49 protein-coding genes, 1 tRNA gene and 1 pseudogene (2 of these 51 running past the window's edge) are annotated in these 57,067 nt (G+C 72.1%); 15 read left to right on the top strand and 36 right to left on the bottom strand.

Annotated features, from left to right (window positions below):
• Positions 1-945 carry the 3' portion of a nickel pincer cofactor biosynthesis protein LarC gene (gene larC / locus ABZ840_RS19675; RefSeq protein WP_361561307.1) on the top strand. Its footprint begins 288 nt before the window's first position, so 945 of the gene's 1,233 nt are visible here — the last part of the coding sequence; its start codon lies beyond the left edge, outside the window; the stop codon is at positions 943-945.
• An 82-nt stretch (positions 946-1,027) separates the two neighbouring features.
• Here the strand turns inward: larC and larB are convergent, their stop codons facing one another.
• The 6 genes from larB to ABZ840_RS19645 all read right to left on the bottom strand — a co-directional run bounded on the left by larB (position 1,028) and on the right by ABZ840_RS19645 (position 8,651).
• A complete protein-coding gene (larB, locus tag ABZ840_RS19670; RefSeq protein ID WP_361561305.1) occupies positions 1,028-1,816 on the bottom strand; it encodes a nickel pincer cofactor biosynthesis protein LarB in 789 nt (262 codons plus the stop codon).
• Positions 1,809-2,681 carry an ATP-dependent sacrificial sulfur transferase LarE gene (gene larE / locus ABZ840_RS19665; protein WP_361561303.1) on the bottom strand — a complete coding sequence of 291 codons (873 nt, stop codon included), beginning with the start codon at positions 2,679-2,681 and terminating at the stop codon, positions 1,809-1,811. Before larE ends, larB begins: the two co-directional genes overlap by 8 nt.
• 10 nt (positions 2,682-2,691) lie before the next feature.
• Positions 2,692-3,999: a lactate racemase domain-containing protein gene (locus tag ABZ840_RS19660; protein WP_361561301.1), complete on the bottom strand. Its 1,308-nt coding sequence runs from the start codon at positions 3,997-3,999 to the stop codon at positions 2,692-2,694.
• A gap of 108 nt (positions 4,000-4,107) precedes the next feature.
• Complete coding sequence (locus ABZ840_RS19655; RefSeq protein WP_361561300.1) at positions 4,108-5,892, bottom strand: pentapeptide repeat-containing protein; 1,785 nt, start codon at positions 5,890-5,892, stop codon at positions 4,108-4,110.
• Between the two features lie 113 nt (positions 5,893-6,005).
• Positions 6,006-6,917 carry a YceI family protein gene (locus ABZ840_RS19650; RefSeq protein WP_361561298.1) on the bottom strand — a complete coding sequence of 304 codons (912 nt, stop codon included), beginning with the start codon at positions 6,915-6,917 and terminating at the stop codon, positions 6,006-6,008.
• A gap of 291 nt (positions 6,918-7,208) precedes the next feature.
• Positions 7,209-8,651, bottom strand: a complete 1,443-nt coding sequence (locus ABZ840_RS19645; protein WP_361561296.1) for an MFS transporter — start codon at positions 8,649-8,651, stop codon at positions 7,209-7,211.
• A 112-nt stretch (positions 8,652-8,763) separates the two neighbouring features.
• On the opposite strand from ABZ840_RS19645, the gene ABZ840_RS19640 reads away from it, so the two are divergent.
• The 4 genes from ABZ840_RS19640 to ABZ840_RS19625 are packed head-to-tail and all read left to right on the top strand — an operon-like array spanning position 8,764 to position 12,399.
• Positions 8,764-9,543 (top strand): IclR family transcriptional regulator, encoded by a 780-nt coding sequence (locus ABZ840_RS19640; protein ID WP_361561294.1) that lies wholly within the window; start codon positions 8,764-8,766, stop codon positions 9,541-9,543.
• 29 nt (positions 9,544-9,572) lie between these two features.
• Positions 9,573-10,334: a (Fe-S)-binding protein gene (locus ABZ840_RS19635; protein WP_361561292.1), complete on the top strand. Its 762-nt coding sequence runs from the start codon at positions 9,573-9,575 to the stop codon at positions 10,332-10,334.
• Positions 10,331-11,902 (top strand): lactate utilization protein B, encoded by a 1,572-nt coding sequence (locus tag ABZ840_RS19630; RefSeq protein WP_361561290.1) that lies wholly within the window; start codon positions 10,331-10,333, stop codon positions 11,900-11,902. The genes ABZ840_RS19635 and ABZ840_RS19630 overlap by 4 nt, the downstream gene beginning before the upstream one ends.
• Positions 11,899-12,399, top strand: a complete 501-nt coding sequence (locus tag ABZ840_RS19625; RefSeq protein ID WP_361561288.1) for an LUD domain-containing protein — start codon at positions 11,899-11,901, stop codon at positions 12,397-12,399. Before ABZ840_RS19630 ends, ABZ840_RS19625 begins: the two co-directional genes overlap by 4 nt.
• Before the next feature lie 112 nt (positions 12,400-12,511).
• On the opposite strand, the gene ABZ840_RS19620 is transcribed toward ABZ840_RS19625, so the two are convergent.
• Positions 12,512-14,125, bottom strand: a complete 1,614-nt coding sequence (locus ABZ840_RS19620) for an AMP-binding protein (protein WP_361561286.1) — start codon at positions 14,123-14,125, stop codon at positions 12,512-12,514.
• 454 nt (positions 14,126-14,579) lie between these two features.
• On the opposite strand from ABZ840_RS19620, the gene ABZ840_RS19615 reads away from it, so the two are divergent.
• A complete protein-coding gene (locus ABZ840_RS19615; RefSeq protein ID WP_361561284.1) occupies positions 14,580-15,440 on the top strand; it encodes a GNAT family N-acetyltransferase in 861 nt (286 codons plus the stop codon).
• Between the two features lie 154 nt (positions 15,441-15,594).
• Positions 15,595-16,386, top strand: a complete 792-nt coding sequence (locus tag ABZ840_RS19610) for a VOC family protein (RefSeq protein WP_361561282.1) — start codon at positions 15,595-15,597, stop codon at positions 16,384-16,386.
• Between the two features lie 192 nt (positions 16,387-16,578).
• Here ABZ840_RS19610 and ABZ840_RS19605 read toward each other — a convergent pair whose 3' ends face one another.
• From ABZ840_RS19605 to ABZ840_RS19595, 3 genes are all read right to left on the bottom strand, one after another.
• Complete coding sequence (locus ABZ840_RS19605; protein WP_361561280.1) at positions 16,579-17,400, bottom strand: alpha/beta fold hydrolase; 822 nt, start codon at positions 17,398-17,400, stop codon at positions 16,579-16,581.
• A gap of 323 nt (positions 17,401-17,723) precedes the next feature.
• Positions 17,724-19,139, bottom strand: coding sequence for an MFS transporter (locus ABZ840_RS19600; protein ID WP_361561278.1), 1,416 nt, complete (start codon positions 19,137-19,139; stop codon positions 17,724-17,726).
• Positions 19,140-19,496: 357 nt separating this feature from the next.
• A tRNA-Pro gene (locus ABZ840_RS19595) sits at positions 19,497-19,570 on the bottom strand.
• Between the two features lie 166 nt (positions 19,571-19,736).
• Between ABZ840_RS19595 and ABZ840_RS19590 the strand changes: the two genes are divergently transcribed.
• From ABZ840_RS19590 to ABZ840_RS19580, 3 genes are all read left to right on the top strand, one after another.
• Positions 19,737-20,027 (top strand): YiaA/YiaB family inner membrane protein, encoded by a 291-nt coding sequence (locus tag ABZ840_RS19590; RefSeq protein WP_361561276.1) that lies wholly within the window; start codon positions 19,737-19,739, stop codon positions 20,025-20,027.
• Positions 20,028-20,262: 235 nt separating this feature from the next.
• Positions 20,263-20,904 carry a transketolase gene (locus tag ABZ840_RS19585; RefSeq protein WP_361561441.1) on the top strand — a complete coding sequence of 214 codons (642 nt, stop codon included), beginning with the start codon at positions 20,263-20,265 and terminating at the stop codon, positions 20,902-20,904.
• 4 nt (positions 20,905-20,908) lie between these two features.
• A complete protein-coding gene (locus ABZ840_RS19580; RefSeq protein WP_361561274.1) occupies positions 20,909-21,814 on the top strand; it encodes a transketolase C-terminal domain-containing protein in 906 nt (301 codons plus the stop codon).
• 184 nt (positions 21,815-21,998) lie between these two features.
• Here ABZ840_RS19580 and ABZ840_RS19575 read toward each other — a convergent pair whose 3' ends face one another.
• On the bottom strand, positions 21,999-22,928 hold the full coding sequence (locus ABZ840_RS19575; protein ID WP_361561272.1) for an alpha/beta hydrolase: 930 nt from the start codon (positions 22,926-22,928) through the stop codon (positions 21,999-22,001).
• A gap of 209 nt (positions 22,929-23,137) precedes the next feature.
• On the opposite strand from ABZ840_RS19575, the gene ABZ840_RS19570 reads away from it, so the two are divergent.
• Positions 23,138-26,356: an amidohydrolase family protein gene (locus ABZ840_RS19570; RefSeq protein WP_361561270.1), complete on the top strand. Its 3,219-nt coding sequence runs from the start codon at positions 23,138-23,140 to the stop codon at positions 26,354-26,356.
• Between the two features lie 443 nt (positions 26,357-26,799).
• A complete protein-coding gene (locus ABZ840_RS19565) occupies positions 26,800-28,041 on the top strand; it encodes an acyl-CoA dehydrogenase family protein (RefSeq protein WP_361561268.1) in 1,242 nt (413 codons plus the stop codon).
• A gap of 123 nt (positions 28,042-28,164) precedes the next feature.
• Here ABZ840_RS19565 and ABZ840_RS19560 read toward each other — a convergent pair whose 3' ends face one another.
• The 8 genes from ABZ840_RS19560 to ABZ840_RS19525 form a co-directional block, all read right to left on the bottom strand.
• Positions 28,165-28,773, bottom strand: a complete 609-nt coding sequence (locus tag ABZ840_RS19560) for a GAF domain-containing protein (protein WP_361561266.1) — start codon at positions 28,771-28,773, stop codon at positions 28,165-28,167.
• The gene (locus ABZ840_RS19555; RefSeq protein ID WP_361561264.1) at positions 28,770-29,405 is read right to left on the bottom strand and encodes an ATP/GTP-binding protein; all 636 of its coding nucleotides are present in this window, start codon (positions 29,403-29,405) and stop codon (positions 28,770-28,772) included. Before ABZ840_RS19555 ends, ABZ840_RS19560 begins: the two co-directional genes overlap by 4 nt.
• Positions 29,383-29,784: a DUF742 domain-containing protein gene (locus ABZ840_RS19550; RefSeq protein ID WP_361561262.1), complete on the bottom strand. Its 402-nt coding sequence runs from the start codon at positions 29,782-29,784 to the stop codon at positions 29,383-29,385. Before ABZ840_RS19550 ends, ABZ840_RS19555 begins: the two co-directional genes overlap by 23 nt.
• Positions 29,785-29,786: 2 nt before the next feature.
• A complete protein-coding gene (locus ABZ840_RS19545; protein WP_361561260.1) occupies positions 29,787-30,233 on the bottom strand; it encodes a roadblock/LC7 domain-containing protein in 447 nt (148 codons plus the stop codon).
• The gene (locus ABZ840_RS19540; protein ID WP_361561258.1) at positions 30,223-32,115 is read right to left on the bottom strand and encodes an ATP-binding protein; all 1,893 of its coding nucleotides are present in this window, start codon (positions 32,113-32,115) and stop codon (positions 30,223-30,225) included. Before ABZ840_RS19540 ends, ABZ840_RS19545 begins: the two co-directional genes overlap by 11 nt.
• Positions 32,116-32,444: 329 nt before the next feature.
• The gene (locus ABZ840_RS19535) at positions 32,445-33,632 is read right to left on the bottom strand and encodes an MBL fold metallo-hydrolase (protein ID WP_361561256.1); all 1,188 of its coding nucleotides are present in this window, start codon (positions 33,630-33,632) and stop codon (positions 32,445-32,447) included.
• A gap of 234 nt (positions 33,633-33,866) precedes the next feature.
• Complete coding sequence (locus ABZ840_RS19530) at positions 33,867-34,358, bottom strand: GNAT family N-acetyltransferase (protein WP_361561254.1); 492 nt, start codon at positions 34,356-34,358, stop codon at positions 33,867-33,869.
• Positions 34,359-34,400: 42 nt separating this feature from the next.
• Positions 34,401-35,183 (bottom strand): alpha-ketoglutarate-dependent dioxygenase AlkB, encoded by a 783-nt coding sequence (locus ABZ840_RS19525; protein WP_361561252.1) that lies wholly within the window; start codon positions 35,181-35,183, stop codon positions 34,401-34,403.
• A gap of 364 nt (positions 35,184-35,547) precedes the next feature.
• On the opposite strand from ABZ840_RS19525, the gene ABZ840_RS19520 reads away from it, so the two are divergent.
• On the top strand, positions 35,548-36,519 hold the full coding sequence (locus ABZ840_RS19520) for a PfkB family carbohydrate kinase (RefSeq protein ID WP_361561440.1): 972 nt from the start codon (positions 35,548-35,550) through the stop codon (positions 36,517-36,519).
• Between the two features lie 30 nt (positions 36,520-36,549).
• Here ABZ840_RS19520 and ABZ840_RS19515 read toward each other — a convergent pair whose 3' ends face one another.
• The 3 genes from ABZ840_RS19515 to ABZ840_RS19505 are packed head-to-tail and all read right to left on the bottom strand — an operon-like array spanning position 36,550 to position 38,558.
• Positions 36,550-37,419 carry an SAM-dependent methyltransferase gene (locus ABZ840_RS19515; protein WP_361561250.1) on the bottom strand — a complete coding sequence of 290 codons (870 nt, stop codon included), beginning with the start codon at positions 37,417-37,419 and terminating at the stop codon, positions 36,550-36,552.
• Positions 37,416-37,688, bottom strand: coding sequence for a DUF397 domain-containing protein (locus ABZ840_RS19510; RefSeq protein WP_361561248.1), 273 nt, complete (start codon positions 37,686-37,688; stop codon positions 37,416-37,418). The genes ABZ840_RS19515 and ABZ840_RS19510 overlap by 4 nt, the downstream gene beginning before the upstream one ends.
• A gap of 3 nt (positions 37,689-37,691) precedes the next feature.
• Positions 37,692-38,558 carry a helix-turn-helix transcriptional regulator gene (locus ABZ840_RS19505; protein WP_361561246.1) on the bottom strand — a complete coding sequence of 289 codons (867 nt, stop codon included), beginning with the start codon at positions 38,556-38,558 and terminating at the stop codon, positions 37,692-37,694.
• A gap of 136 nt (positions 38,559-38,694) precedes the next feature.
• Between ABZ840_RS19505 and ABZ840_RS19500 the strand changes: the two genes are divergently transcribed.
• Positions 38,695-39,138, top strand: a complete 444-nt coding sequence (locus ABZ840_RS19500) for an ATP-binding protein (RefSeq protein WP_361561244.1) — start codon at positions 38,695-38,697, stop codon at positions 39,136-39,138.
• A gap of 77 nt (positions 39,139-39,215) precedes the next feature.
• On the opposite strand, the pseudogene ABZ840_RS19495 reads toward ABZ840_RS19500, so the two are convergent.
• Positions 39,216-40,010 (bottom strand): annotated as a pseudogene (locus ABZ840_RS19495) (SGNH/GDSL hydrolase family protein); the annotation flags it as partial.
• Between the two features lie 309 nt (positions 40,011-40,319).
• On the opposite strand from ABZ840_RS19495, the gene ABZ840_RS19490 reads away from it, so the two are divergent.
• Complete coding sequence (locus tag ABZ840_RS19490) at positions 40,320-41,132, top strand: tyrosine-protein phosphatase (RefSeq protein WP_361561242.1); 813 nt, start codon at positions 40,320-40,322, stop codon at positions 41,130-41,132.
• Here ABZ840_RS19490 and ABZ840_RS19485 read toward each other — a convergent pair.
• From ABZ840_RS19485 to ABZ840_RS19425, 13 genes are all read right to left on the bottom strand, one after another.
• Positions 41,083-42,282: a serpin family protein gene (locus ABZ840_RS19485; protein WP_361561439.1), complete on the bottom strand. Its 1,200-nt coding sequence runs from the start codon at positions 42,280-42,282 to the stop codon at positions 41,083-41,085. The genes ABZ840_RS19490 and ABZ840_RS19485 overlap by 50 nt on opposite strands.
• Positions 42,283-42,340: 58 nt before the next feature.
• Entirely contained in the window at positions 42,341-43,723 is a 1,383-nt protein-coding gene (locus tag ABZ840_RS19480) for an aspartate aminotransferase family protein (protein ID WP_361561240.1), read from the bottom strand.
• A complete protein-coding gene (gene dxs / locus ABZ840_RS19475; RefSeq protein WP_361561238.1) occupies positions 43,720-45,633 on the bottom strand; it encodes a 1-deoxy-D-xylulose-5-phosphate synthase in 1,914 nt (637 codons plus the stop codon). Before dxs ends, ABZ840_RS19480 begins: the two co-directional genes overlap by 4 nt.
• A gap of 50 nt (positions 45,634-45,683) precedes the next feature.
• Complete coding sequence (ispG, locus tag ABZ840_RS19470; protein ID WP_361561236.1) at positions 45,684-46,886, bottom strand: flavodoxin-dependent (E)-4-hydroxy-3-methylbut-2-enyl-diphosphate synthase; 1,203 nt, start codon at positions 46,884-46,886, stop codon at positions 45,684-45,686.
• 4 nt (positions 46,887-46,890) lie between these two features.
• Positions 46,891-47,916 carry an adenosyl-hopene transferase HpnH gene (hpnH, locus tag ABZ840_RS19465; protein WP_361561234.1) on the bottom strand — a complete coding sequence of 342 codons (1,026 nt, stop codon included), beginning with the start codon at positions 47,914-47,916 and terminating at the stop codon, positions 46,891-46,893.
• A 5-nt stretch (positions 47,917-47,921) separates the two neighbouring features.
• The gene (locus ABZ840_RS19460) at positions 47,922-48,566 is read right to left on the bottom strand and encodes a 1-hydroxy-2-methyl-2-butenyl 4-diphosphate reductase (RefSeq protein ID WP_361561232.1); all 645 of its coding nucleotides are present in this window, start codon (positions 48,564-48,566) and stop codon (positions 47,922-47,924) included.
• On the bottom strand, positions 48,567-50,588 hold the full coding sequence (shc, locus tag ABZ840_RS19455) for a squalene--hopene cyclase (protein WP_361561230.1): 2,022 nt from the start codon (positions 50,586-50,588) through the stop codon (positions 48,567-48,569).
• Between the two features lie 128 nt (positions 50,589-50,716).
• On the bottom strand, positions 50,717-51,781 hold the full coding sequence (locus ABZ840_RS19450; RefSeq protein ID WP_361561228.1) for a polyprenyl synthetase family protein: 1,065 nt from the start codon (positions 51,779-51,781) through the stop codon (positions 50,717-50,719).
• Positions 51,782-51,834: 53 nt separating this feature from the next.
• The gene (gene hpnE, locus ABZ840_RS19445; protein WP_361561226.1) at positions 51,835-53,298 is read right to left on the bottom strand and encodes a hydroxysqualene dehydroxylase HpnE; all 1,464 of its coding nucleotides are present in this window, start codon (positions 53,296-53,298) and stop codon (positions 51,835-51,837) included.
• Between the two features lie 115 nt (positions 53,299-53,413).
• On the bottom strand, positions 53,414-54,355 hold the full coding sequence (gene hpnD, locus ABZ840_RS19440; RefSeq protein WP_361561224.1) for a presqualene diphosphate synthase HpnD: 942 nt from the start codon (positions 54,353-54,355) through the stop codon (positions 53,414-53,416).
• 8 nt (positions 54,356-54,363) lie between these two features.
• Complete coding sequence (gene hpnC / locus ABZ840_RS19435; RefSeq protein WP_361561222.1) at positions 54,364-55,251, bottom strand: squalene synthase HpnC; 888 nt, start codon at positions 55,249-55,251, stop codon at positions 54,364-54,366.
• A gap of 389 nt (positions 55,252-55,640) precedes the next feature.
• Positions 55,641-56,438, bottom strand: coding sequence for an ABC transporter ATP-binding protein (locus tag ABZ840_RS19430; protein ID WP_361561438.1), 798 nt, complete (start codon positions 56,436-56,438; stop codon positions 55,641-55,643).
• 16 nt (positions 56,439-56,454) lie between these two features.
• A protein-coding gene (locus ABZ840_RS19425) for an ABC transporter permease (RefSeq protein ID WP_361561220.1) crosses the window boundary here: on the bottom strand, positions 56,455-57,067 show its 3' portion. Its footprint extends 317 nt past the window's final position; 613 of the gene's 930 nt are visible here — the last part of the coding sequence; the start codon falls outside the window, past its right edge; it ends in the stop codon at positions 56,455-56,457.

The raw sequence follows: 57,067 nt of genomic DNA, 5'->3' as shown, positions 1-57,067 counted from the left end.
CGTGCGCTGGCGGTCTTCGGGCGGCTCGCGGCGGCGGAGGCCCGCGTGCACGGCGTACCGGTCGAGGAGGTGCACTTCCACGAGGTCGGCGCCTGGGACTCGATAGCGGACGTGGTCGGGGTCTGTGCCGCGCTGCACGAACTGGGGATCGACGGGATCACCGCGAGCCCGGCCGCCCTGGGCTCCGGCCGGGTCCGCACGGCCCACGGCGACCTGCCGGTGCCGGTGCCCGCCGTGCTCGAACTGGCGGCGGGCTGGGAGGTGGTGGGCGGCGGCGCCGGCGAGCTGGCCACGCCGACCGGCATGGCGCTGGTGACCGCGCTGGCCACGGAGTGCGGCGAACTGCCGCGGCTGCGGGCCGAGGCGACCGGGGTGGGCGCGGGCACGCGGGACACCCCGGGCCGCCCGAACGTGGTCCGCGTGGTGATCGGCTCCCCCGCGGTCGCCGCGGCTGGCACGGACGAGGAGACGTCCGCCGCCGTCCTGGAGGCCAACGTCGACGACCTGGACCCGCGCCTGTGGCCCGGCGTCCTCGCCTCCCTGCTCGCGGCCGGCGCCTCGGACGCCTGGCTGGTGCCGATCCTCATGAAGAAGGGCCGCCCGGCGCACACATTGCGGGTACTGGCCCCGCGGCAGCGGGCGGACGCCCTGCGCGACCTGATCTTCCGCGAGACCAGCACCATCGGGGTACGCGAGTCGGCCGTACGGAAGACCGCACTGCAACGCACATGGGTACGGGTCACCGTGGCGGACGGCGCCGAGCTGCCGGTCAAGGTCGCGCACCGCGGCGGAGTGATCGTCCGGGCCACCCCCGAATTCGACGACGTGGCCACCCTGGCCGCCGACCGCGGCCTCCCCACGAGCACCCTCCTGGACGCCGCGATCGCGGCAGCGGTAACAGCCGGCCTGGTCCCGGGCGCCACGCTGCCCGGCGGGGTCTCCTGACTGCCCGGCGGGGCCTCCTTAGAAGCCCCGGCCGCCACGGGACGGGCAGGACTTCGGCGGCACCGTCTTTCGGCGGCCCGGTCTACGCGGCGGGAAACGGTGCCGCGATCTGGGCTGCCAGGTGGCCCGCGCCGTAGCCGTTGTCGATGTTGACCACGGCGACGCCCGGGGCGCAGGCGTTGAGCATGGCCAGCAGCGGGGCGAGGCCGCCGAAGGCGGCGCCGTACCCGACGGAGGTCGGCACGGCGACGACCGGCGACGCGACCAGCCCGGCCACCACGCTGGGCAGCGCGCCGTCCATGCCCGCGACCACGACCACGGCCCGTGCGGAACGCAGCAGGTCGAGCTTGCCGAGGACCCGGTGCAGCCCGGCGACGCCCACGTCCGCGACGAATGCGGTCTCCCGGCCGAGGTACGTGGCGGTGAGGAGAGCTTCCCGGGCCACGGGGAGGTCGGAGGTGCCGGCGCAGACCACGGTCACCTTGCCGCCGGTCGCGGTCGGCGGCGCCGGCGGCCAGGCGAGCAGCCGGGCCTCCGTGTCATGGCGCGCGTCGGGGAGTTCGGCGAGCACCGCCTTGGCGTGTCCGTCGTCGGCCCGGGTGAAGAGGGTGACCGGTATGTCGGGGCCCATGTGCGCGGTACCGGCGTACCGTTCGCGTACCGCGGCCGCGATGGCGGCCACCTGCGCCGCCGTCTTGCCTTCGCAGTAGACCGCCTCCGGGTAGCCGCGCCGCGCGGTCCGGTCATGATCCAGCTCGGCGAGCCCGGCGAGCCCGGCGAGGCCGGCGAGCCCGGCCCCGGCACCGCTCACCGCTCCGAGGTCGGGCGCACCGCCCGTCGCCGCTTCGGGGCCCGGCGCGTGCTCAGACATCGCGGCCGCCTCCCGTCACGCCCACCAGCGGCAGCGTGAACGCGCCGGACTGGATGCCCGCCAGGTCGATCGCGACCATGCGGAAGCCGGCCGCCTTCACGGCGCTCAGCACCGCCTCGCGCAGCTCGTCGGAGGCGGCCCGGGCGATCTCCGCGACCGGCAGCTCGACCCGCGCCACCTCCCCGTGGTGCCGCACCCGGCAGTCGCTGAACCCCAGTCCCCGCAGCGCCTTCTCGGCCCGTTCTATCTGCCCGAGCTTGGCGGGCGAGACCTCTTCGAAGTGCGGGATGCGGGAGGCCAGGCAGGGCGCGGCGGGCTTGTCGGCGCAGGGCAGCCGGAGCGCGCGGGCGAGGCGGCGTACGGCGGCCTTGTCCAGGCCCGCTTCGGCGAGCGGCCGCAGCACCCGGTGCTCGGTGGCGGCGCGGCTGCCGGGCCGGTCCGGGCGGCGGGCGTCGTCGGCGTTCTCCCCGTACGCGACCGCCGCGAGCCCGTGCTCGGCGGCGACCTCGTCCGAGATCCTGGTGAACAGCTCGTCCTTGCAGTGGAAGCAACGGTCCGGCCCGTTGGCGCGGTAGGCCGCCGACTCCCCTTCGTACGTGGCGACTTCGACGACCCGCGCCCCGATGTGGGCGGCCACCCGGTGGGCCCCGGCGCGCTCGTCCGCGGCGAGACTGGGCGAGACGCCGAGGACGGCGACGACCCGCTCGGCATCGAGCGCCCGTACGGCGAGCGCCAGCAGCAGCGAGGAGTCGACGCCGCCGGAGAAGGCGACGCCGAGCGGGGCGGCGTCGCGCAACAGTGCGGCGACCGCGTCGGCCGCTTCGGCGTCCGCGCCGGTGAGTTCCGGGAGCTGAGGCAAGGTCATGTACCGCTCCTCATTTCGTGCGCAGCCGGTGGAGGATCTCGCCCGCGTGCGGCACGACCAGGGTCTCCGGGTCGGCGGCGAAGGCCGCGGGGTCGATCTCCGCCGGGTCGAGGTGGTGCAGGTTCGCGGCGCGTACGACGTCCTCGGGGATGCCGGTGGCGAGCGTGACGGTGACCCGGCAGCGTTCCTCGCCGGCCTCCGCGTCGTACGTGCCCGCGCCGCGCAGGTGCGTGGAGTGGGCCAGCACGCCCCAGTGCAGGTCCTTGAAGCGGTCCCACTGCTTGGTGAAGTAGTCCCGGCAGTGGTAGCCGATGTCGCCGATCTCCGGGTGCATGGCGGAGAGCTGCGTGATGTGCGGCGCGTAGAGGATGACCTCGCCGCCGTCCGCGACCACCGGCTCCAGCTTGTAGAAGCCCTTGGCGGCGGTCCAGATGTCCTCGTACTTCTCCGGCATGACCGACAGGACGCGCTTCACGGGCGCGTCCAGATAACGGATGTGGGTCTCGGCGGAGACCTCGGCCGCCGCGGCCCAGGCCGCCTCCGGTGTGCCGTACGCGAGGGAGTGCAGTGCGTCCGTCCCCGACTGCGCGACGGCGCAGAGGGCGAGGCGGCGGCCGGGGATGAGGGCCGCGGCCTCGTCGATGAGCGCGCGTACGGGCGTGATGCCGCGGGTGCCGATGATCTCCACGCTGCTGATCAGGGCGCCCAGCCAGTGCGAGAGGTCGATGATGTCGGCACCCGCGACGCCGGGGAAGAAGTACTTGTTGCCACCGGAGAAGCCGACGACTTCGTGCGGGAAGACGGGGCCGAGCACGAGGGTGACGTCGTGGTCGACCACCGCGCGGTTCAGGCGGACGTCGACGGCGTGGTGCAGCAGCCCGCCGGACAGCTCGCCGACCCGGTCGGCGGAGATCGTGCCGAGCGAGACGAACGTGTCGGGGTCCCACCACTCGTGGTTCCGTACGGTCATGCCCGGATAGCGCGCGGCGAGCCCGCCCTCCGGGTAGCCGAGATGCCCGGCCAGCCGGGCTTCGTCCATGGCGGCATGGGTGCCGAGCGCGATCAGCACGGTCAGCCGGCTCACCCGCCCGACGAGCGCCCCGTGCACGGCGGACAGCAACAACGGCAACGGACAACTCCGCGTCCCGTCGGGCACCACAACGCAAACACTCCGCCCGTCCAGCTCCGCCCCACCGAGCACCCCGGCAACGAACTCGGTGACCTGCGCGTCGTCGAGGGTCGTCCCCGGCCCGCCGATACGCAGGGCATCGCCCAGCGCCGACCCGCCGCCGTCTGCCGGATGCACGTACTCGTTCATGGCGGAACGATCTCCGAGCGCGGGCCCCGGACGCAAGAGGCAGGGCACTGCCCCGCACTCAACTCGACACACATGATTGCGGCGGTGGTCCACCCGCCCCCGACGAGTTCAGCTCCCCCGCTTGACCCGGCCCCGCACGGCCAGAGCCGCGAAGCCGAGGAGGACCGGCTCGGAGAAGCGGGAAGCCATCTCGATGTAGGTACCCGCGGTCGTGAGGTCCTGGCCGCTGGAGCGGAACACGACCGAGTTGAGGGTGACGGTCAGCGCCTTCTCCAGCCGCTCGCCGGTGAACCGGTGGCCGGTCGGATTCCTCGGATCGTCCTTGTCGATCGTGAACGTGACCTTGCCGCCGCCCGCGGGAACCGTACCGGTGGCTCTCTGCGCAGGGGACGCATCGGGCAGGCCGTACCCCATCATGAGCAGGATCGTGATGAACATGGCTACGGAGAGCCACCCCAGTGCGCGGGCCGCGCGAAGTCCGTAGCCGGACAGCAGCCAGTACGCCTGGAGCAGCCACCGTTCCGTGGTGCGCCAGCCACGGCTGTGCCGGCGCATCTCCATCTCGCCGTAGTAGAAGTCGGCGGCCCCCGGTTCGTCCTTCCCGTCTTCGAGGGCCTTTCGCAGATTCCGGTACAGGATTTCGATGGTCGCCGCACCGGGGGTCGCACCGGATTCCTCCGCCTCGACCGAGGCAAGCCAGCCCGGCCGGCCACGCCGAGGCCCGCGCCGGGCACGCCAGAGTCCTTCCTCCGCGAGGACCTTGCGCTGGGTCCAGTGGAACGGCCACACGTTTCCCCGGCCTGTGGCGGATGGCGGCTGAGCGAAGAGGCACTCGCCCTCGATACGGATCTGGTCCAGATGCCGCGCGCGAGAGAAGGAACAGCGCCGGAGGTCGACCTCGTGCAGGAACAGCATGGCGGCATCGACGCGCGCGAGGGAGACGATGGCGGCCGTACCGAAGCCGCCCGCTTCGGCGCGGGACTCCGCGGCCGGCCTGGACGCCACGGTGAGGGGCTGGAGCAGGACGGCGCCGTCAAGCTCCACTGCCGGCGACGAGGCTTCCAGCACAGCCGGCTCTTCAAGCCGTACGTCCGTGTACGTGATGCGGCGGGCGGAGGCCGTCACTTCACTCGGCGCGCGGAATGTGGCACGCACCATTTCCAGATGATCGGCCCCCGAGACGGGCCCGATGACGACGTGTTCAAGGAATGTCGCCTGCGCGAAGGACATGAACCCGGACACCTCGGAGTGGAGGAGATACATCGCACCCTCGAAGGTGACGTGTTCGAACTCAACGGAGTCGGCGAAGGAGAGCCCCTGAAAATACGTCTCGCCCCGGAATCGCGCCCCGCTGAACTGCGCGTAGCCATCGAACCTTGCCCCCACGATACCGATGCCGTGCGAGAACTCCGCGTCCCAGAACTGCACCCCGCCCTCGAAAGTCGCCTCGTGGAAGACGACGGACCCCTCACCCTCGAAAATCGAGTGGGCAAAGCTCGCCCCCGCACGGAACACCGAGCGGCTGAAATCGACGGACCCGTCGAACCGCGCCCCGTCGAATGTCGCTTCGCTCCGGAACTCGACGCCCCGCAAGGGCGTGAAACCCGTGAACTGCGCTTCGGTGAAGTCGGCCGTACCGAACACCGGCTTGCCGTCGGTGGGGGCCTTGACGGCATCGAGAATGCGCCCGAGCAGCGGCTCGTCGAAGGTGAGGCCGCGGAAATCCACGTCCGCCGCCGCGGATAACGTCGCCAGGAAATCGACGAGTTCCGGCTGCTCCAGGTGGGCGACACAGCGGCTGTACCGTTCCGCCTTGCGGCCGCGGCAGCCTGTCGCGTCGGCTTGCGTGGCTCCGGCCGCGCAATGATCCCATTCCGGCATCGCTGCTTCCATGCGCTGATCCCATCACAGCAGGCGCCGGCGCCCGCGAGCCCCCGGAACGCGAGAACAGGCCTGCGAAGTCTCGCAGGCCTGTCGCACGCTCGTCGGGACCGCGGTCGGGCCGACTAGTCCGGCGGCGTAGGCGTGTCCGGGCTGCGGTACATGGCCTGGAGGTCCAGCTCCAGCTTGACCGTGGGGCCGACGACGGCGATGCCGCGGGCGAGCATGTTGCGCCAGTTGAGGGTGTAGTCCTCGCGGTGCAGCTCGGTCTTGGCCAGGGCGGCGCAGCGCAGTTCCTCGCCGTAGCCGCCGTTGACGGCGCCGAGGTAGGTGGTGTCGAGGTTGACGGTGCGGCTGACGCCGTGCATCTCCAGGACGCCCTGCACGACCCACTTCTGGCCGCCCTTGTGGATGAAGCGGGTGGAGGCGAAGTGCAGGTACGGGTAGTTCTCGACGTCCAGGAAGTCCGCCGAGCGCAGGTGGCCGTCCCGGGTGTTGTTGCCCGTGTTGATGCTCGCGGCCTCGATGCGTACCTCGATGCGCGAGTCGGCCATGTCGGGGGCCACCCGGATACCGCCCTGGAAGCGGGTGAACCGGCCGTGCACGTTGGCCATGCCGACGTGCTTGGCGATGAACCGGATCGCGGTGTGCGGCGGGTCGAACAGCCACGTACCGGGCTGGGGCAGCTCGGGCGGCGCCGAGGACTCCAGCCGGATCGTGGGCAGCGGGAGGGTCTCGCCCTCCCTGATGTCGATCGTCTGCCGGTTCGGCTGCAGTCCGTCGGCGGAGACCAGGACGCTGTACCGGCCGACGGGCAGCGTCACGAAGAACAGACCGTACGGGTCGGTCGTCAGCTTCGCCACCACCTGCCCGCCGTGCGCCGAGGTGACGGTGACCTCGGCCTGGGGCAGGGGCTCCCCGAGCGGGTCGAGCACCTCACAGTTGAAGGCACCCGCACCCGGGGGGACGGGGTGCAGGAGGCCGGCTCCGCGCGGGCCTCGGGCGGCCCGCTTCCTCCGGAGCAGTGCGATGGGCATGCCATCACCTTTCTTCGCGGTGCATGTCAACAAGGCCCCTGCGTCGGGGCCGTGGGAGAGGGGGGTGACGGTGACCAAGACCGTCCCTGTGCCCACGATTTCATGCGCCGCCTTCCGCCGCTCACTCACCCCGGGCCACTGACCTGCTCATTTTCGGGCGGATCGGCATGAACTGCCGAGCGGCGGAGGCAATTCACCCCATGAATTCCCGGCGTCCGGCGCTCGTGACACCACTGTTGATCAGCACACTGAGCGCCGGACCGGAACGTTCACTCCTCGTGCACCGTTTCTTTACGCGGCCGGCTCCCCGGAGTCGCGAAGTGCCGCGGTACCGGGCTGCGGTGGGACGACGTCCGGCCCGGCGCCCTCCTCCTGCTCCACATACCCGTAGACCTCGGGGAGGAGGTAGGTGGCCGCGAGGTACCCGGTCAGCGAGAGCAACGAGACGATCACGGTCGCCAGCGGCACGCCCAGCTCGGTGAAGAGGATCGGGAAGAAGAAGATCGACACGAACGAGGCGAGCTTGACGAAGAGGTAGCCGAAGCCGGAGGCGGTGGCCTTGTACCGGCTCGGCGCGACCATCGAGGCGATCGTCATGCCGTTGGACGCGTCCCAGTAGTGGCCCCACATCAGGCCGGCGGCGGCCAGCGGCACCAGTACGTGCCACTCCAGGTGCAGGAAGAGCGCGGCCAGCAGCAGCGAGACGAACGCCATGCCGTAGCCCACGCGGGCCACCCCGCGATGGCCGATCCTCGGGGTGACCTGCGGCGCGACGAAGCCCGCCACGGTCGCGATGATGTAGATCGCGCCGGTGACGAAGTTGGTCGCGCCGATACCGGAGACGCCGGTGAGGACGAGGATGACCGGCAGGTAGAAGGCGAAGGCGGCGAACTCGGCCCCCTGCATGGCGTTGGAGATCCACGCGAAGACGCTGGCCTTGCGGCGCACCGGGTCCTGCCAGATGCTCTTCAGGAAGTCGCGGGTGCGCGGCCGCTCCATGACGAAGTCCTCGTCCGGCAGCATGTCCAGGTCGTCGTTGAACATCTCCTTCGCGACGGCCTTGGCCTTCTTGAACTTGCCGCGCTGCACCAGCCACAGGGCGGTGTCCGGTACGTCCAGCCGCCCGATGAGCAGCGCGAGGGCGGGCAGCGCGCCGAGGCCGAGGCCGATCCGCCACAGCAGGCCGTGGTCCATGCCGCTGAGGTACATCACGGTGATCACCGCGATGGCGGCGATCTCGCCGAGCCCGAACATGCCCTGCCAGCGGTTGCCCATCACCTCCCGCTTGCCCTTGGGCATGGTCTCCATGATGTACGCGTAGCCGGTGGAGATGTCGCTGCCCAGCGGGATGCCGAGCAGGAACCGGACCGCGACCAGCTGCCACATGCTGGTCACGAAGGACTGGCTCAGCGCGAGCACCACGAAGAGCGCCATCGTGATGATGAAGACCTTGCGCCGGCCGATCCTGTCGGCGACCCAGCCCCCGCCCAGCGCGCCGATGAGTGCCCCCAACTGCACGGCGCCGGAGGCGAGTCCGAGCATCGCGGCGCTGGGATGCAGGTCGTTCCTGACGAACAGCAGCAGGAACGAGATCGCGTACAGGTCCCAGGCTTCGATCAGGATCGTCGAGATCATGAGCCAGCCGGTGCGCCGCCCCGTATCGGTGCCTTGTTTGCTGAGGACGTGCTGTGCTGCCCGGTCGGACAGCTGCCGTATCTCCGCCTGAGTCGGCACGGATTCTCCTGACGTCGGCACGAATGGTCCAGGGCGCTCCGCCCGTTCTGCCTGGCGAAACGTCGTTCAGGGGGGTGGAATATCGGGGGAAGCTAGCCCTAGCCTCGAAGACGTGTCAACGAGTTCTGCACAGACGGATTCCGGCAGGCCCAACGACGGTGCGGGCCCCCGCAAAGTGCTGCGGCTCATCGAGACGCTCTGCCATGCGCAGGAGCCCCTGCGCCTCGCCGACCTGGCCGCCGGCGCCGCCGTTTCCAAGCCCACGGCCCACCGCCTGCTGGGCACGCTGGTCGCCGAGGGCTGGGCGGTGGCGCACCCCGGCGGGCGCTACGGCATCGGCCCGACCGCCAGCGGTGTCGGCGCGGCGGTCGCCCGCGGCCACCGGCACACCACCGTCGAGGCGGTGCTGGTCGAGCTGCAGGACCGGATCGGCCAGACCATCCACGTGGGCCTGCGCAGCGGCGACCGCATCGTCTACACCCACAAGGTCGAGGGCGTGCAGCCGTTCGCGTTCCTCTCCCGGGTCGGCATGCAGCAGCCCCTGCACTCCACCGCCATCGGCAAGTGCATACTCGCCGGGCTCGACGCGGCGGCGCTGACGGAGCTGGTGGACCGCACCGGCCTGGAGCGGCGCACGGACCGCACCCTGACCACCCTCGACGCGCTCTCCGCCGAACTGGCCGGCGTACGGGAGCGCGGCTACGCCCTGGACGACGAGGAGAACGAACCCAACGTGCGCTGCCTCGCCGCGCCCGTCCACACCCCGGACGGCCGCACGGTCGGCGCGGTCAGCGTCTCCACCGTCACCTTCGTCATCGGCCGCGATGAGCTGCTGGCGCTGACGGACGCGGTACGGGACACGGCGAGGCGGGTGGAGTCGGTGATGGCCTGAGCTCGACGGTACGGAACTGGAGGAGTCGTATGACGGAAGCGGACACGGGCGCCCGGCCCCGCCCCGAGCGCGTCGCGCTGTTCACCTCGTGCATGGGCGACCTGGCGGCGGGCGGCCCGGCCCGCGCCACGGTGGAGGTGCTGGCGGCGATGGGCCTCGCGGTGGAGCTGCCGCGCGGCCAGACCTGCTGCGGCCAGCCCGCGCTGAACTCCGGGCACCCGGCGGAGGCCGGCGCACTGCTCGACCGCTGGCTGCGGATCTTCGCACCGTACGACGCGGTGGTCACCCCCTCCGGATCCTGCGCCGCCCACCTCCACCACCACCTCGGCCGGCTCCGCTCCCCCACCCCGGAGCAGCGCGCGCTCGTCGAACGGACCTATGAGTTCAGCCAGTTCGTGATGGCGTACGGCACGGAGCTGCGGTTGCGGCTGTCCGGCTCGGTGACGTACCACGACTCCTGCCATCTGACGCGCACGCTCGGCGAGCGCCGCACACCACGCCAACTGCTGCGCAGAATCGAGGGGTTGGAGGTCAGGGAGATGGCGGGCTGCGACACCTGCTGCGGCTTCGGCGGGACCTTCGCCGCGAAGTTCCCCGAGGTGTCGGTGGCGATGGCCGACACCAAGCTCCGCTCGGCCGCTGCCGAGGGCGCCGACTGGCTGGTCTCGGCCGATCCCGGCTGCCTGCTGCACCTGGACGGCCGGGCGCGGAAGGCGGGGCCGCCGGTGCGTACCCGGCACCTCGCGGAGCTGGTGCGCGACGCGCTCGTCCCGGCGGAGGTGCCCGCATGACCGAGCGCCCCTGTACGACCGAGCGCCCCTGCGACAGCGCCGGGACGACCGGGCAGCGTTCGTCCGCCCTCGCCGGCCGCGAGCGCATCCGCCCCGACCGCCCCGAGTGGGCGGCCGGCGAGATCCCGCCGCACCGGCGCCCGCTGCCGCTGATCACCCGGGACGCGCTGACCGTCCGCACCGCCCGCCCCACCCACGACCGCCTCGCCGCCCTGAACGAGGAACGGCACGTCGGTACGTGGACCCCCGAGGTGGCCCGGCTCCGCGAGCAGGGCGCAGCCATCCGCCGCGAGACCCTCACCGACCTGGAGAAGTACCTCCAGCAGCTGACCGGGAGCGTCGAGCGGAACGGCGGCGTGGTGCACCGGGCCGGCACGCCCGCCGAGGCCCGTGCCGTCATCGGGCGGATCGCCCGCGAGAACGGCGTCCGCCTCGCGGTGAAGTCCAAGTCGATGGCCACCGAGGAGATCCACCTCAACGCCCACCTCACCGCGGACGGCGTCGAGGTCGTCGAGACGGACCTGGGCGAGTACATCGTCCAGCTGGCCGACGAGCGGCCCAGCCACATCGTCGGGCCCGCGCTGCACAAGTCCCGGCAGGACGTGGCGGATCTCTTCGGACAGCTCGCCGGTGACGAGGTGTCAGGAGAGCCGGAGGACCTGGCGTCCTTCGCGCGTACCCGGCTGCGCGCCGACTTCAAGGCCGCGGACATGGGCATCACCGGCGTCAACTTCGCCGCCGCCGACACCGGCACCCTCGCCCTCGTCACCAACGAGGGCAACGCCGACATGGTGACCTCCCAGCCGCGCGTCCACGTGGCCGTGATGACCGTGGAGAAGGTGATCCCGCGCTTCGCCGACCTCGGCGTCCTCATCCCCCTGCTCTGCGACGCGGCCACCAAGCAGCGCGTCTCCGTCTACCAGACCCTGGTCAACGGGCCGCGCCGCGAAGGCGAGACCGACGGGCCCGACCAGGTGCACCTGGTCATCCTCGACAACGGCCGTACGAAGGCGCTCGGCACACCCCAGGAGGAAGTACTCGCCTGCATCCGCTGCGGCAACTGCCAGATCTCCTGCCCGGTGTACCGGACGGTGGGCGGCGGGCACCCGTACAGCGCGGTGTACGGCGGTCCGATCGGCGCCGTGCTCAGCCCGCTGATCGGCGACCCCGGCACCGACTCCGACCTGCCGTTCCTCTCCTCGCTCTGCGGCGCCTGCTACGACGCCTGCCCGGTGAAGATCCCCATCCCCGACCTGCTGGTGGACCTCCGCGCGCGGCACGAGAGCGAACGGCCCGCCGGCCGGACGGCCCGCGCGGGCTGGCGGGCCTGGGCGCTGGCCTGGCGTACGGGGGCCGGTTTCCGCGCCACGATGGCGGCGGCCCGGCTGGCCGGGCGGCTGCTCCCCGACCGGCTGGTGGCCCGGCTGCCCGGGCCCGGCCGCGCCTGGGCCGAGGGCCGCGCCCTGCCGCCGCTGCGGGAGGCGGGCGCCTTCCGGCGCTGGTTCCGGCGGCGCGAGGAGAACAGGCCGGGCGAGGAGAACCGACCGGGCGACGGGAGGCAAGGATGAACCAGGGGCTGGCGGAGCTGTTCCGCGACCGGCTGGCGGAGGCCGGCGGCCGGGCGGAGCTGACCGCCTCGCACGGCGAGGCGCTGTCGGTGGTCCGGGAGTGGGCGGGCGACCGCCCCGTGCTCATCGACGATCACCCGGACCTGACCGGTCTGGAGGTCGCCGGGGAGCGGCCGCCGGACCCGTGGGACGCCGAGGTGGGGGTGACCGGCGTGCTCGGAGCCGCGGCGGACACCGGCACCCTCGCACTCGGTCCCGCGCCCGGCCGCCCGCGCGGCACGGCGGTACTGCCGGGCACCCATCTCGCGGTCGTACCGCTCTCCCGGCTGCACGCCGACTACGCGGCACTGATCGCGGCGCTCGGCCGGCTCGACCCCCTGCCGTCCGGCCTGCAACTGGTCACCGGGCCCAGCCGCTCGGGCGACATCGAATCGGCGATGATCCAGGGCATGCACGGGCCGCGCGCGGTGCGGGTGGCGGTCTATCCCGACGTGTGACGGGCCCGGCACCGGAGGCCGCCACGGTCTGCCGGGCGGCCTCCGGTGCTCCCGTACGGGCAGGTACGCGTACGGGAGCACCGGTGCGGCCGCCCCGGAAGGCGGGCGCCGGTCAGCCGGCGTCGCGCGCGGCCTCGGCCTGCTGCCGCAGCAGCTTCTTGTCGGGCTTGCCCGCGTCCGTCAGCGGCAGCGCGTCGACGAAGGTGATGCTCGCCGGCTCGTACATGGCGCCGCGCGCCTCGCGCACCGACGCGCGCAGCTCCTCGGCCTCCAGGCCGCTGCCCGGCGCGGCCACGACCGCGGCGTGCACCTGCTCCATGTTGTCCGCGTCGCGGACGCCGAAGACGGCGCTCTGCAGCACCTTCGGGTGCGAGTTGAGCAGGTCCTCCAGCTCGGTGGTGTACACGTGACCGCCGACCACCACGATCATGTCCTTGATCCGGTCGACGACGGTGATGTAGTCGTCGGCGTCGACGAAGCCCACGTCACCGGTGTGCAGCCAGCCGTCCTTGAGCACCTCGGCGGTCAGCTCGGGCTGCTTCCAGTAGCCGGTCATCGTGCCGGCCGAGCGGACGCAGATCTCACCCAGTTCGCCCGCCGGCAGGTCCTTGCCGTCGGTGTCGCGGATGGACACCTCGACGCCCGGCAGGATCTTGCCGGCCGAGCGCAGCCGCTCCAGGTTGTCCGGGTCGTGCTCGTCGGCGGGCAGCACGCTGATGCCGCCGGCCTCGTTCTGGCCGTAGAACTGCACGAGGACCTTGCCGAAGCGGCGGACCGCGTCCGCGATGCGGGCGGGCGAGGACTGGCAGCCGCCGTAGGTGAGGGCGCGCAGGCTGGAGAGGTCGCGGCGCTCGGAGTCCGGGTGGTCCATCAGCTGGTAGACCAGCGGCGGGAGCAGGAAGAGGTGGGTGATGTTCTCGCGCTCGATGGTGGCGAGCGCCTCGGCCGGGTCGAAGTCGTCGTGCAGGACGACGGTGCCGCCGTTGAGGAACATCACGTCGGCGAGCATGCCGGCGGCGTGCGCGATGGTGGTGCACACCAGCTGCTTGGGCGTGCAGCCCTGCTCGGCCTGCTCGGGCATCATCCGGCGCATGCGGTTGAGCTGCCGGAAGGTGGTGACGATGCCCTTGGGGTGGCCGGTGGTACCGCCGGTGTGCCGGATGTTGCAGATGTCGTCCGGCCGCGCGGTGCTCTCGTACGGCTCGGCGGTCTGCTCGGCGGCGAGCGCCAGCACGTCCCGGCCGACCTCCCGCTTGGCCTCGCCGAGGGTGAGTACGGTCGGCACGGGCGCGCGCTCGGTCAGCTCGGCGGCGCGGTCGGCCAGCCGCGGGTCGACGATCAGCGCCCGGGTCTCGACGTCGCGCACGATGTTGGCCTGCACGTCGGCGGAGAGCTTGTTGTAGAGGTGGTTGACGCGGCAGCCGACGAGGTTGGCGGCGTAGCGCGCGGCGATGGCCTCGGGGAGGTTGCCGCTGAGCAGCGTGACGGTGGTGCCGCGCTCGACGCCCTGCGCCGATATGGCGTGTGCCATACGGTGTACCAGGTCACAGAACTGACCGGCGGTCAGCCGGCGGTCGCCGTGCACGAGCAGTTCCCGGTCCGGGTCGGCCGCCAGCGCGTCGAGGTTGTCCTCGACGTACGTGCGGAAACCGTCCTCCGGCGAACTTCCCTGGTCGTCGAGGGGGGTTGTGGGGGTGGTCTGGGATGCGGCTGCCTCGGCAGGCATGAATCGTCCTCCTGACACCGGCGCGCGCTCGTCCCCGCACCCCGGTGGTGGTACTCCGTTGGTCGGTGGTGCCCAGGGCCGGCACGGCGCATGGCGGCGCACCCGGCACAAGTGAGCTCCCCCGCCCCGGGAATTGGTTGCCCCAGACAACCAATTCCCATGCTAGCGCTCCACCCCTCCCGCCCGCACATCACAAACCACCCGTTCCAGGCACTTGACCGCCTCTTTTCCTTTCTTTTCCTTAGCCGTTCCTTGACTTGACCTTCTCTTCCGGCGTTATTCGGCCATCCGTCAGGCACCGTGCGGCACCCGGAACCGACCACCGCGCAGGCGTCACCCGACCCGGGGCGATCGCCCGGAAGCCGCTGGATAGCGGCGTACGGATCGGGAAGGATGGCTCCCGCCCGCCGGGCCGTCCCGCATCGGCCCGTCCCCCGCCGGAAAGGACACCGAGATGCCCCAGCACGCCCCTGACCAGCTCGTCGTCACGCGAGCGACACCGGAGGACTGGAAGGTCGTCAGCGAGTGGGCGGCGGCCGAGGGCTGGAACCCGGGCCTCTCCGACGCCGCCTGCTTCTTCGCCCAGGACCCCGACGGGTTCTTCATCGGCCGCATCGACGGCGAACCGGTCTCCGCCATCTCGGTCGTCAACTACAGCCCGGACTACGCCTTCCTGGGCTTCTACCTCGTCCGGCCCGACCGGCGCGGCCACGGCCACGGCCTCACCACCTGGAAGACGGCGCTCGCCCACGCCGGCGAGCGGACCGTCGGCCTGGACGGCGTACCGGCCCAGCAGGACAACTACCGCCGCTCCGGCTTCGAACTGGCCTACCGCACCAGCCGGTTCGGCGGCACGGTGCCCGCCGGCGGCCGCCCGGCACCCGCGGACGTCGTCCCCGCCGAGGCCGCCGGGCTCGACGCGCTGCTCGCGTACGACAGTGCCTGCTACCCCGCCGACCGTCCGGAGTTCCTGCGCCACTGGCTCACCGCCGAGGGCCACCGCGCGCTCGCCCGCGTGGTGGACGGCCGGGTGACCGGGTACGGCGTGATCCGTCCGGGGCTCGACGCGCACCGCGTGGGCCCGCTCTTCGCCGACACCGCCGAGGACGCCCGCGTGCTGCTCGACGCGCTCACCGCCGACCTGGGCGGCGCCCCCTTCGCCGTCGACATCCCGGAAATCAACACGGAGGCCGTCGCGCTGGCCGAGTCGCTCGGCCTCACGCCGTCGTTCGACACGGCCCGCATGTACACCGGGCCCATCCGCGACTTCTCCGCGCCCCGGGTCTTCGGCGTGACCAGCCTCGAACTGGGCTGAGGCCGTCCCGGCCCCGTCCCCCTGACCTCCGCCGCGAGAATTGACCATAAGTTCGAATACTTCGCCAGGCGAAACGCAAGATCAGTCGATAGCGTGGCAAATCGAACAGACCTCTCCGAGGCACCTCACAGCGGAAGACGGAAGAAGGCACGTCATGGCCGTTCGAACTGAGGGCACTCCCATCTGGCTCGACGCCTCGTTCCCCGATCTGGAGAAGGCGAAGACGTTCTACGGCGAAGTCCTGGGGTGGACGTTCGGCGAGAGCGCGGCGGAGCTCGGCAATTACACGCAGGCGTACTCCGACGGCAAGGCGGTCGCCGGCATCGCCCCCAAGATGCCCGGCCAGGACGACTGGCCGACCGCGTGGTGCCTGTTCTTCGCCTCGGCGGACATCCAGGCCCGCACGAAGAAGATCGGTGACCTGGGCGGCCGGATCGTCGTGGAGCCCATGGCCGTCCACGAATTCGGGCACATGACGATCGCCGCCGACCCCGGCGGCGTCGTCTTCGGCCTCTGGCAGCCCGGCACCCACCTGGGCTTCGAGAAGCAGGGCGAGCCCGGCTCGTACTGCTGGGCCGAGATCACCACGCGCGAGGCGGAGAAGGCGGACGCGTTCTTCCCCGCCCTCTTCTCGTACGGCGTGAAGCGGATGGAGGACGAGGCCATCGACTTCGCCCTCTACGACCTGGGCGGCGAGACCACCCTCGGCCGGATGAAGATGACCCCCGACTTCCCGCCCGACCTGCCGTCGCACATCAACCCGTACTTCGCCGTGGAGAACTGCGACGACACGATCGCGAAGGTCACCGGGCTCGGCGGCCAGGTGCACTTCGGGCCGCACGACAGCCCCTTCGGCCGCTTCGCCGCGGTCTCGGACCAGCAGGGCGCCGGATTCTCCGTGATCGACCTGCAGACGACCAAGGGGGACATGCCGAAGATCTCGTAGCGGCCGCCCCGTCCGGCCGCCCGCACCGGCTTCGCGTGCCTTTCCCGCCCTGCCCCGGGAGCCGCCGACGGCTCCCGGGGCGGGGTCCGTCACGCGGCCGTCCGGCTCCTGAGGCAGAGGGGGTTAGGCAGTCCGTCCGGCTCCCGGGGCAGCGGCCGTCACGCAATCGTCCGGCTCCCGGGGCAGGGTCCGTTACGTCATCGACCGCAACGCGGCCGTCAGGCGGTCCGTGACCGCCGCGGGCTGCTCGACGTTCATCAGGTGCCCGGCGGCCGGGATCTCCTCGTACGTCACGTCGCAGGGCGCCGCCTTCAGGCCGTCCAGCATGATGTCGGCGGCCCGCCGCGGGCAGAAGGTGTCCTGCGCGGCGCCGACCACCACCACCGGGCACTCGACGGCGGCGAGCGCCGGGGTGAGCGGCCGCTCCCGCAGCCCGGCCATCGCGGCGGCCGCGTTGGCGTAGCCCGCGCCGTCCCCGATCGCGGCCATCCGCCGCGCGGTCACCACCTCGGCGTCCGCGTCCGTGCCGTACAGCGCGGCCACGGTGTCCGCCCGCATCGCCGCCGCCAGCCGCTCCCGGTCACCGCCCCGCACCAGCGCGATCCGCTCCTCGTAGAACTCCACGGCGGCCTTCCCCACCACCGTGGACGTACCGAAGACCACGGCCCCCGTGACCAGCTCGGACGCGGTCGCCGCCGCGGCCAGCACCACCGCGCCGCCCAACGAGAACCCGGCACACACCGCGGGCCCCGTCACCTCCCGCAGGAAGGCCAGCAGGTCGTCCCGCAACTGCTCAAGGCTGCCCTCGGCGTCCCCCAGCCCGCTCCCGCCGTGCCCCCGCAGGTCGTACGCGTACGTCCGCCACCCGGCCACCTCCGCCTGCTGCCGCTCCCACGCCCCACTGTCCTCCCCCAGCCCGTGCACCAGCACCACGGGAGGCCCGTCCCCGGCCGCGTGGTACCGCACGTCGATGCCGTTCAGCCGGGCGCGGTCGCCGGCCGGTGACTCCGTCATCGCAAGCCTTCTCTCTCCTCGTCACAGCAACTCTTGCTTCGGCCAACCTTCCGCCAAGAGCCAAGAAAATTCACCGGTGCGCTGTGGGGCGGCGAAGAGATCTCTGGCTGACTGACTGCGGATACGTGCATGACAGCAACGGGCAGGGTGCCGAGGCCAGGAGGAGACCGCTCTGATGGCGCGAGCGTCCGCGAAGACGGCGGGCTGAGCGCACGGAGGGACAGCAGGAGGCGGGGCACAGGCGGCGGGCCCCGAAATGCCGCGCGGCCCCCTTCGCCCTCAGCTGGGGCGAAGGGGGCCGCGGTGGGCTCCGGACGGGCGTGTCAGGAGACGGCGACGGGGGCGTCGGCCGCGTCCTCGTCGGCGCCGGGGGGCTTAGTCTCCCCGTCGTCCAGGGAGACGTTCCTGGTCTCCTTGCCGAGCACGAGGGCGATCAGGGTCAGCAGCGCCATCGCGGAGAGGTAGATCCCGACCAGCCACGGCGAGCCGTCACCGGCCTCCCACAGCGCCACCGCGATGAACGGGGCGACGGCCGCGCCGAGGATCGAGCTGACGTTGTAGGCGATGCCGGAGCCGGTGTACCGCACGCTGGTCGGGAACAGCTCCGGCAGCAGCGCACCCATCGGACCGAAGGTCATGCCCATCAGCGTGAAGCCGAGCACCAGCCACAGCACCACGCCCAGCGTGCCCAGGCCGATCAGCGGCACCCACACGAGCCCGAAGACCACGATCGCGGCGGTGATCCAGATCAGGGTGGCGCGGCGGCCGTACTTGTCGGCCAGCGGGCCGGAGATCAGGGTGAACGCGGCGAAGAACAGCACGCCGAAGATCATCATGAGCACGAACGTGGTGTAGCTGTACCCGAGGCCGGGCACCGGGGCGTTCTTCGCGGCACGCCCGTAGCTCAGCGAGAACGTGGTCATCAGGTAGAAGAGCACGTACGTCGCCAGCATGACGAAGGTGCCGAGGATCAGCTGCTTCCAGTGGCTGCGGAAGACGGTGACCAGCGGCAGCTTCCGCACCAGCCCGGCCTCGCGGGTCTTGGCGAAGACCGTCGACTCCACGAGCCGCATCCGCACCCACAGGCCGATCGCGACCATCACGGCGGAGAACAGGAACGGGATGCGCCAGCCCCAGGTCAGGAAGGCCTCGGAGGGCTGGGAGGGGTCGGCGCCCGCCGTGGACGGCAGCAGCGCGGCGATGATCAGGAAGAGGCCGTTGCCGATGATGAACCCGAGCGGGGCACCCAGCTGCGGGAACGTGCCGTACAGGGCGCGCTTGCCGCGGGGAGCGTTCTCGGTGGCGACCAGCGCCGCACCGCTCCACTCACCGCCGAGCGCGAAGCCCTGCGCGATCCGCATCAGCACCAGCAGCGCGGTGGCCACCCAGCCGGCCTGTGCGTACGTGGGCAGGACGCCGATGAGGAAGGTGGCGATGCCCATGGTGAGCAGCGAGACCACCAGCGTCCCCTTGCGGCCGAGCCGGTCGCCGAGGTGTCCGAAGAAGACGGCACCGATGGGGCGCGCGATCATCGCGGCGCCGAACACCGCGAAGGACGACAGCAGTGCCGTCGTCGGGTCGCTGCTCGGGAAGAAGAGCTTCGGGAAGACCAGGACGGCGGCGGTCGCGTAGACGTAGAAGTCGTAGAACTCGATCGTCGTACCGATGAGGCTGGCGATGAGCACGCGGGACCGCGAATTGACGGGTGCCTGGGCGGGGCTGCTGGCTGATGCGGACATGTCTCGGTCTTTCGCACGAGGGTGGAGAACGGTCACCGGCAGCGAGTGCCGGCGGCCCGACGGCAGCGCGCGTCCCCCTCGCGGAAAAGTCGCACGAACCGCCTGAGCAGCGCGACCATCTCATCTATCTCATTGAGCGGTCGGGGTATATCAGAATGTGGGACAGGGGTGGCGGCACCCGTACCGCTGTCGGAGATCAACCCGGTACTGCCGACGGCGAGTTCGAGGCCCTGCAGGAAAAAGGCGACGGGCGCAGAAAGCGGGTACGGAAAACAGGCACAGAAGGCAGGTACAGGTACAGAAAAAGGCTGTATCGGATGTTCTCCGATACAGCCTCTGCTCTGCGACTCTTTCGAGTCGGGACGACAGGATTTGAACCTGCGACCCCTTGACCCCCAGTCAAGTGCGCTACCAAGCTGCGCCACGTCCCGGTGCCGGGCCGGCTCGGGGAATCCCCGGGCGGCCGTGCACGAGAACAATACCCCATGTCAGAGGGTGCGCGCTGCGGGTTGACCGAAGGGGCGGGGGTGACGCGCGGGTACGGGATGAGTAGGCGTACTCATGTGGCGCGCGTCACGGGGCGCCACGCTACCCCTCATGAGCACACCATCCATTCAGCGTCCGACGACGACGGCCTTCTTTGTGCAGGCCGCGCTCTCGTTCGGGCTGTCGCTGGCGGCCCTGGGCATCGGGATCGCCAAGCTGCCCGTAGGGGCCTGGGAGCGGAGCTTTCTCGGGCTCGGGCTCATCTTCGTGGTGTCGTCGGCGTTCACGCTGGCGAAGTGCGTCCGCGACCGGCAGGAGGTCGAGGAGGTGACCAACCGGGTGGACAAGGCCCGGATCGACAAGCTGCTCATCGAGCAGGACGTGTTCAAGCCGGGGGCGTGAGCCCCGGAAGGGGGCCTCGAAGCGGGGCCTTGAAGTGGGGCCTTGAAGTGGGCCTTTCCCAAGGGGGCGACACTCTCGGGCAGTGACCGCTTGACCTCAAGTTTGGTTGAGGTTGCACGGTGGTCGCATGACCGAGATGACGACCGATATCGCGAGGGAGCGCGCCGCCGCCGGCCCGCTCCCGTACGAGCTTCCGTACGACCGGTATGACCAACTGCCCTCTCTCCTGGGGCTCATGACCGGCGACGAGAAGCACGGGCCCGCCGCCACCTCCACCCTCGACGCGCTGTGGGTGCTGTACGACCGGGTGCTGCGGGTCTCGCCCCGAACCGTCGAGGACCCGGACCGGGACCGCTTCCTGCTGTCCAAGGGGCACGGGCCGATGGCGTACTACGCGGTGCTGGCGGCGAAGGGGTTCTTCCCGGCGGAGTGGCTGCCCGGGTTCGGCTCGTACGACTCGCCGCTCGGGCACCACCCGGACCGGCAACTCGTACCGGGCGCGGAGATCGGCAGCGGATCGCTCGGGCACGGGCTGCCGCTCGCGGTCGGCACCGCGCTCGGGCTGCGCGCCCAGGGCCGCACCGAACCTGCGGTCTGGGTGCTGATCGGGGACGCCGAACTGGACGAGGGCAGCAACCACGAGGCCATCGCGTACGCCGGGCCCGCCGGGCTGGACCGGCTGCATGTGGTCGTGGTCGACAACGCCTCGGCTTCGTACCCGCTGGACGGCGGGATCGCCGCGCGCTTCGCGGCGGCGGGGTGGTCGGTGCGGACCGTCGACGGCCGTGACCACGACGCGCTGTACGCCGCGTACACCGCACCGCATCCGGGACGGCCGCACGCCGTCGTCGCCCGCGTCGAGCCCAAGGAGGCCTGAGCACATGGACACCATGCGGGAACGCTTCGCCGCGGTCACCTCGCGGCTGCTGGACGAGGACCCGCGGCTGGCCGTCGTACTCGCCGAGATCGGCAAGGACGGCTTCACCGCGGCCCACGAACGCCACCCGGACCGGGTGCTGAACGTGGGGATCAGGGAACAGCTGCTGGTCGGCGTGGGCGGCGGGCTGGCCCTCACCGGCCTGCGGCCGATCGTGCACACCTTCGCCAGCTTCCTGGTCGAGCGGCCCTTCGAGCAGGTGAAGCTCGACTTCGGGCACCAGGGGGTCGGCGGTGTGCTCGTCAGCGCCGGCGGGTCGTACGACTGGCCCGCGGGCGGCTTCACGCACATGTCGCCCGGTGACGTGGCGCTGATGGACACCCTCGACGGGTGGACCGTGCACGTGCCGGGGCATCCGGACGAGGCGGAGGTACTGCTGCGGCACGCCGCGGCGGCCGGCGACGACAAGGTGTACGTCCGGCTGTCCGTGCAGACCAACGAGGCGCCGCGCCCGGTGGACGGCAGCCGCTTCCTGACGCTGCGCGAGGGGCGCGCGGGGACGGTCGTCGCGGTCGGCCCGATGCTGGACAACGTGCTGGCGGCGACGGAGGGGATGGACGTCACGGTGCTGTACGCGACGACCGTGCGGCCCTTCGACGGCGCGGCACTGCGCGCTGCCGCCGGCGGAACGGGCGCGGCGGACGTCGTCCTGGTCGAGCCGTACCTGGCGGGCACGTCGTCGGCGGCCGCGGGCGAAGCACTGCAGGACATCCCGCACCGTGTGCTGGGCCTCGGCGTACGCCGCCAGGAACTCCGCCGCTACGGCGACATGCCGGACCACTTGGCGGCCCACCGCCTGGACGCGGCATCGCTGAGGGAACGGATCGGGGGGTTCTTGGGGGCGGGGTGAGGGGCTGGGGGTGCTGAGGACGGGGGGCTTGCGGTCCGGAGGGGGGACGGGGCGAGAGCGGGGTGTGCGCCCACGCCGGGGGCCAGGCGGCGAAGGGCATCGGGGCCGACCTGGCTGCCCGGTCGGGCCTCTCCCCGAGAAGTGGCGTGACCTCCTCCCCCGCCGCTGCCACACTCATTTCACGCTAACGCCCGCCACTGACAACTCGCTTGTCCAGCCAGGCCAGGAGGTCCTGTTGGACCTCGTCGCGGTTGGTCTCGTTGAGGATCTCGTGGCGGGCGTCGGGGTAGGCCGTCCAGGTCAGGTCCTCCGTGCCGAGGTAGCGGAAGTCCTCCAGGAGTTCGTAGACCAGGGTCATCCGCTGGTTGCAGGGGTCCTGGTCGCCGACGGCGAGGTGGACGGGCAGGTCGCGGGGCATGCGGGCGAGGTTCGCCGGGTCGTTGACCTTGCGGACGGCGCGTACCCAGTCCAGCGCGAGCCCCGCACAGAAGGGGAAGCCGCAGTCGTCGTCCGCGGCGTACGTGTCCACCTCGGCCGCGTCGCGGGAGAGCCATTCGAAGCCGGTGCGGTGCGGGTACGGGTCGTTGAACGAGCCGAAGAGGCGCGGGATGAAGTCGGAGAGCGCGGTGCGTCCGTGCTGCGCCGCCTCGGCCTCCAGTGCGGCGATCGAGCCCTCGATCTCGGCGCCGGGCAGCGTACGGAAGGTGCCGGAGAGGATCAGCCCGGCCAGCCCGTCGGCGTACTCCTGGGCGTAGTCGCGGGCGAGCATCGAGCCCATGCTGTGGCCGAGCAGCACCAGCGGCACGCCGGGGTGCAGGCCGCGCGCCGTGTCGCCGATGGCCTTGAGGTCGTCGACGGTGCGGCGCCAGGCGTCCTCGCCGACGACGCCGCGGCCGCCGGTGGACGCGGCGGTGGCGCCGTGCCCGCGGTGGTCGGAGGCGAGGACGCCGTATCCGTGCGCGCTCAGGAAGCGGGCGAAGCGGTCGTAGCGGCGGGCGTGTTCGGCGGCGCCGTGGGCGATCTGTACGAGGGCGCGCGGGTGGCCCGTCTCGGGGAGCCAGGTGTAGGTGGCCACTCGGGTGCCATCGGGCGCCTCGTGGAAGTCCTGCTGCATGGGCGTCGTCTCCTCACTGTTGACGCGGGCGGCGCGGGGCGGGCCAGGCCACCTTCTCGTCCGTGAACCAGGCCACCTTCTCCTCCGGGGGCGGGACGCGCCAAGAGGGGACGCGACGAGGTGTTGACCTTCTCTGTCCGGAGCGTGACAAGATCGGCGGGTTCCTGGCTGGTTGTGCACCACACGTATCCCCTGTCATAGGAGGACCGTTGGACACCACGGACAGTTTCCCGGGCGCCGACACCGGCTCCGGCTCCGCCCCCCTTTCCCGCCGCGGCTTCCTTCAGGGCACCGCCACCGCGGCGGCCGCGGTGGGGCTCGCCGGGCTCCCGGCCCCCGCCTCCGCGGCACCCGCCACCACCGCGCCGGCCGCCGCGACCCGCGCCACCACCCTCTCCTTCACCGCCGCCACCAACGGCGCCGCCACCCTCTCCCCCGACGGCAAGCGGCTGGTCGCCGAGGTCCAGAACGTGCTGTGGTCGGTGCCGCGCTCGGGCGGTACGGCGACGGCGCTCACCCCGCCGCTCCTGGAGCCGACGCGGCCGGTCTTCGCGCCGGACGGCTCGCGGCTGGCGGTCTGCGGCTATCAGGGCGGGCAGTTCCACATCTGGACGCTCGCCCCGGACGGCTCGGGGCTGCGGCAGGTCACCGACGGGCCGTGGGACGACCGGGGGCCCGCGTGGTCGCCGGACGGCACCCGGATCGCGTTCGCCTCGGAGCGCGGCGGTGACCCGGTGGCGGGCAGCCCGTACCGGATCTGGGTGCTGGAGCTCGCGAGCGGCAAGCTGACGCAGGTCACGGGGGTGCCGGACCAGGACGGGCCGCATCAGGAGGGCGCGTGGGAGGACTTCGACCCGGTGTGGGCGCCGGACGGCGGGCGCGTCTGGTTCGTACGCGGCCGACTGGCAGGGACCGTTCTGGAGTCCCGTACGGTCGCCTCGGTGCCGGCGGACGGCGGCGGGCCGGTGGTCACCGAGCACACCGAGACGGCGGCCGCGCAGGTCATGGTGCCGGCGCTGTCACCCGCCGGGCGACTGGCCTACGTACGGACGACTCCGGCGCCGGGGCCCACCTGCACGCTGGTCGTGGACGGCGCGGCGGTGGCGGTGGACGGCGATGTGATGCCGGTGCCGCCGCGCTGGATCTCCCGCGAGGAGTTGCTGGTGACGGTGGGCGGGCAGTTCACGGTCGTCCGGCCGGAGCGTCCGGATGCCGCCGAGACCATTCCGTTCGCTGCGCGGATGCCGGTGGAGCGGCCGCGGTACCGGGTCAAGGACTACGGCTTCGAGCGGGACGGCACGCGCCCGGTGCGGGGTGTGCATCTGCCCGCGCTCTCCCCCGACGGCCGCCGGGTCGCGTTCGCCGCGCTCAACGGACTGTGGGTGGCGTCGGTTTCGGGCGGTGCGCCGCGGCGGCTGGTGAAGACGGAGCCGACGCGCTATCTCCTGGCGCCGTCGTGGACGCGGGACGGCCGGGCGCTGGTGTACGCGGACGACCGGGACGGGCTGTACGCGGTGCGGCGGCGGGACGTGGCGACCGGTGTGGAGCGGGTGCTCGCGGAGGGCGGCCGGGTGCATCCGGCGCTCTCGCCCGACGGGCGGCGGCTGGCCGCGCTGGACATGTCGGGGAATCTCGTGGTGCGGGATCTGGCGGCCGGTACGGAGCGGAGGCTCGCGGCGCCGCTGGGCGGGGGCGGGCTGCCGGGGCGGCCGAGCTGGTCGCCGGACGGCCGGTATCTCGCGCTGTGCGACCGGAACCGGCTCAACCAGCGGTTCCGCGAGGGCTACAACCTCATCCGGGTGGTGGACGCCGAGTCGGGCGCGAGCCGGCTGCACGCGCCGGACGCGCATCTCTCGATCTCCGACCGGTACGACTCCGGCCCTGTCTGGTCGCCGGACGGGCGGTGGCTGGCGGTGGTCGCGGAGTCGGCGCTGTGGCTGCTGCCGGTGCGCCCCGACGGGACGCCGGACGGTGCGCCGCGGCAGCTGACGGAGGAGCCGGCGGACCATCCGTCCTGGTCGGGTGATTCCCGTACGCTGCTCTACCTTTCGGCGGGGCGGCTGCGGACGGTGCCGGCGGCGGGCGGGGCGCCGCGTACGGTGCCGTTGCGGCTGGACCACCGGCGGGCGCGGACGGCGGACACGGTGGTGCACGCGGGGCGGTTCTGGGACGGGACGGGCGAGCGGGTCCGGGACGACGTGGACGTGGTGATCCGGAACGGGCGGATCGCGGCGGTCGCACCGCACCGTGCCGGGCGCCGGGCCGCGCGGCGGGTGGACGCCTCGGAACGCACGGTGATCCCCGGGCTGTGGGACTCGCACACGCATCCCTGGCAGCTGACGTACGGCGGCCGGCAGACGGCGTTGCAGCTGGCGTACGGGATCACCACGGCGGTGTCGTTCGGCGGTTTCTCGTACGAGCAGGCGCGGCTGCGGGAGGCGGTGGCCGCGGGGGTGCTGGCCGGGCCGCGGCTGCTGAGCTGCGGTGAGCTGCTGGACGGGGCGCGGGTGGCGTACAGCATGGGGCGGGCGCACCGGACGCGGGCGGGGCTGCGCCGGTCGCTGGCCCGTGGTGCGGCGCTGGACTGGGACTTCGTGAAGACGTATGTGCGGGCGCCGGGCTGGGTCATGCAGGAGGCTGCGGAGTTCGCGCACGAGCGGCTGGGGGTGCGGTCGGGGAGCCATCTGCTGACGCCGGGGGTGCAGCTGGGCCAGGACCTGACGACCCATCTGCAGGCGACGCAGCGGCTGGAGTTCGGGCATGCGGTGTCGGCGGCGTCGCGTACGTACGGTGATGTGGCGGAGGTGTACACGGCGACGGATTTCCATCTCGTGGCGACGCCCTTCACGTCGGGCGTGCTGATCGGCGCCGATCCCGGGCTGGCCGACGACCCGCGGGTGACGGCGCTGATGCCGCCGTGGGACGTGGCGCTGGTGCGGGAGGACGCGGGGCACCGGCCGACGGAGGCGGAGCTGGCGGATCTCGCGCGGGAGACGGCGTTCTACCGGCGGGTGCTGGGCGAGGGCGGGCTGGTGGCGCTGGGTACGGACGCGCCGCTGATGCCGATCGGACTGTCGCTGCATCTGGCGTTGCGGGCGCTGCACCGGGCGGGGCTGTCGGTGGCGGAGACGCTGCGCACGGCGACGGCGCTGCCGGCTCGGGTGTTCGGCGCCGAGCGGGATCTAGGGACGCTGGAGGAGGGCAAGGTCGCGGATCTGGCGCTGGTGGACGGTGATCCGTTCCGTGATTTCGACGCGCTGGTGCGGACGTCGGGGGTGCTGCGCGGCGGCCGGCTGTACGAACAGGGCGATCTGGTGGGCGCGTTCGAGGGGCAGGGGCCGGCTGCGGCGCGGGCGGCCGGTGCGGAGGACTGGGCGGCGGTGGGCCGGCAGCTGCGCCGGGACTCCTGCTGCGACCCCGGCCATTAGCCCTACGAGGGGGAGGCGTCGGGTGGCGCGGGGCGGGCGTGCGCGTGCTACGGCACCGGCAGGCCGCGTCCCGCGCCGTCCTGCGCTGGTCCGGTGCGCCGTGGAGGGGTGCTCTACGTGCGTGCGCTACGCACTCCTCCGGTGACGCGACCCCGTCGAAATTCGGTCACGCGTACCCACGTAGCGAGCAACTCTGATCACTCCTGCCTCAGTTCTGCGTTTTCGCATGTGGGAGCCCCACGGGGTGGTGAAGGATCAATGCGCACTCCGATGTCTTCGCATAAATGCGACGAGTAGAGGTTTTATGCGCCCTGCGCCAGGTATGCCAACGGGTATTGCACTCGGGGTAACCACAGAACAACTGTCCGGATTGGATCGAGGAATGACACATACCGGATGAACGAATTCCACTAGCGCGGACGCATTACGGAGGAGGGCTCGTCTTGCATCGCTACTTCACGGACCAGCGGCATGAGGCACTCCGGCACAGGGTGCGCGACTTCGCGGAGCGCGAAGTCCGGCCCCGCATAGCCGAGATGGAGGCAGGCCGCACCGTCAGCCACGCCCTGTCGCGCCGGATCGCCCGTCAGGGCTGGATCGGCGCGACCGTGGCCCGCGGCTACGGCGGGATGGGGGCCGGGCACCTGGCAAAGACGGTGATAATCGAGGAGCTCTCCCGGGTCAGCGCCGCCATGGGCGCGATGGTGCAGGCCTCCCAGCTCGGCGTCGCGAAGATCATCCACTTCGGCAGCGAGGAGCAGAAGAAGACCTGGCTGCCGGCCATCGCCGCGGGCGAGTGCCTGCCGACCATCGCGGTCACCGAACCCCACTCCGGCGGCCACGTCCTCGGCATGACCAGCAGCGCGGTCCGGGACGGCGACGACTACATCCTCAACGGCAGCAAGATCTACGTCGGCAACAGCCACGTCGGCGATCTGCACGGCGTGGTCGTCCGTACCGGCGAGGGCTCGCACGGCCTCTCGGCCTTCCTCGTGGAGCACGACCGCCCCGGCTTCCGGGTCGGCCCCGAGACCGCCACCATGGGCCTGCACGGCTTCAGCTTCGGCGAGCTGTTCTTCGAGAACTGCCGCGTCCCGGCGGCCAATCTCCTCGGCCGCGAGGGCGACGGCCTGTCCGTCGCGTACTCCTCCAGCGTGCTGTACGGCCGCCCGAACCTCACCGCCGTCTCCCTCGGCATCCACCAGGCGGTCCTGGAGGAGACCGCGCGCTTCTGCGCGGAACGGCAGCGCTACGGCAAGCCGCTCGGGGCGCTGACCAACATCAAGATCAAGCTGGGGCGGATCCAGTCCCGGCTGCTGACCGCCCGGCTCGCCGCCTACCACGCGGTGCACCTGCTGGACCGGGGCGAGAGCTGCGACGCGGAGCTGATGAACGCCAAGCTCGTCAACGTCGAGTCGGCGATCGAGTCGGCGCGCGACGCGATGGACATCCACGCCGCGTGCGGGCTGTTCACCGACCGGCCGGTGGAGCGCTATCTGCGGGACGCGCACCACATCTTCGCGCCGGCCGGCACCTCCGACATCCAGCTGCTGCGCCTGGGCGAGCTGGCGCTGGGCTCGGCGCGCGGCGAGTGGTCCAGCCGGCTCGCGGACCGGGTCCGCACGACGGAGCACGTCCCCCAGCAGTACGACCCCCACCAGGCCTACGCGGGAGTGGGCTGCTGACCGGGGGATTCGATGTCACGGCGGCTTACCGCGGGAGAGCCGCACACACAACGGCCCGGTGGGGCCCCGCTGTCCGGCAGCGGGGCCCCACCGGGCCGTTCCTCCGTACCGCGGGCGGCGGGCTCAGATGCCTTCCGTGTGCTCCCGCTCCATCAGGTGGATCTGGTCGACCAGCCGGGCCGCCATCGACTTGATGGTCTCCAGGCCCTCGCGGCCCCACGGGCGCGGTTCGAGGTCCACCACGCAGACCGTGCCGAGCGCCATGCCCGTACGGTCGATCAGCGGCGCGCCGAGGTAGGAGCGGATGCCGATCTCGTCGACGACCGGGTTGCCGGCGAACCGCGGGTAGTCGCAGACGTCCTCCAGGACCAGCGCCTTGCGGCGGACGATGACGTGCGGGCAGTAGCCGTGGTCACGGGCCATCACCCGGCCCGGCTGCGCGCTGGCGGGCGCGGGCCCAAGCTCGACGGGGGCCTGTTCCTCGGCCGGGGTGTACAGCCCAGCGAAGTACTGCCGGTGCTCGTCGATGAAGTTGACCATGGCGTACGGCGCCTGCGTGGTCCGGGCGAGGTTGCGCGCGAACTCGTCGAACGCGGGCAGCGGCGCCTCACCGATGCCGAGCGTACGCAGCCGGGCGACACGGGCCGGCGCCTCGTCGTCGTCGGGCGTCAGCAGCAGGTGCCGGGTGGGGTCGTAGGTGGCGGCGGAGAGATGGGACGCGGGGCGGGTCATGGCAGCTCCGAGGCGAATGCGGGGGTCAGTAGGTGCTGGACGAGGGCGACCAGGACGTTGGTCGCGGAACTGCAGTGCCGGGCGTCGCACAGCACGACCGGGGTGCTGGGTGAGAGGTCTATGGCGGCACGCACCTCGTCCGGCTCGTAGTGGAAGGAGCCGTCGAACTGGTTGACCGCGACGATGAATTCGATGCCGCGGCGCTCGAAGAAGTCGACGGCGGAGAAGCAGTGTTCGAGGCGCCGGGTGTCGGCGAGGACGACGGCGCCGAGTGCGCCGGCCGACAGCTCGTCCCACATGAACCAGAAACGTTCCTGGCCGGGTGTGCCGAAGAGGTACAGCACATGGTCGGTGCTGACGGTGATGCGCCCGAAGTCCATCGCGACGGTGGTGGTGGTCTTGTCCTCGACCCCGTCGAGGCAGTCGGTGCCGATGCTGACCTGGGTGAGGAGTTCCTCCGTGCACAGCGGTTCGATCTCGCTGACGGCGCCGACGAAGGTGGTCTTGCCGACCCCGAAGCCGCCCGCGACGAGGATCTTCAGCGCGGAGGGGAAAGGGGCGCCCTCGGGCGCGGTGTCCGGGGCATACGGTTCAAAAGTACTGGTCTTCTCAAAGACGCTGTCGGAGTCCATTCAGCACCGCCTCCAGGAGAGCTCGGTCGGTATGGGGCGACGGGCCGTTCGGATCCTGCACGGGGGCCCGGGCGGTGAGGGCTCCGCAGTCGACGAGATCCGCGAGGAGCACCTTGGTGACCACCGCCGGCAGGCGTATGTGTGCGGCGACCTCGGCCACGGAGACCGGGCCGCCGCACAGCCCGAGCACCTGCATGTGGTCCGGGCCCTGACACGTCACCGGACGTTTGCCGGTGGCCATCACCATCGTCAGCAGATCGAACTGGGCGGTGGGGCGGGTCCGTCCGTTGCTGACGGTGTACGGACGGACCAGGCGGCCGGCCTCGTCGTCGAGCCACAGCGGCTCCGACCCGTGCCGTCGCCGGCGACGTACCGCCATCTTCAGCGCCCGCCCGCCCGTGCCTGGTGTCGCGCGGGCGTGGCGAGGTACGGCCGTACGCTCTTGACCAGCATGCCCATCTCGTAGCCGAGCACGGCGACATCGGCCTCGCGGCCGGCGAGGACGGCGAGGTTGGCGCCGGATCCGGCGGTGGACACGAAGAGCAGGGTGGACTCCAGCTCGACGACGACCTGGAGGACGTCGTCGCCGTCGCCGAAGCGGACACCCGCGCTGCGGGCGAGGCTGTACAGGCCGGAGGCGAGCGCGGCCATGTGGTCGGCGCTGTCGGGCTCGAATCCGTGTGCCGCCTTGACCAGGCCGTCGGAGGAGAGCAGCAGGGCGCTTCTGGCGTGGGGGACGCGCTGGACGAGTCCGGTCAGCAGCCAGGACAAATCCGTCGTTGGCCGACTGCCGTGCCGCTGGGGCTGTACGTGAAGGTCACTCACCATGGGTCTGGTCGTCTCCTCGTGGGCGGCTCACGGCCGTTCCGTTGCCGGTCTGGTCGTACGGGGCGCTGCTGCCGTACGCGGGGGCGGGGTCGTGGTCGGTGCCCGGGGCAGCGGCCGCGCCGTAGGTGTCGTCGGCGAGGCTGATGCCGCGCCGGAAGGCGGCCATCAGGCCCGGGTCGTGCTCGGGCTCGGGGCGCCCTGGCGTACGGATGCCGCCGGGCGGGGTGGGGTCGCGCAGCTCGGGAACGAGGTGTTCCTGCTTGCGGCGGCGGGGCAGGTTCGGCCGGTCGCCGGTGGTGGCGTGCGGGGCCGGGGGCAGGACGACGGGGCCGGGTTCCGGGGCCGCGGCGGCGGTGGGAGCGTCCGCCGCCGCGGCCCGGCCGCTGCCCGGGTCACGCGTCTCGGCGCGTGCGGCGTCCCGGCGCGGGTCGGTGGGCTCAGCGGGTGCGCCGGCCGTGCTGCGGGGTGCGGCGGCGACGGGCTGCGGGGCCGGGGCGGGGCGGGGGGCCGGCGGGGCCGGGACAGGGCGGTCGGCGCGCGGCGGCGGGGGCGGCAGGATGCCGTCGAGCTCCGTACGGCCGTTGGCGGTCCGCACGGCGCCGTGGTGCCGTTCGCGCTCCTCGGTGGGGGCGACGGCGGGCGGGGCGGGGGTCGCGGCCCGCCCGCCGTCCTCGGCGGGCTCGTCGCCGAGGAGGCCCTGCGGCAGGATGAGGACGGCCTGGACGCCGCCGTAGATGTTGCTCTGGAGCCGGACGACGATGCCGTGCCGACGGGCCAGGGAGGAGACCACGAAGAGACCGATGCGGCCGTCGTTGAGGAGTTCGGCGACGTCGACGTGGTCGGGGTCGGCGAGCAGCGCGTTCATCCGGTCCTGCTCCTCCAGGTCCATGCCCAGGCCGCGGTCCTCGACCTCGACGGCGAGACCGGCGGTGACCAGCTGGGCGCGGAGCAGGATGTGGGTGTGCGGCGCGGAGAAGACGGTGGCGTTCTCGACCAGCTCGGCGAGGAGGTGGATGACGTCGGCGACGGCGTGGCCCCGCAGGGTGCCCTCGATGGGCGGTACGAGCTTGACGCGCGGGTACTGCTCGACCTCGGCGATGGAGGACCGCATGACCTCGGTCATGGTGACCGGGCGGCTCCACTGGCGGCGGGAGATGGCGCCGCCGAGGACGGCGAGGTTCTCGGCGTGGCGGCGGATGCGGGTGGCGAGGTGGTCCACGTGGAAGAGCCCCTTGAGCAGGTCCGGGTCCTCCACCCGGTTCTCCAGCTCGTCGAGCAGTTCGATCTCGCGGTGGACGAGGGACTGGAGGCGCCGGGCGAGGTTCACGAAGACCTCGACCTTCTGTTCGCTGCCGCTGGCGTTGCCGCGGGCCACGGCCACCGCGTCGATGACGGCGGTCTCGGCGGCGCGGCCGGCAGCGGAGACGTCGTGGAGGAGGAGGTCCAGGGTGTCGCCGGCGGGGCGGGGCAGCGGTTCGGGGGCGCGCTGCTGGAGCCATTCCCCCTGGCGGACGCGGTGCACGAGGGCGTACAGGTCGGACTGGCTGCGGGCGCACACCTCGCGGAGGCGCGCGTAGCGCTGGACGGTGGCGCGGGCCTCGGCGGTGGCGGCGGCGCAGGCGACGGCGGTGACACCGCACACGAGGGCGAAGCCGCAGCCGAGGACGATCCAGGCGGCGCCACTCAGCGGCTGTCCGCCGGACCGGGCGACGAACGCGGTCACGGCGGAGCAGGTGGCGGCGACGAGCAGGCAGGGCACCGCCGCGAGGCGTACGAGGCGGACACGTATGACGGAGTCGGCGGCCGTCTCGCGCAGGGGTACGCGGCTGTGCCGGGCGCCTTCGCGGTCCCGCCGCCGCCCGGGCAGCGGTGCGGGAACCATTCCCCCCGTCCCCCGGGTCCCGTGGGATTGGGGGTGCTCCTGGGGCACGTCGGTCCCCGTCCCCTGGGGAAATGCAGCAGGCATCGGCGCCCTCCGGATCGGCCGTCGGCGGTTCGCGGAGCACGCACGCTAGTTGTTGGGGTGGGGCCGACCGGGCGGACTTCGAGGTTTCGCTACCCCACGCCACCTTCCTGAGTGGCAGTTCCTCGTACGGAAGTGCGAGGGATTACGAACTCCCGTTCGTCGCCCGGGATTTCCTTCCCTCCCGGTTCCGGAAACGCGGAAGCGGCGGCCCGCAGGCCGCCGCTCCGCTCACCTTCTCCCGCCCGTCACTCCCCCGCGACCGGTGCGCTGTTCGCCTCACTGGCCCCACTCGCCCCGCTCGCCATCGCCGCGGGCCCCTTCGGCGGCCAGCACGGCCACCCGTGGGCCGGCGGTACGGCCACGGCCCGCCACCACGGCTCCACGGTGAAGTCGTCCGCGGGCTCGAACGGCTTGCCGGGCACCGGCGCGGCGAGCTTCGCACCCGCCGCCATGGCCGCCGCTGCCGTACGTTCCGCCGGCTCGGCCCACGGATGCGGAGCGAGGTTGAACGTCCCCCAGTGGATCGGCAGCAGCGCGCCGGCGGGGCGGCCGCCGCCGAGGTCGATGTGGGCGCGCAGGCCCTCCTCGGGCGTCATGTGGATGTCGGGCCAGAACTCCTCGCTGTACGCGCCGATCTGGATCATGGTGAGGTCGAACGGGCCGTGCGCCTGCCCGATCTCGGCGAAGCCGTCGAAGTAGCCGGTGTCGCCGCTGTGGTACACGCGGTGCTCGGGCCCGGCGACGACCCAGGACGCCCACAGCGTGTGCTGGGGGCCGCGCAGCCCGCGCCCGCAGAAGTGCTGGGCCGGGGTGGCGGTCAGCGTCAGCCCGCCCACCCGGGTCGACTCGTGCCAGTCCAGCTCGGTGATCCGCTCCGGCGGTACGCCCCAGTACTCCAGGTCGGCGCCGATGCCGAGCGGCACCACGAACGCGGTGCCGGTCTCGATCAGCCCCTGGACCGTCGGCATGTCGAGGTGGTCGTAGTGGTCGTGCGAGATGACCACGGCGTCGACCGGCGGCAGCTCCGCCAGCGGCAGCGGCACCGGGTGCAACCGCCGGGGCCCGATCCAGCCGAACGGTGAGCACCGCTCGCCCCAGACCGGGTCGAACAGCACCCGCTGACCGTCGATCTCCGCAAGCACGCTCGAATGACCCATCCAGGTGATGCGCAGCCCGGAGGCGGGCGGCCGGGCCAGGTCGGCGGCGGCGGGCCGGTGCACCGGCACCTCGCCCACCGGCGACCTGCGCAGCCTGCCGTCCTTGTTCAGCTGCGTACGGACCATCGGCAGGGTCTGGCCCTGGCGGAGCTGCCGGGTGGCCACCGGATTCTGGAACTGTCCGTCCACGAACTGCGGGGAGCGGCGGATCCTGGCCAGGCGCTCTCCAGTGGGCACGGCGCCGAAAGCGGCGGTGCGCCACGAGCCGGTACTCATGCGCCAAGAGCGGGGAGCGGTCACGACACCTCCAGGTTCAGGACGGTCGGCGGAACTGCGGGCCGGCGGCCCACGACGACCGCGGTGCCGCACCGCCCGGACACAACACCATCACCCTCCTCGGGCAACCGCGCGACCGGCCCGGGCATTCCGCGTACCGCCGGACGGGTGATGGGTACCCACAGAACACCGGACGACTCGTGGCGCGGATGAGCGGGGTGTGCCGCCCGGTCCTCAGCGGTCCGGCGGAAAGTCGTACCGGCGGTGGTCGCCGGTACGGCGGTAGCCGAGCCGCTCGTACAGGGCGGTGCTGGTGCGGTTGGCGGCATCGGCGAAGAGCAGCACCTGCCCGGCACCGGACGCGAGCGCGGCGCGGGACACGGCGGCGGTGGCGCCCGCGGCGTAGCCGTTCCGTCGCAGCTCGGGCGGGGTGTGGCCGGGGCCGACCCGGGCCATGCCGGCGACGGTGCGGGAGCGTCCCGCCAAGGCCGCCGGGCGGCCGTCGGCCTCCCACAGCATGAGTCTCGTAAACGCGGCGTCGACGCGGCCGTCCGGGCCGTGCCGCCAGCCGTACCGCGGTGGCCGGTCGCCGTAGGCCGCCGGGCCCGACGCCGCGAGCGTGGCGGTGACGCCGAGCAGCAGCGTGTGCGCGTCGGGGCGGGTCCGCAGGAAGGCGCCCGCCGTGGTCAGGAACGTGTCGAGGTCGTGCGTCGTCGTCCAGTCCATGGTCCAGCGTGCCGCCCGGCGCGGCCGGTGCGCACGCGGTTTTCAGGGGTGTGCGGCGGGGCGGTCCAGGGCGCCGGCGCGGAGGGTGAGGTTCAGCCGGCCGCGCAGGCCGAGCGCCGCGGGGGCGGTGCCGGGCGTGGTGCGGGGCACGCCGTGGTACGCCCACCGGGAGGGGCCGCCGAAGACGAAGAGGTCGCCGCTGCGCAGCTCGACGTCGGTCCAGGGGCGGTTCCGGGTCTCGGTGTTGCCGAAGCGGAAGACGCAGGTGTCACCGAGGCTGACGGAGACGACGGGCGCGTCGGAGCGCTCGTCGATGTCCTGGTGCATGCCCATCCGGGCGGTGTCGTCGTAGAAGTTGACCAGCGCGATGTCGTACGGCGCGCCGGGCGCGTACGGTGCCGCGGCGGCCCCGCTGCCGTACGCCGCGTGCAGCGCCCGGTCCGCGAGCGTCCGGAGCCGTTCGGGGAAGGGCTTCACGGGCGCGCCGTCGCCGTCGACGACGGTGCGGGTGTAGGCGTACGGGTAGGAGTGCCGGCCGGGGCAGTCGGGGTTGTGGCGGACCGCGCGGCCGCAGTCCGGGCAGCGCGGCACCGCGCTCCAGTGCCAGCCGAGGCAGACCTGCCGGACGGACATCACGCCGCCGCCCGGGGTCCGCACCGTGCGCAGCCCGGCCGGCGGTCTCGCCCAGTCGCGGCACGCCGCCAGCAGTTCCCGCTGCTCGGCCGCGTCCAGCCAGTCCGGTACGTGCACCGCGCCCGGTGCCACCTCCGTCCGCTCGCGCGGGAACGCCTCGCGCGGGAACAGTCCGTCCGCCTCGTCCTCCATGCCGCCATCTTCCCCCGGCTCCCCGGGGCATCGGGTATCGGCCAAGTGGAGCCGCGGGCTACGGGCGGCGCGGGGGCGAGCCGCGAGCTGACCGGCACGTCGCGGCGGGGGCCGCGGGACGGGCCGGGTGGGGCGGGTGCGGGGCGGGGGCTGTCCGGAAAACGGTGGTGGCGGGGGTGCCGGGCACGTCTCAGCGAGTGACGGGGTAGTGACTTGGCGTTGCGCGGGGAGTGTGGCGTTTACACTCCCCGGAGCGGCCCCCAATGGGCCGTTATCGGTTTCACCAGCCAGGGATTCAAGGACACTTGTGACATTCCAGCAGGGAATCCAGCAGGACACCCGGCCGAGCCAGCCGTACGACGTGCTGGTCGTCGGTGGATCGGGTGTGGACACGATCGTCCGGGTCGGCGCGCTGCCGGTACCGCAGGCCGACTCGTACGCCGTACCGCCGGTCCGGGAGTGGGCGGGGCATACGGGTACGGGCGTCGCGCTGGGCTGTGCGGCGCTCGGGCTGTCCACCGCGTTCGTGGACTTCATCGGCGCGGACCACGAGGGTGAGCTGGTCAAGGAGCGGCTGCGGGGCACCGGCGTCGACTTCGATCCGATGATCTCGCCGCACGGGACGCGCCGCGCGGTGAACCTCGTCTCCCCGGACGGCCGCCGCACGTCGTTCTACGACGGCCGGGACCCGCTCGACCTGCGGATGCCGGCCGAGCACTACCTCCCGTACCTGCGCAGGACCCGGCACGTGCATCTGTCGATCATGCACTTCGCGCGGTTCCTCTACGACGACATCAGGGAGCTGGGCGTCCCGGTCTCCACCGATCTGCACGACTGGGACGGGCTGGCCGACCACCACCGGGAGTTCGCGCTCCGCTCGGACCTGGTGTTCCTCAGCGCCGCCGGCGCCGGGGAGCGGATCGCGTCGGTGATGCGGGAGATCCTCCGCGAGGGCCGGGCCGAGGCGGTGATCGCGACGGCGGGCGCGGGCGGCGCGTATCTCCTCACCCCGGACGACTCCACCCCGCGGCACGTGCCCGCGGCCGTGCCGTCGGCGCCGGTGGTGGACAGCAACGGCGCGGGCGACGCGTTCGTGTGCGGCTTCCTGCACGGCCGGCTGGCGGGCCGGGACCTGGAGGAGTGCGCCCGGCTGGGGACGCTCGCGGGCGCGCACGCCTGCACGTCGGAGGGCACGCACACGGCGCTCATCTCGGCGGACGAACTGCTGGCCGCCGGTGCGGAGGAGGCCGGTGACGAGCCGGTCGTCGTGCGGTCGGCGCGGGAGCCGGCAGAGGTGCCGGCGGCGGAGACGCGGGCCCCCTCGCTCACTCCGTGAGGCCCGCGCCGCCGCCTCGGTGACAGGCGCTCAGTCCTTGATGCCCACACCGCCGTAGAAGACCGTGTTGTTGATCTCCTCGGCGGTGGGCACGGGGCCGTCCGGGCGCCAGAGCGGGACCCGGACGACGCCGGGCTCCTGGAGCCGGAACGGCCCGAAGAGCCGCTCGACCGCCGCCCTGTCGCGGAGGTTGAGGGTGGCGGTGGCGTTCTTGTAGACGTTCAGGACGCCGTCCCGCGCCACCTCGTCCGTGCGGCCCGCTTCGTACGCCTCGTACGGCTCGCCCGTGGCGTGGGAGAGGATCAGCCGGCTGCCGGCGGGCAGGGCGTCCGCGAGCGCGGTGACCACCCCGGCCGGGTCCTCGTCGTCGCGCACGAAGTGCAGCACCGCGACGAGCAGCAGGGCCACCGGCCGCTCGAAGTCGATCAGCGCGTCGACCACCGGGTCGGCCAGCAGCCTCGCCGGGTCGCGGACGTCGCCGAGGACGAAGCCGGTGCCGGGCGCCGAGGTGAGCCGGGCGCCCGCGTGGGTGGCGACGATCGGGTCGTTGTCCGCGTAGACGACCCGGGCGTCCGGGGCGCTCTCACGGGCGACCTCGTGGGTGTTGGGCGAGGTGGGGATGCCCGTGCCGAGGTCGAGGAACTGCCGGATGCCGCTGTCGGCCGCGTCCCGGACGGCGCGCCGCATGAAGGCGCGGTTGGCGCGGGCGCTGTCGCGGACCTGGGGGTGGACGCGGATCACCTGGTCGGCGGCCTCGCGGTCGACCTCGTAGTTGTCCCAGCCGTCGAGGTAGTAGTCGTACATGCGGGCCGGATGCGGCCGACTGGTGTCGATCTCCTCGACGGTGAAGCCACGGTCCGCCGCGGGCTCACCGTGCGCCGGGAAAACGATGTCGCTCACGCCGTCCTCATCTCTCCGCATCCGCAGGGCGCGAGCAGGAAGTCGGCCTCGCCGGCCTTCGCGCCGCGGATGAAGCTCTCGATCTCGCCGTGGGTGTAGATCAATGCCGGGCCGTTGGGGTCGGTGGACTGGCGCAGCGCCACCCGGCCGTCCTGAAGTCTCATCGCCTCGACGCACTCGCCGCCGTTGCCGCCGCTCCACGGCTTGTGCCAGCCCTCGCTGCCCAGTTCACTGGCGGGCATGCCGTTGTAGATGCGTATGCGATCCATGGTTCAGATCTCCTTGCGAAAGCCACTCAAGAGGGCTGCGGTGCGGTGTGCGGGCGCGGCCTGCGCGCACATCCGGTCCAGCGCCTCCAGGAACTGCGAGACATCGCCGCGCTGGTCGAAGTACACGGCGCCGACCAGGCTCTCCGCGTACGCGATGTCGGGCAGCTCCGGGATGGGGAACCGGAAGATGTGGAACGGCCCGTACATGGCGGGGTGCGGGCCGGCGGCGAACGGGATGACCTGAAGCCGGACGTTGGGGAGTTCGGTGGCCTCGATGAGCCGGCCGATCTGCTCGCGCATGACCTCGGAGCCGCCGACCGGGCGGCGCAGCACCGTCTCGTCCAGCACTGCCCAGAGCATCGGGGCGTTGTCGCGGCGGAGCAGCGACTGGCGTTCCATGCGCAGGTCGACGCAGCGGTCGATCTCCTCGACGGAGGCGTGCGGCATGCCCGCGCGCAGAACGGCGCGTGCGTAGCCCTCGGTCTGGAGCAGGCCGGGGACGTAGTGCGGCTGGTAGGCGCGGATGAGGTTGGCGGCGCTCTCCAGGCTGACGTACGCGCTGAACCAGTCGGGCAGGACGTCCCGGAAGCGGTGCCACCAGCCGGGGCGGTTGGCCTCCCGGGCGAGGGCGACGAACGTCTCACTCTCCTCGGCGTCGGTGACGCCGTAGGTCGCGAGCAGCTTCTCCACATAGGGGATCTTGAGGCCCACCTCGGCCTTCTCCATGCGGCGAACGGTCGCGTGCGTGACGTCGAGGGCATCGGCGGCCTGTTCGAAGGTGAGTCCGGCCTTCTCGCGAAGGTCCTGCAGCCTCTTGCCGAGGACAACCCGCAGGACGGTCGGAGCGCCGCCCGACCGTGCGTCCACCACTTGTGATCTCCTCCAACTGAGTTCCGTGGTCAGCAGTGTGTCATGCCATCAGAAGTGCGAACAGACTGCGATGTCGATTCTGCAATTTGCAGAATGATCCTTGCCAAGGTTGTCCAACATCGCACATAGTTGCGGAGTGCCTTCCTCCCACAACGCGGCATCGTTAAGGGGATGCGGCGGCGTCGCCGTCGAACTCCTCAGCGACGCCTTCCAATTGCCGGCGCTGCGCACCTCCGTTCCGGAGGCCCGCCGAAGAGTCACCTCTGCGCTGCGGGAATGGGGCGCCACCGAGCAGGTGCGCGACGACGCCGAGCTCGTGGTCTCGGAACTGTTCACCAACGCCGTGCGGCACACCGACAGCGAGCGGGTGCACTGCGCGCTGACTCTTGAGGGCGCGCGGCTGCGGGTGGCGGTCACCGACCAGGGACACAGCGACTCCCGCCCGCGGGCGCAGCCGCGCAGCACGGACCGGGAGTGCGGGCGCGGCCTGCTGCTGGTCGGCGCGGTGTCCGAGGACTGGGGCGAACGGCCCTCGGACGACGGCCGGGGCCGGGTCGTCTGGGCCGATCTCGCGTACTAGGGCAGCAGCGTCTGGGCGGGGCCGGCGTCGGCCCGGTGCGCGACGGCCACCTGGGCGAGCGTGTTCGCGTCGGCCTCCAGCAGCGCCAGCTCGGGCCGCTTGGCCGTGACGTGGTCGCCCGAGGACTCGCCGCGCAGCCGCCGCCCGATCCACGGCACGAGGTGCTCGCGCGCCCAGTGGATGGTCTCGCGGCGGGCGTCGGCGGCCGTACGGGCCTCCGGCGGCCAGGGCTGGTCCGGGTCGGCGGGCACGTCCAGGCCGAGGACCTGGGCCGCGCGGAGCGCCACCCGGGTGTGGCCGTCGGGCGAGAGGTGCAGCCGGTCGTCGCTCCAGGCACGCCGGTCCTGCACGGACCGCAGCGACCACAGGTCCAGCACCGGGCAGTCGTACCGGTCGGCGATGGCCCGCACATGGGCGGTGTACGTCGCGATCTTGCCGCGCAGGTGCTTGAGCACGGGGATGCCGCGCGTGTCGAAGCCGGTGCAGAGCAGGACCGTGCCCACCGACTCCTTGAGGTCGGCGACGGCGGCGGCGTAGCGCTCGGCGACGGCGTCCGGGTCGGAGCCGGGCCGGAGGATGTCGTTGCCGCCGGCGCAGAAGGTCACCAGGTCGGGACCCAGCTCCTTGGCGCGCGGAACCTGCTCGGCGACGATCTGATCCAGGAGGCGGCCTCGCACGGCGAGGTTGGCGTACCGGAAGTCGTGCTCCGGGCGGCGGTCGGAGAGCAGGACCGCGAGCCGGTCCGCCCAGCCGATGAACGCGCCGTCGGGACCGGGGTCGCCGACGCCTTCGGTGAAACTGTCGCCGACGGCTGCGTACGACCCGATCGAGCCACCTTCACTGCTGCTTATCTTCTTCGAATCCTCTGCCACGTCAGGACATAATTCACCTTAGGGAGTGACCTACGCCACCGTAACCAGGGGTTGACGGGAGGTGATGATCGCCACTCAGTCAAATTCTGACCAAGTCGGAATAAGAGTGGACGTCCGCCACGGTCCGGACCCGGGCGCCGAGCGACCGCGAGCGGGCTCCGATGAGATCCAAAACGACGGGATTACGACGTCATACGGTCGGAAACAGTGGCCGAGCGAGCTAGTTGCCCATTGCACCAGTGCCGTATGGTCGAACCAGCCCGCTCGTCGACGAGCAGCGTCGACGGCCGACGTCAAAGGAGCGCGCCCGTGACGACGCAGCAGCCGCCGCAGGTCCAGTCGACCGAGCCCCTGCTCGTGGAGGTGCGCAATTTCCGCGACGTCGGCGGGCTTCCGACGGTCGACGGGCGGCGCGTACGGCAGGGGCGGCTCTTCCGCAGCGGTCACCTCGCGCACGCCACGGAGGCGGACGCCACCTTCCTCGGCAGCCTCGGCCTGCACACCATCTTCGACTTCCGCAACGCCGCCGACATCAAGCTGGAGGGCCCGGACGTCACGCTGCCCGGCGTGCGTCATGTCAACATCCCGCTCACCGACCCGGCCGACGGCGCGGAGTTCTGGGCGATGGTGCGCGACGGCGAGCTGGACCAGCTGCGCACGGTACTGGGCGACGGCCAGGCGGCCGGCCGGATGGCCCGCACGTACCGGCACATCATCTCGACCCGCACCGCCGACCACAGCCGGGTGCTGCACTCCCTCGCCGAGGAGAGCGTGCCCGCCCTCATGCACTGTGCGGCCGGCAAGGACCGCGCGGGCCTGTCCATCGCCGTCACACTGCTCGCGGTGGGCGTGGAGCGGGAGGCCATCGAGGCGGACTACCTGATCTCCAACGACCCGCGCCGGCGGTACAAGGTACGCCGCTCCGACCGCTCTGCGGCCGGCATGTCCGAGGAGGTCCTGGCACTGCTCGCGCCGCTCTTCGACGCGCGTGCCGAGTACCTGCACGCCGCCTTCGACACCATCGAGTCCACCTGGGGCTCCACCGAGGCGTACCTCACCGAGGGCCTGAAGCTCACCCCGGAAACCCGCGGCCGCCTGCGGGAACGGCTGCTGGAGGACTGACCGCCGGCTCGGCCACCCAGCCGGCCGCGACGACCAGACCGGTCCCCCGCCGCACGGCCAGGAACCCGAAGGGGCGGTCGAAGCGCGCCTCGACCTGGCGGGCGCGGTGCTGCGGTGTGCGCGGTGCGCCACCGGGCGCCGCGGCGACGGCGGTCACCGCCGCGGCACGGAAGCCCAGCGGGCCGAAGGTCGCCGTGGCGGACTGCCGGGCCGCGGAGACCGCCAGCGGGTACGCGCTGATACCGGGGAAATGACCGTGGGCAGTGTCCAGCGCGCTCTCCAGGCCGAACAGTGCCGCGCGGTCGCGCAGATCGTGGTCCGCACCAACGGTGAAGGAGACGGAACGGACCACGAGGGTCGGCTCATCGTCCCAGCTGGGGACGGTGCTGACCGAGACGCCAGGGGCCACCGCACCGCCCTCCGGCAGCGCCTCCCCGTACGTGGTGGCGTACGCCCCGTCCAGTGCCGCGATCCCGGCCTCCAGCACCTCGCCCGCCGGGCGGTCCTCGGGGCCGAGCAGCAGGTGCACGTCGAGCCCGTTGTCGCCCTCGACACGCAGCCGGGTGAGCGGGCCGTACGGCGTGCTGTGCACCGCGAGGTGGTCGTCCAGGGAGCCGGAGCGGACCAGGCCGGCGAGTCGGCGGTCGCTCCACGGCCCTGCCTGCGGAGCGAGCAGGGTCTCGGTGAACGGCTCGGCCCAGGTGGTCCGCGCCACCAGCGCAGAGGCCAGCACGAAGAGCGTGTCCGGGCCCACGACCGGCGGCATCTTCTCGATCATGCCGTCGGTGCGCCGCGCGGCCCAGGCGTTCAGCTCCGCCAGGTCCGTCTCGACGTCCCCGGTCAGCTCGCCGTGGGTGTCCAGGGGCAGCTCGGCGCGCCACTCCGGGCGCAGCTCCAGCGTGCGGCGGGTCCACAGCCCGACCGCAGCGCGGATGCCGGGCGCGGCCTCCAACGCTGCGAGGACCTCCCGGCCCGCCGCGGCGGCGGATTCGGCGGGTACGCCCAGGGCGGCGGACAGTTCCGCGCGGACCGGGCCGTGGGCCGGGCCCGCGAGCAGGGCCAGCAGCGGCCAGACGCCGGCCGCGGTGAGGACGGTGGAGCGTTCCGCGCCGCCGTCCCCGGCCGTGGCCCGCGCCCAGCGCGCCGTCATGGTGTTCACGGCCCGTACCGTCGTCGGTGCGACCACTGCCCGCTCCCCCGTTGTCAGCTCATCTGTGGGCTACCGCCTGCTTCACCAGCGTCCGCCCGAAGTCCCACATCAGGCCGCCGCCGGTGTGGGCGTCGTCCATGACGGCCGTGAACGCCTCGACGAACCGGTCCACCTCCGGCTCGCCGATGATCAGCGGCGGGATGAGCTTAATGACTTCGAGGTGGTCGCCGGAGACCTGGGTGAGGATGCGGTGCTTCTGCAGCAGCGGCACGACGACCATCTGCGCGAACAGCCCCTTGCGTGCCGCCTGGAGCATCGTCCAGCGGCTGCGCAGCCCCAGCGACTTCGGGCGGCCGAACTCGATGCCGACCATCAGGCCGCGGCCCCGGACGTCGTGCAGCAGCTCGTACTGGGGGATCAGCTCGGTCAGGCGGGTGCGCAGCAGCTCGCCCGTCGACCGCACGCCGGCGACGATCCGCTCGTCCTCCATGACGGTCAGGACCGCGAGTCCGGCGGCCATGGCCTGTGCGTTGGCCCCGAAGCTGGCGGAGTGCACCAGCACCCGGTCCATCGAGGAGTAGACCTTCTTGAAGACCGACTCCTTGCCGAGTGTCGCGCCGACGGGGACGTAACCGCCGGACAGCGCCTTGGCCACGCAGACCAGGTCCGGTTCGACGCCGGGCTCGTGCTGGTACGCGAAGAAGTCGCCGGTGCGGCCGAGGCCGGTCTGCACCTCGTCGGCGATCAGCAGCGCCTTGTGCTTGTGCAGCAGTTCCTGTGCGGCGCGCAGGAAGCCGGGCGGGGTGGGGTGCACGCCCTTGCCCTGGATCGGCTCCACCACGAAGGCCGCCACGTCGCCGCGCTTCAGCTCCCGCTCCAGCGCCTCCAGGTCGCCCATCTCGATCGCGGTGTCCGGCAGCAGCGGCGCGAAGCCGTCGCGGAAGCCGGCCTCGCCGTTGACCGAGAGCGAGCCCGTGGTCAGGCCGTGGAAGGCGTGCGTGCAGTACAGAATCCGCGGCCTGCCGGTCGCGTACCGGGCGAACTTCAGGGCCGTCTCGACGGCCTCCGTGCCGCTGTTCCCGAAGAAGACCCGGTCCAGGTGCGGCGCGTGCCTCAGCAGCTTCTCGGCGAGCAGTCCGGGCAGCGGCGGGCAGTCGAAGCGGGTGAGGTCGGCGAGCCCGGCGTCCAGTACGTCGTGCAGCGCCTGCCGGATCACGGGGTGGTGCCGGCCGAGGCCCATCACGCCGAACCCGGCGAGCATGTCGAGGTAGTCCTGCCCCTGGTCGTCCCAGAAGTACGCGCCCTCGGCCCGCTCGTAGACCCGGTCGAAGCCGATGGTGTGCAGCATCCGCGGGAGCTGGTGGTTGAGGTACTTGGCGTGCAGGTCGTAGCGTTCGTCGCCGCGCTCGGCGAGCAGCTTGGTCAGGTCGAATCCGCTCATGCGTCGTTGGTCTCCTTGACGGCCGCGACGGCCGCGCGGTCGTCCGTACGGGGCAGGCTCTCCGCGATGCGGCCCGCGATCTCCGCCGGGGTCAGCCCGATGTCGGCCAGCACCTCGCCCCGCTTGGCATGCGCGAGGAACTGTTCGGGGATGCCGAAGGTGCGCAGCGGCAGGTCCACGTCGGCGTCGCGCAGCGCCTGGCCGACGGCGGAACCGACGCCGCCGGTGCGGCTGCTGTCCTCCACCACGGCCACCGCGGCGTGCCGGGCGGCCAGCCGCGGGATCTCCGGGTCGACCGGCTTGACCCAGCGGGGGTCGACCACGGTGGTGCCGATGCCGCGCGCCGCGAGCAGTTCCGCCGCCGCCAGGCAGACCGGTGCCATCACGCCGACCGCGACGAGCAGCACGTCCTCGCGGTCGCCGCGGGCGAGGACATCCACTCCCCCGACGCGTTCGCGCGCGGGGATCGGCTCGCCGACGGACTCCTTGGGGTAGCGCACGACGGTGGGCGCGTCGGCCACGTCGACGGCTTCGCGCAGCTGGGCGCGGAGCTGGTCGGCGTCGCGGGGCGCGGCGATCCGCAGGCCCGGCACGATCTGGAGGATCGACATGTCCCACATGCCGTTGTGGCTCGGCCCGTCGGTGCCGGTGACGCCGGCCCGGTCCAGGACGAAGGTGACGCCGCACTTGTGCAGCGCCACGTCCATGAGGACCTGGTCGAAGGCCCGGTTGAGGAAGGTGGCGTAGACCGCGAAGACCGGGTGCAGGCCGCCGGTGGCCAGGCCGGCGGCCGACACCGCGGCGTGCTGTTCGGCGATGCCCACGTCCCAGACCCGGTCCGGATACGCCTCGGCGAACTTGCCCAGGCCCACGGGCTGGAGCATGGCCGCGGTGACCGCGACCACGTCCGGGCGCTCGGCCCCGATGCGGACCATCTCGTCGCCGAAGACGGAGGTCCAGGACGGCGCGCTCGGCGGCGTGACCGGTTCGCACGTGAACGGGTCCATCACGCCGACCGTATGAAAGCGGTCGGCCTCGTCCTCCAGGGCCGGGCGGTAGCCGCGGCCCTTCTCCGTGCGGCAGTGCACCAGTACGGGGCCGTGGAAGCGGGCGGCGCGGCGCAGCGCGGACTCCACCGCCTCGATGTCGTGCCCGTCGATCGGGCCGACGTACTTCAGGCCGAGGTCCTCGAACATGCCCTGGGGCGCGAAGGCGTCCTTGAAGCCCTTCTTCGCGCCGTGCAGCGACTCGTACAGCGGTTTGCCGACGACAGGCGTGCGGTGCAGCACGTCCTTGCCCCAGGACAGGAAGCGCTCGTAGCCGTCGGTGGTGCGGAGCGTGGCGAGGTGGTCGGCGAGGCCCCCGATGGTGGGCGCGTAGGAGCGTTCGTTGTCGTTGACGACGATGATCAGGGGCCGGTCGTCGGCGGCCGCGATGTTGTTGAGCGCCTCCCAGGCCATGCCGCCGGTCAGCGCGCCGTCCCCGGTGACCGCGACGACGTGGTCGCGCCTGCCCAGTACCTGGTTGGCCTTGGCGAGGCCGTCGGCCCAGCCGAGCACGGTGGAGGCGTGGGAGTTCTCGATGACGTCGTGGACGGATTCCTCGCGCGAGGGGTAACCGGACAGGCCGCCCTTGCCGCGGAGCTTGGAGAAGTCCTGGCGGCCGGTCAGGAGCTTGTGGACGTAGGACTGGTGCCCGGTGTCCCACAGGATGCGGTCGGCGGGCGAGTCGAAGACCCGGTGCAGGGCGATGGTCAGCTCGACCACCCCCAGGTTGGGCCCGAGGTGGCCGCCGGTGCGGGCGACGGCCTGGATGAGGAACTGGCGGATCTCCCCCGCCAGTTCGTCGAGGCGGTCCGCCGGTACCTCCTTGAGGTCCTGCGGTTCCCTGATGTATTCGAGCATCGACATGCTGGGTCCCCCTCCTCTTTGTTTCAGCCGACGGAGCCGCCGGGGTTCGTTCAGCCGACGGTGACGTCGGGGGTGCCGGGCGCCGCTCCCTCGGCCGCCATGCGTTCGGCGATCTTCATGGCTTCCTCGATGAGGGTCTCCACGATCTTCGACTCCGGCACGGTCTTGATGACCTCGCCCTTCACGAAGATCTGCCCCTTGCCGTTACCGGAAGCCACACCCAGGTCGGCCTCGCGGGCCTCCCCCGGGCCATTGACGACGCAGCCCATGACGGCCACCCGCAGCGGCACCTCCATGCCGTCCAGGCCCGCCGTGACCTCCTCGGCCAGCTTGTACACATCCACCTGCGCCCGCCCGCACGACGGGCAGGAGACGATCTCCAGCCGGCGCTGGCGCAGGTTCAGCGACTCCAGGATGGAGATACCGACCTTGATCTCCTCCGCCGGCGGCGCCGACAGCGACACCCGGATCGTGTCGCCGATGCCCTCGGACAGCAGCGCACCGAAGGCCACCGCGGACTTGATGGTGCCCTGGAAGGCCGGGCCGGCCTCGGTCACGCCCAGGTGCAGCGGGTAGTCGCACTGCGCCGCCAGCTGCCGGTAGGCGTTGACCATCACCACCGGGTCGTTGTGCTTCACCGAGATCTTGATGTCCCGGAAACCGTGCTCCTCAAAAAGGGACGCCTCCCACAGCGCGGACTCCACCAGCGCCTCGGGAGTGGCCTTCCCGTACTTCTGCAGCAGCCGACGGTCCAGCGACCCCGCGTTCACCCCGATCCGGATCGGCGTCCCCGCGTCATTGGCGGCCTTCGCGATCTCCTTGACCTTGTCATCGAACTGCTTGATGTTGCCGGGGTTCACCCGCACCGCCGCACAGCCCGCGTCGATCGCCGCGAACACGTACTTCGGCTGGAAGTGAATATCGGCGATCACCGGGATCCCCGACTTCTTCGCGATCACCGGCAGCGCATCCGCATCGTCCTGCGTCGGACACGCCACCCGCACGATCTGGCAGCCCGACGCGGTCAGCTCCGCGATCTGCTGCAGCGTCGACCCGATGTCCGCCGTACGCGTCGTCGTCATCGACTGCACCGACACCGGCGCGTCACCGCCCACGGCCACCGGCCCGACCTGGATCCGGCGCGAGACGCGCCGGACGGCCAGGGGACGGGCCGGGACCTCGGGGAGCCCCAGAGCTGTGCTTTTCCGGGGGACGACCCCCGGACCCCCGGCAGGCTTACCACTGAGGGTCATGACGTCACCCGCGGCTTCCGGCAGCGGTCTCGCGGGCGGCGCGCAGCGACTCCTTCAGGGAGCCCATGGTCGCGAGGACGGCGGTCGGTTCGTACCCGCAGTGCGCCATGCAGTTGGCGCAGCGCGCGTCCTTGCCGCGGCCGTACTTGTCCCAGTCGGTCTCCTCGATCAGCTGCCGGTACGTGGGGACGTACCCGTCGCTCATCAGATAGCAGGGGCGCTGCCAGCCGAACAGGGAGTAGTTCGGGATCGCCCAGGCGGTGCAGGGGAAGTCCGCCTTGCCCTCCAGGAAGTCCAGGAAGAGCGGGCTGTGGTTGAGCCGCCAGCGGCGCCGGTTGCCGCCCGCGAAGGCCTTCTTGAACAGCTCCCTGGTCTGCTCGACGCCGAGGAAGTGCTCCTGGTCGGGGGCCTTCTCGTAGGCGTAGGCGGGCGACAGCATCATCTCGTCGACCTTGAGGTCGTCGTTGAGGAAGTTGAGCACCTCGATGATGGTCTGCGGGGTGTCGGTGTTGAAGAAGGTGGAGTTGGTGGTGACCCGGAAGCCGCGCCGCTTGGCTTCCTTGATCGCCGCCACCGCCTCGTCGAAGACGCCCTCCTTGGCCACGGACTCGTCGTGACGCTCGCGCATCCCGTCGATGTGCACCGCGAAGGCGAAGTACGGCGAGGGGGTGAACTTGTCCATCTTCTTGCGCAGCAGCATGGCGTTGGTGCACAGGAAGACGTACTTCTTCCGGTCCACCAGCTGGCGCACGATCTCGTCGATCTGCGGGTGCATCAGGGGCTCGCCGCCCGCGATGGACACCATCGGGGCACCGGACTCCAGGACGGCGCCGACCGCCTGGGCGACCGGCATCCGCTGCTTCAGCACGCCGGCCGGGTGCTGGATCTTTCCGCAGCCCTCGCACGCGAGGTTGCACGCGTAGAGCGGCTCCAGCTCGACGATGAGCGGGAACTTCTCACGCCGCCGGAGCATTTTCTGTTCAAAGAGATAGGTCCCGACCCTGATGGTCTGACGGAGCGGCATGGCCATCTGGCTCACCTCCTGGGGAGCAGCAAAGAACGGTGCCATTCAAAAAAGACGGGAAGGACGGCACGCAAGACACGGAAGGCCGATATTCCCCCGCGTATCGTGCCGATACGGACCAGCTCGTGCTCTGGAGCGTCCACGACCACCCGTACGGCCGCAACCGGACGGGGCCCGGCGCGCAGCGCGGTGCCGAGCGTCGCGGCGGATTCCATGTCCACGGCGACCGCTCCCGCGGCGTGCAGCGCGGCCCGCTCGGTGCCGCGTACGACGTGGTCGCTGCCGAGCAGCAGCCCGGAGTGCACGGTCAGGCCACGCTCCTTCAGGGCCGCGACCATCGGCGTGTTGTCGCGGCAGACGCTCTCCGGACGGTCCGGCCGGTGCTCGCGGGTCGTCTCCGCGACGACCACGTCACCGGGGCGCATGCCGGGCGCGAGGCCGGCGCAGAAACCGCTGGCGACGACGGGCGAGGCCGCGGTGGGCGAACCGGCGGCGAGCGCGGCGCCGATGGCCCGCTCGGCCGCCTGCGGGCCCATGCCCGTACGGAGCACGGTGGCGCCCGGGCCGCCGCGCAGCGCGAGCCGCTCGATGCCGAGCGCGCAGGCAACGAGCAGCGGGGGCGGAGGACCCGGGACCGGGCCGGCCGGGGCGGTCATCTAGACCCCCGGAGCAGCACCGGCCGGACCGCCGCCCAGGTAGCGGCCGAGGGCCGTGAGCGGGAAGACCTGCCGGTAGAGGTGGTAGTTGATCGAGAAGTCCCAGGGGAAGCCGGTGCCGGTGAAGTAGGGCTCGTCCCAGGAGCCGTCCGGGCGCTGGGTCGCGGCGAGGTACTGCACCCCGCGCTCGACGGCCTTGCCGTCCCGCTCGCCGGCCGCGAGCAGCGCCATCAGCGCCCAGCCGGTCTGCGAGGCGGTGGAGGCGCCGCGCCCGATCCACTCCCGGTCCCGGTACGAGCGCTGGTCCTCGCCCCAGCCGCCGTCCTCGTTCTGCACCGACTCCAGCCAGCCGACGGCGCGGCGGATCGCGGGGTGCGAGACGGGCAGACCGGCCGCGGTCAGCGCGGGCAGCACGGAGCCGGTGCCGTAGACGTAGTTGGTGCCCCAGCGGCCGAACCACGCGCCGGTCGGGTCCTGCTCGGCCAGCAGCCATTCGATGCCGCGCCGGACGCGCGGGTCGTGGGTGGCGCCGACGTCCGCCGCCATCTCCACGACATGCGCGGTGACATCGGCCGACGGCGGGTCGATGACCTCGCCGAAGTCGCAGAAGGGCAGCCGGTCGGGGAAGGGGCTGGTGTTGTCGGCGTCGAAGGCGCCCCAGGCCCCGTTCTTCGACTGCATGCCGAGGTTCCAGCGCACGGCGCGGCGTACGGCGTCCTCGACGCGCTGCGGGTCCGGGTGCTCGACGCGGCGCAGGGCGAGGACGACCTCGGCGGTGTCGTCGATGTCGGGGTAGTTGTCGTTCTCGAACTCGAACGCCCAGCCGCCCGAGGGCAGCGTCGGCCTGCGTACGGTCCAGTCGCCGGGCCGGTCGATCTGCTCGTCCAGCATCCAGTCGGCGGCCTTGACCAGCTGCGGATGGTCCCGGGGCACGCCCGCGTCGGCGAGCGCGATGGTGGCGAGGCAGGTGTCCCAGACCGGGGACTGGCAGGCCTCGATCATGCGGACGGGGGCGCCCTCACCGTCCTCGCGCCATACCGTGAAGCGGTCCAGGGAGGCCAGGCCCTCGCGGAGGACGGGGTGCTTCAGGTCGTAGCCCAGCAGGTGCAGCGCGATGACCGAGTAGACCGCCGGGGGCTGGATGCCGCCCCAGCAGCCGTCGTTCTCCTGCCGCTCGACGATCCAGCGGGCCGCCGCGCGCATGGCGCTGCGGCGCAGCCGGCGCGGGGCGACGTTGTGGTAGAGGTGCAGCGCCTTGTCCAGGCGCTCGAAGACGCCGTCCCAGGTGGTGACGGGGGCGAGCGGACGCGGCGGGTTCGGGTTCCGCGGGTCGGTGTGCAGCTCGTCCAGCGCGAAGGGCGCGGGGCGCACGGGCCGCTCGGCCGAGACGATCGTCAGCGGGACGATGGTCTGCCGGGCCCAGCAGCCGAAGTCGTAGATGTTGAGCGGGAACCACTTCGGGAGGGCGATGAGCTCCGGCGGCAGCTCGGGCAGGTCCTCCCACTTCCACCAGCCGAAGAGGGCCAGCCAGATGCGGGTGAAGACCCGGGCGGCGGCGATGCCGCCGTGCGCGCGGATCCAGGCGGCGGCCCTGGCCATGTGGGGCGCGTCGGGCGCGTCACCCGCCAGGCGGAGCGCGACGTAGCCCTCGATCGTGGTGGACAGCTCGCCGGGCCCTCCGTAGAAGGAGGCCCAGGTGCCGTCGTCCCGCTGCTCGCCGCGGATGTGGCGCGCGGCGGCCTCGGTGGTCTTCTCGTCCCTGATGCCCAGGAACTGCCGGAGCATCAGATCCTCGGCGTCCATCGTCACGTTCGTGTCGAGGTCGCCCTTCCACCAGCCCGCGGAGTCCTGGAGGGAGAGAAGGTGTTCGGTGGCCCGGGCGGTTGCCCGCCGTGCCGCGCCCGTCACGTCTCCGAGGGGCGGGGCCTGAAGGTTCGGATCGGTGGTCTCAGCGTTGGCATCGCTGGCCGAAGGGGCCCGGGGCGGCAGGGCCCCGGTGCTTCCGTCGGTCGTCGCTGTCATGGCTTCCCCTTCTGCAGTGATCAAAGAAAAATGCATGGGGCTTCCGTCGGCCGGTGCCGGGCTCCCGGTATGGCGTACCGGGGGCCGGCGCCGGCCGGCGACTGCGATCTAGGTCGGGTTAATCGTGATCATCTCTTCCGTACGACGACGAAGTCCGCAAGGGCGACCAGCTGTGCGCGGACCTCTCCGGGCATGTCGATCTCGTCGAGCGCGGCGATCGCGGTGGCGTGCTGGCGGCGGGCCTCCTCCGAGGTCCACTCGCGGCCACCGGCCTCCTCGATGAGAGCTGCGCGGGAGGCGAACTCCGCCTCCGTGAAGTCGGCGATCTCGGTCTCGCTCTTCTTGGCGTCGGCGGCCAGGATGTGGGCGAGCTTCTCGGATGCCGGGCCGCCCGCGTCCAGGGCGGCGACGACCGGCAGCGACTTCTTGCGCTGCCGCAGGTCGGACCAGGTCTGCTTGCCGGTGGCCTCGGGGTCGCCCCAGATGCCGAGCAGGTCGTCGACGGCCTGGAAGGCGAGGCCGAGGTGGTAGCCGTACTTCTCCAGGCTGTCGGCCGTACGGTCGTCCGCGCCGCCGAGCACCGCGCCGATGGAGACGGCGCAGGCGAGCAGCGCGCCGGTCTTGTTGCCCTCCATCTCCAGGCACTCCGCGACGGTGACCCGGTCGCGGTGCTCGTAGGAGATGTCCTGGGCCTGGCCGTCGATCAGCTTGCGGGTGGCGACCGTGAGTCGGCGCGTCGCGCGTCCGGCGTCCACGGTCTCCAGCTCCAGCAGTATCTCGTTGGCGAGCGCGAAGAGCGCGTCACCGACCAGGATGGCCTGGGCCGGGCCGTGCACCTTCCACACGGTGTCGCGGTGGCGGCGCTGCTCGTCCCCGTCCATGAGGTCGTCGTGGAGCAGCGAGAAGTTGTGCACCAGCTCCACGGCGACGGCGCCGGGGATGCCGACCTCGGGCGCGGCGCCCGCGGCCTCCGCAGAGATCAGGGCGAGGGCCGGACGCACGGCCTTGCCGCCGTCGCCCGACGAGGGCGCTCCGGCGGCGTCGATCCAGCCGAAGTGGTACGCGGCCACGGTGTCCATGGGAGGCGCGAGCCGGTCAACGGCGGCCCGCAGCACCGGAGTGGCAAGCCTGCGCCCGCGCTCCAGGAGTGCGGCTACGCCCTCGGTATCGATTACTGGGGAAGCCGGGTTCACGGTTTCTCCTCTGTTTCCGGTGCTCGTGTTCGTGCGAGCGCGCGTACTCGTTGTCATGCCGCCTCCTGGGGCAGTGATCCCTGGGGGAAGCCGAGTTCGGTGAGTGCCTCGCGTGCGGCGCTGATGCCGCTGCGAACAGCGCTTTCCATGGTCGCGGGCCACCCGGTGGCGGTCCACGCACCGGCCAGGTACAGGCCGGTGGACTGAGTGCGGGCGGCGGGCCTGAGCCGGCCGACGCCCGGTGCGGGGGCGAACGTCGCGGTGCGCTCGCGGGTGACGAAGAAGTCGCGGACCTTCGCCCCGCGGGCTGCGGGCAGCACCCGCGCCAGCTCCGGGAGGTACCGCTCGCGCAGCACGCCGACCGGCAGATCGATCTCGTCCTGCGCGGCGGACTGCGAGACGGCGAGGTACTGCCCGCCGCCCTGCATGCCGGAGGCGTCCGTACGGTCGAAGACCCACTGCAGCGGCGAGCCGAGCGCCGCGAAGAACGGGCGGCGCAGCACCTTGCGGTCGTAGAGGACGTGCACGTTGAGGATCGGGGCCGTGCCGATGTCCAGCAGCCGGTCGGGGCGGTCCAGCGCGCCCGGCGGCAGCAGGCCGTGCGTCTCGCGCTGCGGCAGGGCCAGAACGACGGTCTCGGCGGCCAGCTGCTCCTGGCTGTGCGGGCCGTTCTCGACGGTGACCTGCCAGCGCTCCTCGTCGGTACGGGTGACGGCGGTGGCCCGCGTACGGGTCTCCACGCGCACCCCGGCCTTCTCCAGCGCCGTCCGGGCGAGGGTGTCGTGGACGTCGCCGAGCGGGACGCGGGACCAGCCGATGTCGGCGGCGCCCGGATCGGAGAGCAGGCCGGTCTTGAAGACCATGGCGGCGAGCCCGGCGGAGGCGTCACCGGCGCGGGCGTTGAGGGTCGCCACGCCGACCAGGTCCCACAGGGCCTCGACGGCACGCGGCGTCTGGCCGTGCCGGGCGAGCCAGCTCGCGAAGTCGATGCGGTCCAGCTCGGGGTCGGCCGGATCGAGGCCCTTCAGGGCGAGCGCGGCGCGGCCCACGGAGGCCCGCTCGGCGAGCGAGAGGTGCGGGTAGGTGGCCAGGCTCGCGGCGAGGTGCAGCGGTACGGGCAGGGCGGTGCGGCGCAGTCGGCCCAGGCGGGCGCCGGCGGCGGCCCGCGCGGGGTCGGCGTCGAGCACCGGTACGTCCAGGCGGTCCTGGACCGGCATCAGGTGCGCGCCGCCGACCCGCTCCAGGAAGTCCCGGTAGGCGGTGCAGCAGCGCAGGTAGACGTGCTGGCCGTTGTCCACGCTCAGCTCGCCGGCCGCGGAGTCGCGGCGGAACGAGAAGGCGAGCCCGCCCAGCCGCGGCCGGCCCTCGACGAGGGTGACGCGCAGCCCCGCTTCGGCGAGCGCGAGGGCGGCGGTGGTGCCCGCGAGGCCGCCGCCCACGACGACCGCCGCGGCGCCCCCGCCACCGGCAGCGCCGGTGGTGATGTGCGAGGCCGGCCGTGTGTCGGCGGAAGTCATGCGTCCTCCCGGATTGCTGCTGTCATTGACGCAGCGGTTGCCCGGAGGGTTGCCCGGGATTCCAGGGCGCGTACGGTGCGGACGTGCGCGGGCGCGCACCGGCTCGTTCGTGGTGTCATCCGCGCCTCCTGACGGCCTCTCGGCGGACGATCGCCCGCGCGTCCAGCCCGGAGAGGCCGCGGACGGCGACGAACGCCTTCTCATGGCCGGGCAGCGAGACCCGGCCGCGCAGCACGGCCTCGGGGTCGTCGGAGATCCGGCGGAGCAGGCGGTGGTAGATGCCGGCCATCGCGGCGACGCAGGCGCCGCTGCGCCGGTCGAGCATGGGCAGCAGCCGGAACCCCTCGGCGAACAGGGCGCGGGCCCGCCGTACTTCGAAGTGCACGAGGCCGGTGAAGTCCGCGCCCGGGGGCGGCACGGGACCGTGGAATCCCGCGGCGCAACCGAACTTCTCCAGATCCTCGGCGGGCAGGTACGTCCGCCCGTTGTCGGCGTCTTCCCGAACGTCCCGGAGAATATTGGTCAGCTGCAGGGCGAGCCCGAGCGTATCGGCGTACTCCGGGGCGCGATCCGCCTCCAGTGCGCCGGGCACGGTGCCGAACACGCCCAGCGAGAGCCGGCCGATGGCCCCCGCGACGCAGCGGCAGTAGCCCTTGAGGTCGTCCCAGGTCTCGTACGTCTCGCCGTGCACGTCCATCAGGACGCCGTCGATCAGCTCGTCCAGGCCGTCCAGCGGCAGCGGGAAGCGGTGCGCCGCGTCCGCGAGCGCGACCGCCACCGGATCGGTGTCGTCCTCCGCGACCTCGCCGTCCTTTATGCGCGCGAGCACACCACGGGTGTCCGCGAGCCGCTGCTCCTTCTCGGCAGGCGTCAGCGCGCCGTCGCCGATGTCGTCGACCCGGCGCGAGAACGCGTACAGCGCCGACATCGCCTGTCGCTTGTCGACGGGCAGCAGCCTGATTCCGTAAGCGAAGTTTCGTGCCTGCTGCCCGGTAACGGCCTCGCAGTAGCGGTACGCAGCGAGCACCGGCGCGGACGCGTGTGCGGTTGCCTCCACGGTCCGACTCACCCCTCTCTTCGCAGTGTCGCCCCTACCGCGCGCAGCAGACCGAGCTTGCTGGGCTTGGGCGGTCCAGGGAGGACGTCGTGGTCGGCGGCAGCCACCGCCTGAAGGGCAGCGCGTCCGCCGGCAACGAAGCCGGAGAGCAGCAGCTTGAGTCTGCCGTGGACGCTACCCACCAGCGGGGCACCTTCATTCAGCAGGTCACGGGCGCGTTCCGCCTCGAATGCAACGAGTGCGCGCGCCTGTGCGCCCCCCTTCGGAGCGGCCAGGTCGGTTTCGGAGACGCCGAAGCGCTTCATGTCCTCGGCGGGCAGATAGATCCGGTCCCGCCGCAGGTCCTCGGCGACGTCCTGGATGTGCTCGACGATCTGGAGGGCGGTGCAGACGGCGTCCGAACGGCGGATGCGCTCGGGCGTGCTCGTGCCCGTGATGCCCAGGACGAGCCGGCCCACGGGGTTGGCGGAGAGTTCGCAGTAGTCCAGCAGATCCGTGTAGCCGGGATAGCGGCTGACGCGCTGGTCCTGCCGGTTGGCCTCGATCAGGCGCTCGAACGGCTCAGGGCTCAGATCGCAGCGCCGTACGGTCGGGCCGAGGCGGCGCATGAGCGGGTGCCGGGGGCCGGGCGCGCGGTCGCTGTAGACCCGGCGCAGGTCGGCCTCCAGGGCGTCGAGCATGGCGAGGCGGTCCCCCGCCTGCGCGCGGTCGAGGCCGAGCAGCACGGCATCGGCGCCACCCGGCGCGAGGTCGCCGTCACCGATATCGTCGACCAGGCGTGCGAATCCGTAGACCGCCATCAGGTCGGCGCGCCAGGCGCGGGGCAGGAAGAACGGCGCGACGGGGAAGTTCTCGTGCGCGGCCTTGTCGAGGACGGCGCGCTCGGGCGCGGGCACGACAGGCTCCGGGCTCACCGGAGGCTGCCCGGCGCGTTCCGGAGCCGGAGAGATCCCGTAGCCATTGCCGTCACGTCTCCCGTTCTACACCGCCACGCTTAAACTGCATATTTCGGACACGCCGCAGCTGCGCGACCTGTCCGATCGGGGCGCCTATCGACGCCGTCGGACCATATTGCCCGACTTGCACCACATGTGCCGTTCGGCACCCGTACAGCTTACGCCGTACATCTCACACTCGTCCGAGGGGGTACCGAACCGCGAAGCAACGATCCGGACAACTCCGACAGGCGGACAACTGTTCTTGGAGTGGCCGGAGTTGACCGTCTTATGAGCAACGAAGGCCCCCGCGCCGAGAGGGCGCGGAGGCCTTCTTGCCGGGGTACGGGCTACTTGCCCGTTTCCTTCTCGTACGCCTTGATCACTTCGTCCGTGGGGCCGTCCATGAGGAGCTCGCCCTTCTCCAGCCACAGCACCCGGTCGCAGGTGTCCCGGATGGACTTGTTGTTGTGGCTGACCAGGAAGACCGTACCGGCCTCCTTGCGCAGCTCCCGGATGCGGGCCTCGGAGCGCTTCTGGAACTTCCGGTCGCCGGTGGCGAGGGCCTCGTCGATCATCAGGACGTCGTGGTCCTTGGCCGCGGCGATGGAGAACCGCAGGCGGGCAGCCATCCCGGAGGAGTAGGTCCGCATCGGCAGGGAGATGAAGTCGCCCTTTTCGTTGATGCCGGAGAAGTCGACGATGCTCTGGTACCGCTCGCGGACCTGGTCGCGGGACATGCCCATGGCCAGGCCGCCCAGGATCACGTTGCGCTCGCCGGTCAGGTCGTTCATCAGCGCCGCGTTCACGCCCAGCAGCGAGGGCTGGCCATGGGTGTAGACATGGCCCCGCTCGGCCGGCAGCAGTCCGGCCACCGCCTTGAGCAGGGTGGACTTGCCCGACCCGTTGGTGCCGATCAGCCCGATCGACTCGCCCCGGTAGGCGGTGAAGGACACCCCCTTGACCGCGTGCACCTCCCGCACGCCCGTGGAGGGCTTGCGGCGCACGATCCGGTTCAGCGCCGCGGTGGCACTGCCCCGGCCCGCACCCGTGCCGTAGACGCGGTAGACGATGTGCAGGTCATCGGCGATGACGGTGGGAATCCGCTCCTCGGCGGCCGCGGTGGCCTCCACCGCCGGCTGCTCCAGATCGGTGCTCTGCTGCTCAGCCACGGCCGTACCGCTCCTCCGCCTTCCAGAAGTACACGAAACCCACGATGCCCATGACGACCGCCCAGCCCAGCGCCAGCGCCCATACGTGCGGCGGCAGCTGCTCGTACTTGAACGAGTCGATCAGCGCGAAGCGCACCAGGTCGATGTAGACCGCGGCCGGATTCACATCCAGCAGGAAGTGCACGAAGCCCGGAACGTGCTTGCTCTTCATGATCTGGTCGATGCTGTACATCACGCCGGACGCGTACATCCACGTCCGCAGGATGAACGGCATCAGCTGCGCCAGGTCCGGGGTCTTGCTGCCCAGCCGCGCCATGATCATGGCCAGCCCGGTGTTGAAGACGAACTGCAGACACAGCGCCGGGATCGCCAGCAGCCACGACCAGCCCGGCACCTGCCCGAACGCCAGCAGGATCACCACGAGCACGCCCATGGAGAACATGAGCTGCTTGAGCTGCATCAGACAGAACGAGATCGGCAGGCAGGCGCGGGGGAAGTGCAGCGCCCGCACCAGCCCCAGATTGCCCGAGATCGCCCGCGTCCCCGCCAGCACCGAGCTCTGCGTGAACGTGAAGATGAAGACGCCCGTGACCAGGAACGGCACG

Origin of the sequence: Streptomyces sp. NPDC047117, assembly GCF_040643545.1 — a bacterium.
Lineage (GTDB): Bacteria > Actinomycetota > Actinomycetes > Streptomycetales > Streptomycetaceae > Streptomyces.
This window is presented reverse-complemented; position numbering and strand designations above follow the sequence as displayed.

Coding starts and splice junctions, on each gene's coding strand:
- larB (WP_361561305.1), bottom strand. CDS start 1,816: ATGTCTGAGCACGCGCCGGGCCCCGAAGCGGCGACGGGCGGTGCGCCC.
- larE (WP_361561303.1), bottom strand. CDS start 2,681: ATGACCTTGCCTCAGCTCCCGGAACTCACCGGCGCGGACGCCGAAGCG.
- ABZ840_RS19660 (WP_361561301.1), bottom strand. CDS start 3,999: ATGAACGAGTACGTGCATCCGGCAGACGGCGGCGGGTCGGCGCTGGGC.
- ABZ840_RS19655 (WP_361561300.1), bottom strand. CDS start 5,892: ATGGAAGCAGCGATGCCGGAATGGGATCATTGCGCGGCCGGAGCCACG.
- ABZ840_RS19650 (WP_361561298.1), bottom strand. CDS start 6,917: ATGCCCATCGCACTGCTCCGGAGGAAGCGGGCCGCCCGAGGCCCGCGC.
- ABZ840_RS19635 (WP_361561292.1), top strand. CDS start 9,573: ATGACGGAAGCGGACACGGGCGCCCGGCCCCGCCCCGAGCGCGTCGCG.
- ABZ840_RS19630 (WP_361561290.1), top strand. CDS start 10,331: ATGACCGAGCGCCCCTGTACGACCGAGCGCCCCTGCGACAGCGCCGGG.
- ABZ840_RS19625 (WP_361561288.1), top strand. CDS start 11,899: ATGAACCAGGGGCTGGCGGAGCTGTTCCGCGACCGGCTGGCGGAGGCC.
- ABZ840_RS19620 (WP_361561286.1), bottom strand. CDS start 14,125: ATGCCTGCCGAGGCAGCCGCATCCCAGACCACCCCCACAACCCCCCTC.
- ABZ840_RS19615 (WP_361561284.1), top strand. CDS start 14,580: ATGCCCCAGCACGCCCCTGACCAGCTCGTCGTCACGCGAGCGACACCG.
- ABZ840_RS19610 (WP_361561282.1), top strand. CDS start 15,595: ATGGCCGTTCGAACTGAGGGCACTCCCATCTGGCTCGACGCCTCGTTC.
- ABZ840_RS19605 (WP_361561280.1), bottom strand. CDS start 17,400: ATGACGGAGTCACCGGCCGGCGACCGCGCCCGGCTGAACGGCATCGAC.
- ABZ840_RS19600 (WP_361561278.1), bottom strand. CDS start 19,139: ATGTCCGCATCAGCCAGCAGCCCCGCCCAGGCACCCGTCAATTCGCGG.
- ABZ840_RS19590 (WP_361561276.1), top strand. CDS start 19,737: ATGAGCACACCATCCATTCAGCGTCCGACGACGACGGCCTTCTTTGTG.
- ABZ840_RS19585 (WP_361561441.1), top strand. CDS start 20,263: ATGACCGGCGACGAGAAGCACGGGCCCGCCGCCACCTCCACCCTCGAC.
- ABZ840_RS19580 (WP_361561274.1), top strand. CDS start 20,909: ATGGACACCATGCGGGAACGCTTCGCCGCGGTCACCTCGCGGCTGCTG.
- ABZ840_RS19575 (WP_361561272.1), bottom strand. CDS start 22,928: ATGCAGCAGGACTTCCACGAGGCGCCCGATGGCACCCGAGTGGCCACC.
- ABZ840_RS19560 (WP_361561266.1), bottom strand. CDS start 28,773: ATGACCCGCCCCGCGTCCCATCTCTCCGCCGCCACCTACGACCCCACC.
- ABZ840_RS19555 (WP_361561264.1), bottom strand. CDS start 29,405: ATGGACTCCGACAGCGTCTTTGAGAAGACCAGTACTTTTGAACCGTAT.
- ABZ840_RS19550 (WP_361561262.1), bottom strand. CDS start 29,784: ATGGCGGTACGTCGCCGGCGACGGCACGGGTCGGAGCCGCTGTGGCTC.
- ABZ840_RS19545 (WP_361561260.1), bottom strand. CDS start 30,233: ATGGTGAGTGACCTTCACGTACAGCCCCAGCGGCACGGCAGTCGGCCA.
- ABZ840_RS19540 (WP_361561258.1), bottom strand. CDS start 32,115: ATGGTTCCCGCACCGCTGCCCGGGCGGCGGCGGGACCGCGAAGGCGCC.
- ABZ840_RS19535 (WP_361561256.1), bottom strand. CDS start 33,632: ATGAGTACCGGCTCGTGGCGCACCGCCGCTTTCGGCGCCGTGCCCACT.
- ABZ840_RS19530 (WP_361561254.1), bottom strand. CDS start 34,358: ATGGACTGGACGACGACGCACGACCTCGACACGTTCCTGACCACGGCG.
- ABZ840_RS19525 (WP_361561252.1), bottom strand. CDS start 35,183: ATGGAGGACGAGGCGGACGGACTGTTCCCGCGCGAGGCGTTCCCGCGC.
- ABZ840_RS19510 (WP_361561248.1), bottom strand. CDS start 37,688: ATGGATCGCATACGCATCTACAACGGCATGCCCGCCAGTGAACTGGGC.
- ABZ840_RS19485 (WP_361561439.1), bottom strand. CDS start 42,282: ATGACGGCGCGCTGGGCGCGGGCCACGGCCGGGGACGGCGGCGCGGAA.
- ABZ840_RS19480 (WP_361561240.1), bottom strand. CDS start 43,723: ATGAGCGGATTCGACCTGACCAAGCTGCTCGCCGAGCGCGGCGACGAA.
- dxs (WP_361561238.1), bottom strand. CDS start 45,633: ATGTCGATGCTCGAATACATCAGGGAACCGCAGGACCTCAAGGAGGTA.
- ispG (WP_361561236.1), bottom strand. CDS start 46,886: ATGACCCTCAGTGGTAAGCCTGCCGGGGGTCCGGGGGTCGTCCCCCGG.
- hpnH (WP_361561234.1), bottom strand. CDS start 47,916: ATGGCCATGCCGCTCCGTCAGACCATCAGGGTCGGGACCTATCTCTTT.
- ABZ840_RS19460 (WP_361561232.1), bottom strand. CDS start 48,566: ATGACCGCCCCGGCCGGCCCGGTCCCGGGTCCTCCGCCCCCGCTGCTC.
- shc (WP_361561230.1), bottom strand. CDS start 50,588: ATGACAGCGACGACCGACGGAAGCACCGGGGCCCTGCCGCCCCGGGCC.
- hpnE (WP_361561226.1), bottom strand. CDS start 53,298: ATGACTTCCGCCGACACACGGCCGGCCTCGCACATCACCACCGGCGCT.